Source organism: Methanospirillum lacunae, from assembly GCF_003173355.1.
Taxonomy (GTDB): Archaea; Halobacteriota; Methanomicrobia; order Methanomicrobiales; family Methanospirillaceae; genus Methanospirillum; species Methanospirillum lacunae.
The window spans coordinates 346,029-403,699 of the sequence record NZ_QGMY01000006.1; the positions used below are offsets into that span (position 1 = coordinate 346,029).

Consider the following 57,671-nt stretch of genomic DNA (forward strand, 5'->3'; position numbering starts at 1 on the left):
GTGTCAAAAAAACAGCCACCGGTCAGTAGCGATGACATGGTCAGCAGTATATTGATGCAGTACCAGGATGATATTGCTGATGAGAGTCAGCCTACACCCCCTGCTTCTGAAACTGCGTCTTCAGAGAAGGATCAGGTACCATATACCGGCGATGCACCTTTGAGTGGAGAGAAGATGGACATAAATCAGGCACAATCCAGTGGAATCAGGGTCGATCTAAATGATAATCAGAAAGATGCTCTGCGTGAACTTGGAAACATCGGAGCATCCCATGCAGCAACTACCCTCTCCACGATGCTGAATACCCCTATTATGCTTAATGTTCCAGAGATCAACATCACTGACTTTGAGCATATTAATACTGAAATTGCCCAGGAAAATTCTGCTATGGCCATATTTACCATGGAAGGGCAGATGGCCAAGGCAGGATATGTAATCCTGCACGTTCCCCGGGAATCAGTTGTGTTGATGACTGGTATCATGCTGGGTATGCCTGACGATCCAGGGCGCGAACTCAACGAGATGGACGAGAGTGCTATCACTGAAATCGGAAATATCATGGTGTCAGCATTTCTGGACGGGACAGCAGAATTACTGGGAATCATTATGCTTCCCTCTCCCCCAAGAACAATATTTGACCTTCCTAAAAAAGTCTTTGACCTGATTATTGCAGAAAGTAATATTCGATATGATAATGTTGTCTTTTTCAGAACCGAACTAATCTGTGATGAACATGAACTTAATCTCAACATCTTCATGCTTCCAAACCCTCCGGTTCTTCAGGAGATCGTAAGAATGCTTGAGAAAATTATTGAAGACTCTGCACAAGGAAAATAAAATTAAAACTTTTGTTAAGAAGAGAGATTAGGAAGTATTAAATTTCCCGGGTTGCTCCATCAGCCTGCCGAATAACAAGACGGCCACCCTCTCTTGGAAAATAGGTAATCGTGCGACCTACTGTCCCACCAATATCCTCCTTTATAATTGGTATCGAATTTGCTTTGAGAAGATCACGAAGGGCATCTACATTTCGCTCGCCAATGTTAAGATTACCTGAAAAATTCTGAAACATCGATGCACCTCCTGCAAGTTTTGCCTTTAAGGAAGAACTTTTGCACCCCTTCCCTGCAAGATTCTGTAGAAGGATAGTAACCGCAGTATCAGCATACTTTCCCTCACGCTCACCAGGTTTACCACTTGACTTAGGGAGCATAACATGGGCAAGTCCACCAATCTTTTTCTCTTCATCATGAAGGATCAACCCTACGCATGACCCAAGACCAATAGAAGTCATCACAGTATTACCTACCGACCACTCACCAATGCCTATGATGACCAGATCTTTCTGATCCCGTGTAAATACCGGCGGCGTTGTCATGCTACAATCCTAGATGACTTATCCAGAGGTGGAAATCACACTATCCATTCGTGCAAATAACTCATTGAGAAGCCCTTTACTGGGAAGCAGGATTATATTTGCACTAATGTTATACTCAGCACACTGAAGTTCAGTCTTGAATAAAACCACTTCGTCCACATTTTCATCAATCTCCTGGGTTGCAATAATTGACTGAAGTGCTGCATGAGGCATGTCAATAACCATCGATGGAGGTGACGGGATCATGATAATTGAGAGCAGGGTTGCACAAGCATCAAGGAACGAGGAGGTCATGATATTACCTATCTCATGCAGGGCACTCTTATCCATATCATCGATTTCCCTGTCAGAGGCACTCTGACCAAGCATGATGCTTGTCAGCCTGATAATTGATTCCTTGGGAATATGTATGATAATATAACCGTTCCCAACTAGTTGCCCCTGAATCTGAAATACCACCATCGCTGCTTCGGTGTCATCCAGGTAATAGCGGAGGTTCTGAAGTTGTACCAGTATAATTTCAGGTACATGAATCGAAATGAGGGTGTTCAGTATAGTTGAGAGTGTGGTAGCTGCATGAGAAGCACCGATATTGCCTAGTTCACGCAGTTCATCAGCCTGAATATCAGTTATAAGATGCTCTCCATCAGCAATCACATTGTTCTTCATAACCTTCTTCACCCTTTTACCTGAATTCTTCTTCGCAGATTTCTGACCAGAACCTTCCCGGAGTATCGCTTTTACATCAAGAACAGGTACAACTTCCCCGTCTCCGGGAATAGTAACCCCGCTCACACCATCGCAGGTACCTACAAATTTCGAGAGGGGCTTAATGACAACTTCCTGCTGTCCCTCTATCAGATCAGCGATGACGGCTCCCTTCCGGTTCTGGTTCTGCAGAACCACGATGACTTCTTCGCTCTTTGACCTGCCAAACATATCATCAAGCCTGTAAAGAACGATGATCTCATCGCGCATCAGTATGCCTTCTCCATGACCAATGTTCTGGATAGGGAAGGCAGCAAGACTTGCCACTTCTGCCACATTAGTGATGGGGATCGCACACCTGCGGTTGTTGATCCTGATCATCATCACCATGACGATTGCCATAGTCGGTGGAAGGACAAGTTCAAACCGACTTCCCTGGCCAAATACCGACTCCAGTTTGATTGTCCCCTGGAGAGAGGCAATGGTTGTTCTGACTACATCTAGTCCGACTCCCCTGCCACTGATATCAGTGATCTTATCAGCTGTAGAGAAACCAGGAAGGAAGAGGAGATCGTTGATCTCCGATTCAGACATGGCTGCGAGTGCCTCTTCAGTGGCTAAACCACGCTCAAGTGCTTTCTTTTTAATCTTTTCCTGGTTGATACCCGCACCATCATCCTCAATGACGATGACCACGTTATCCTTATCACGGGAGGCAGAGAGTTTCAGAGTCCCTTTAGGATTTTTCCCATTTCGAATACGAACATCAGGAGGCTCTATCCCATGATCGAGCCCATTTCTGATAAGGTGAAGGAGGGGATCATTGAGACCATCCATTACGCTGCGGTCAAGTTCAGTTTCACCACCTTCGACGATGAAATCAACCTCTTTCCCCTCCTTGGTAGCAATATCACGAACGGTTCGTGGAAACCTGTTGAAAATATGGTTGAGTGGAATCATCCTGATGTCCATCATCATAACCTGAAGGTCAGCCACCGACCTCCCGACCATGTTGAGAGTCTCATCCAGTTCCTTTATCTTGTATTCCTGGGCTATCTGTTCAAGTCTGCCACGGTTGATCACCAGATCCTCAACCAGGTTCATCATGTGATCGAGACGATCAATATCAACCCTGATATTCTTGACTTCACGCTTCTTCTCAACCTTTTCTCCTGCAGAAATACGTGAAGGAGCAAGGGTTCCATTCTGGTGCTCCTCAATTCCTGATCCAGAAAGAATGGGATCTGATACATCCTGTATCAGGGAGACAGAAGAACTTTTGATATCAGACCCTTTCAAAAATGATTTGATCCCCTCTTCAGAAAAGTCTGAACTGGTTAATTCAAAATCGAAAATTCCAGAAAAGGTACCGCTATCTTCAATGACTTCACGCCTCGGAGAGATATTTGTAAGGGCACCGTGTGACTCAAGATTCTGCAAAAGAAGCATGGCCCTCAGATTTTTTGAGTCTACACTCGGAGAGAGCTCAACATGTATCGCATACCTGCTTGCATGTTCAAAGTCGGGTACTGGTTCCACACTTTCTTTTTTCTGTGGAGAAACCTCCTCTGACAGTGAAGATGATCTGATATCTGAAATTGCAAGGATTGTTTCTACTGCCGCTTTTCCTGCATTAGTAACAAAGGTAAGATCAATAATGCCATTAAATGAGGGATCATCTTCAACAACAGTTCTTGATGGAGAAATTGCTGATATACTTCCAATACTCTCCAGGTTCTGAAGGATCAACATTGAGCGCAGGTTTATACTGTCCACTTCAGATGAGAGTTCAATATGAAGTTTGTACTCCGCGTTTCCTGCCTGATCATATGATTCGTATGCCGGATTTTCATACATATCCCCGGCAGGTTCAACTTCAGTTCCAGAATCAGGTATTACTGGTTCCTTCTTCTCCACTGTTGAAGGAGATGACCCGGACAACCATGCTTTTAACGCAGAGACACGCGCATCCCGATGCTCTAAAAGCCCCTCCCCACCAGCTTCGATGTCATCGATCATTGACTCGATATCATCAACACCAGCAAGCAGATCATCCATGAGAGCCTGACTCACATGCAGATTGCCACTACGGATCTGGGAGAATACATCTTCAAGTGCATGACAGATCTCCTCCATGTGCATAAATCCCATAGAAGCAGACATACCCTTGAGTGAGTGCGCAGACCGGAAGATCTCATCAATGGCGTGAGAGTCGGTCCCCTGTTCAAGAATCAGGAGATTACTAACAATACTTTCATGATTCTCCCGCGATTCAGCAACATACAGACTCCGGTATGCATCAAGATCTGACATTCATCACCCTGAGATGCTTTTAACAAAATCTTCGATCTTTCCGGGAATGTTTTTCAGAGGTAGAACATGATCAACAGCCTCACGCTGAAGTGCAGACCTTGCCATTCCATATACCAGACAATCCTCTTGTCTGCATACAATGGTTACTCCTCCTGCTTTCTTGATGGCTTCAGTCCCTTCTCCACCATCATTACCCATCCCAGATAAGATTGCAGAGACACTCCGCCCGCCAAATACCTGTGCAGCAGAAACAAAGGTCTTGTCAACTGCCGGTTTCACGTTATGAACAGGAGGTGAATCAGCATGAACGATCTTTCCTCCCTGTATCCCACCCTTATCAAGGTATGAAGAGACAATTGTATGATATCCGGCTTTAGAGATGAAGACCATACCACGTTTGAGAATATCACCATTTTCTGTCTCTTTTATACGAAGCGGGGATATTCTATCAAGCCTGGCTGCCAGTGCTGCAGTAAATCCGCCCTTTGGCATATGCTGAGTAATAATAACCGCAGCATTTAGGTCTGCAGGCAGGTTGGAGACAACCACATCAAGCATTGGAGGCCCTCCTGCTGAAGACCCAATAAGAACGATATTTTTTGCTATCTCATCTCTCGATGCTGGTTTTGATGTTACATAGGCGATGGTGCAGATGTTTTTAATTTTTGATTTCAGTTCAGCGCCAATCTCCCGGATATTTTTAATTCCCCGGGGTTTTAGCATGAAATCATCAGCACCTAGAGACATCGCCTTCTTGGTCATTTCAGCACCTTCAGAGGTGAGAGAACTCAACATGAGAGTGCGGGGAAATGGTGAAAATTCACGTTTTCTCTCCAGCACACCGATCCCATCAAGCTTGGGCATCTCAATATCAAGCGTGATGAGATCTGGTTTTAACTCACGAATCTTCTCAAGGGCCTCTATACCATCTGAAGCAACCCCGACGACCTGAATTTCAGTGTCGTCAGCCAGCATATCCTGTACCACTGTTCTGATGAAGAGAGAGTCGTCGATGATGAGAACCCGAATCATATTAGGATGCACCAAGAACGTTGGCGATCTCCTCAAGGACTTTGGGAGCCTGGAATGGCTTTACAATGTATCCTCTGGCGCCACTTTTGATCGCCAGTTTTACCATCTGTTCCTGACCAACTGCCGTACACATAATGACTTTGGCGTTGGTATCGAGAGTCTTGATTGCTTTCAAGGCCTCAATTCCATTCATTTTTGGCATGACTACATCCATGGTAACGAGATCTGGTTTAAGATCCCGGTACTTGTTCACACCAATATCTCCATCCTCTGCCTCTCCCACAATCTCGTGTCCACCGGCAGAGAGGATATTCTTTAATAATGTCCGCATAAAGAGGGTATCATCGACAATGAGGATTCTTCCCATAGGTGAACGCTTCCTCCTATGATTAAGAAGCTGCGTACTGGTAAAAGTATTTTGTATTGAGACCAGACTTATGCTGGTGGTTTCAATGCATCAGTTATGTATCTGACACCTTTTGGGGTGAGTTGAACTTCTTTACGGATCATCACCACATCAACAAGTTTCAGCTTCAGAAGAGTATCGTAGATTACATCCAGTTCTTTGGCAGAAAGACTCAACATATTTTCAATGGATTTTGTGTCCATCCCACTATAGATAAGCATAGCAACCTGGGCAGTCTGGGCATCAAGTTGATCCAGTTCTGAACCCTTCATGTCCATATCTTTGGTTGCATCACGAAGGAAATTATACAGCACCTGAAGTGTTGATAGTGGGCAAAGAACAAATGAAGTCACCACCTCACTGTTTTCGAGGTGATCAACCTTTACGACATCAAGTTTCTTATGCTGCAGTTCCCGCTTGGTCAACTCAAGGCTTGCGACCTCTTTAAGAGGAACACAGATCATCTTCTCCTGGCTCACAAACCAGATTCCAGTCTTGAGAACTGCAATAGCTCCTTTTTCCCACTTTGCATTCGTGACCAGAACCCCACCTCTGATTGCGGGCGACATAAAGTGTGCCATCAGTCGGTAAGCATTGCAGGCCATAATGATCTTTTTATTCAGAACCTGCAGAACTTTCTCGACCGAGGCGATCTTGTATGTTTTTTCAGATTTATCTGCACCTGTTACTATCAGGATGTCTACCTGACCACGTAATTGGAGATCAACGATACTCCGGAAGGAGATCTCAAGATTATAAGGATCCTTGAGGATTAGACTATCCTTGGCTATCTCGATCTTTGATGTAACCCAGGAACCCCCTTTCTCCAATTTTACCGGAACTTCTGCCATTGAACCCTTGTACTGAAATATCTATGCCGCTATTATTTGTTCTTTGCTTTTTTAGTAATGATTTTCATGATATCTTCAAGTTCTTCTGCCAGTTCTTCGGCAGTAACATGGACATCCTTGAGATCTCTGAGGAGAACATCATCATCACGTTTCTTTAGATCACTAATATCTGCCTTGAGCGACGCAATTAGATCGTCATCACCCAGACCACCTTTACCCTGGGAGAGTTCAAACTGCTCCTCGCCACCTCCCGAGTCATCATCTCCCCCATACATATAAGGAGTCTCTTCAGACGAACTGTAAGAGGCGAGGTCACTCCCACTGATCGAATCGCCACCCTCCATGGTTGAAATGATCTCACCACCAGAGTCTGATCCGATCTCAATAGTGCTCGAGTATATCTCATCAACCTCATCAGATGGTTCATCAGTATCAATCACCACATCCTCTTCTTCGTCACTCGTGGTGATATCCATCCTTCGAACCTGTTCTTCAGAGGGGAGTTCCTGCATAACATCAGTATCGCCATAGGGAGTACGTACTGAATCAAATTCAGGGTTTACTGATTCCAGTTCTGCATCGATATCAAGACTATCATCAAGATCAAGACCATCAAGGAGATCATCTCCCAGATTATCATCATCTTTCTGAGATATGCCCGAAGATGACTCCCCGGAGTCAGAAGAATCTCCTGCTTCTTTTACAGAATCATCCTTTTTTACCTTTTTGGTAGGTTTTTCTTTCTTTTCAGTTTTTCCTCCGGTTTTTGGTAGAGAAAGATTTACAGAAGGAAGTGACGGCATCTTTGGGAGTTTCTGAAGCAACCCTGATATGAGACCACCACCGGAACCTTTTGATGCTGTATTCTTCTCCACCTTCGATTTTGGCTTCTTTGGTTTTGGTTTTCGGTTTTTTAGTTTTATCCGTAGTTCCTTGATCAGTTCAGAGAGAATGAGCATACCGGTTGCAACCATCAGACCTAATGCAAGCCCAATTACAACCATCATCAGGTATAGAACCGGGATATCAAATATCAGGAGAATTGAACCGCCAAGCACTATCGTAATAAAGATGAGGAGACGGCGGGTCGAATCGGTTAGTTGCATCATCTTTATACTCCTTCAAAGGTGGGAATCTTGAAGAAGATTCCGATCATGATCGGGGCGATTATATAGATTATTCCAGTTGTTGCACAAAGAAGACTGGCGAAAAAGTAAATTAGAGACCTATCTCCCCCGTATACTACTTTTCCGGCAAATATATTGGCTATTGTTAACATGGTTATGGTAATTACCACATATGTTCCGATTACTTTAGCATCAAAATTTGCAAATACAAAAAGACTTCCTGAAACTGCTGAGGCTATCGACGCTCCCTGACCAGCAGTTAACGCTGCACTAGTTTCTCCAAGCGTAGCCATTTTTGCTGTAATTGCATCAGACATTGTTACGAGGATATGAAAGAGAAAGAGAAAGATCCCAACCATCATTGCATGCATAGGAACCAGAAGAACAATAAAACCCATAGACAATGTATGCCGGTGTTCACGCAGTAGAACCTGATCAAGCATGGAAGAACTGACAATTTCACCAATTTTATCAGCTTTCCCTCCAATCTGGATAGAATCACGATAGATATTCAGATATTTATAGATCAGATAACTCCCGCTATCATTGATAAAGCGCTGCCAACTCTGTTTATCACTGAGACCAAGATTTAACTTAGTATAAACACCGTTGACTAATGGTTCCAGGTATTTCAGGGACTTTTTATCAATATCTGCCAAGGCTGGCGCCATTGTTGTCCCTTTTCCACCCTGGATTGCACCGACACTGCGAATAAAAGTAGGAAACTCTGCATCTCTGAGGGTAATATTACCATCATCAATGAACCCGATAACACCAAGCGGAAAGAGTAACATCCCGATGAGCATGAGAATAAGTCCGTAGTTCATCCCAAGCAACAGGAGAAGGAGAACAATAACAGCAAGTATCGGTACAACCTTGCGTTCCATTCGATGAATCATATTCTGTTCAGGAGAGCCTTGAGAGAGACCATGAGTTTTAGGATCACCAGGAACTGCTTTATACATCGTGGTGATTCCAAGCACCGATATTGAAAATATGATGAGATATGAGACTGACAAAGTTCCCTGAACATTTTCAGGAGCATAGATAGCTATTGAGACCATGATAATGATCCCAACTAAAGAACCTGAAAAGAGCATTGAAACATAAGCATCACCCCACTTCTTTAGCATTTCAAGCCCCTGCTCATACGTTGAACGGTACACATTCCGAATGGTATCAAGTTCCCGGGTCAGGAAATCTTCATCAGGAACACCGGACTCAATTGCATTTGCATACCGATTTACCATTGAGAAGAGCATCTCATTCTCGATCTTTTTTGCTACGTTAACCAATGCTTCAACATAACTGTACCCCCACCGTTTGACAAGGATATCTGCACGATGAATATATTTTGTTGAAACATACTCACGACGTGCCCCAGTATATGCAAAGATCTCAGGGCGGGACGCATTTGCGGTTATAATCGCAGCCATGTAGGTGAGCATGAAGAGCAGATCAGAGCCCATCATCTTGTCTTCAACAAAAAACTTGAACAATTTGGCCCTAAACGCAAGCACTGTCCCTTCGAACGGGATAGTACCGTTATTTGACTGCCGTATCCGATCTAAAAGACTCTCAAACACGATATTCAAATCCTTATATTTCAATGTTGAGAAGACCCTGCTTCTTAAGTTTTGTCAACATATTATGAAGTTCGATAAAGTCGGTGTACCCTGCCTTATGAAGTCGCTCAAGAATTTTAGCGCGCTTTTCGACTTCCATGTATATTTGTGCTTTTTTATGTTCAGGGATACCTAGCATCGTTGCAATCTTGCTCTCCAGAAGATAACTCGAACCTTTTCCTGTGAATTCATGGGTATCTGTAACCGGGTCCCAGGTAAATACCTGAACAAATGAAAAACCACCGCTCTCCGGATCATATCCCACCAGTTCACTTACGGCCAGCTGACGACGCACCATACTTCCATCAGGTCTTCTTACCGCACTCTGGATAACCACCAGATTCAGATTATCAATGAAAGTTTTTGGAATACTGATAGGGTCACCAGTAAGACGCTGGATTAGTTTTTCCACCGACGCAGCGTGGAAAGTCGACATTACCGGGTGACCCGTCTGCATGGCACCAAACGCGACTGCTCCTTCAACTCCTCGTATTTCTCCGACAATGATCATATTTGGACGCTGACGGAGTGCTGCACGAAGAAGATCGAACATGGTAACATCTCCACCCTCACCTTCACCCTTCCCTTTACCCTTGGAAACCTCACGCGACCAGTTCCTGTGAGGAATGATAACTTCAGGGGTATCTTCAATGCTTACTATCTTTCCTTCAGGTGAGATGAAGGTTGTAAGTGCATTCATACTGGTTGTTTTACCACTGGCCGTCTCACCGGACATGAACATAGACATGCCATTTTCTATGCATATCCAGAGATATGCCGCAAGTGAATAACTACAGGTCCCAAATTCAACAAGTTTGGTGATAGAGATGACATCATCCATCGCCTTACGTATTGTGAAATTACTCCCTCTCCTGCTGATTTCTGATGAATACACAATATTGATACGTGATCCATCAGGGAGTGTTGCATCAACAATTGGATTTCTATATGTAATCGGGCGCCTTGACTTTTCTGCTAGTTTGATACAGAAATCATCGAGGACGGGTTCAGAATCAAAACCAACCACAGACTTCAGACCTTTGAAGATCTTGTGCTCGATAAAGATCGGACCAAGACCATCACAAGTGATATCTTCAATAAAATTATCAGAGATAAAGGGGAAAAGAACTCCGACATCGATCTTATCCCTAATCATCTGGTATTCGATAGCTTCAAATTCTTGAGGGCTTACAATGATTCTTCCATCTGCCAGATGAGGAACATCAGTAAAGATATGACTCTCTTCAGGTTCTTCTTTTGCAGTCAAATCGGTAGCTAGAAATGATTTTACTTTGTCAGAAAATGATTGCGGGCCCTCTATCTTGAGAAGTGAGGGATCGATTGCCTGACCAGGTTTTTTGATATAGAGAACCTGTCTAAGGAGCCTTTTTAGAACAACGGTCCTTTCTTCTGCAGTTACCGGGTCCTCATCAAGAGCATCAAGAAGATCCACCAGCCTGTACTCAATTGCAGGAAGAAGATTGCCAATATTGTGAAGAAACGACGGTTCAATTGGGATATAATAATTCCTCACATCAGTCGGATCAAAGAAGATGTGAATAAAGATTGGTGGTTTTGCAGGGTATATGAGGTTTGGATCCTTGATTCCTTTAAGATCACGTTTTAATTCTGAGAAGAAGAGAGGTATTCCAAACTCGTCCACCGGAAATATGTGGAGATACTCCAGCAGATGCGGATAGTTTTTGGCATACTCTTTTGCATTCGCCGGAAGCATCCGATAGAGTGCGCACGAGTCAGGGTTGATAAGACACTCTTCAGTGTCATGACTCTCCGCTTCCTGGAAGGGGGCCTTCCCCTGGATAATCAGTCGTGCCATGATCAGACTTTTGCCAGGGAGACCGGGATGATCTTCATCCCATAACCGGGGTGTACCTCAAAACTGACCAGATTACCAGTCGTCTTTCGAGCACCTCTGACCTTCACAACCTCAAGCACCATGACATACTTATCACCCATCAACTTGCGCATCATCAGAAGATGAGCATCACAGATGGATCTCACACGGGTGAGTGTCTCATCTGAAAATGCATAACTGTGCATTGTAATAAGGATGGTCTTTCCCTGGTCACAGATATTTTTGGCCTGGGTTAGGAACGAGAGTACCGCTTCCTGACTCGTATATTCAGTAAATATTGTAAGTGAATCAATGATTGCGACATCAGCATTACTAAACTTGACGTGCATGATGATTCGCTCAAGGATGTCATTCATCGCATCAGGAGTCCATTTGAACTCAACTAAATGACAGTGAAAAAGTCGAATATATCCCCAGGCAAAGAAGTCTGAAATGTCAAGGGACATCGACTCCATCTGGGTGAGAAAACTTTTCGTCGTTAGTTCTGTTGAAAAGAGATCCACACGCAGATTATTACGCATACTTCCGGAGATAATCTGTTGAGTGAAAACGCTTTTCCCTGTGTCATTCTCACCCTCAATGAGAATCAGGGAACCGAGCGGCAGTCCATCTGCGATCTTTTTATCGATCTCAGCATTTCCTGTTGTTAGAATCCGCTTTTCTTCTTTTCCAAGAAGTTCAGAAATATCTGCCGACTGACCCTCAGAGCCGGCTGAGAGATCGAGTTCTGCCATCTATGAAAACCCCAATATTACTACTCTGCAGCGAGGTTAATAGATATTCCTAAAGATATCAGAGATTAGTAGAAGCAGTGATCCCATTAGGTGTAGAAATCTTGGTCCAGTCTGGATTAATTGACCCATTGATCCTGATTTCCAAAGTCTCACTTGGATCCCACATATCTTTATTCATCAAATCATTTGGAATAACATATGAAAAATGGGGAGTAACAAGAGTATTAGAAGTATAACGTCTCAAGGTGTTTGATCCCTTATCATACACATAAAGATCTGTTCTAGCAACATCACTTGGGGTATATGTGATACTTCCAGTGTTATTGAGATCTACTACTAACCAATAATCAGAACCATCTGGACCTTTTGTAGTAGAATCAATTCTGAATAGTGACTGTCGAATCCCATCTTGAATATTCCCCATTTCAATTTGAGAATTCATTGTAGATTCAGCAATCGTCAGAATTCCAGCAGCAATTACATAGCCCCCTGTGAGTATGAGTACGAGTGCGACTGCCCCAGTTACAAGAGATGATACCATATATCAAGTTGGCCGTGAGAAGGAGACAGAACGTCTAATACTATTAGGAGTTGCAAATGTAAATGACAATGTATCAGTTGTAGCAATTGTTAAGCCAGTTATCGTTATCTCCAGAGTTTCCCCAATATCCCAATAACCATTATCTACGGCATCACCAAGAGCATAATTAAAATTTTTCGCCGCAGCTCCACCAAGTCCATAAGAATATCGTTCTATCGAAGTAATGGTTCCATAATAGACATCAGATTTCTGAATATCATAGATGGATACTCGTGTTGCCCCAACATTCTTCATCCATACCTTGATACTAGTGTCGCTAGCAAAAGTGTTCACAATCCTAAAGTCGGTTTTCATCTTCTCGTCAGCAGAATGGGCAACTGTCCCAAAGGTATCACCTGCCGAAAATATGGCGGGCAATATCGCAGCGATGAGGAAAGCAGCCCCCACTGCCGCCCCAATAAGGAGAATTGATGACGATATTGCTTCTCCAGCCATTACAAAGATTACTCACGTGTTGGGATGTATTCAAATTCTGAGTCGTCTTCACTAAGGTTCTCTGCATCTTCAAGCCTACCGGCTGGAGTGGAGATCTTTCGCTTCTCAATCAGGACATCTAACATGTCACGATCAAGACCAGGATCATCAGGCTGCAGAATACGGTTCAGTTCGTATAATGCAAGAACAAACTCATCTGCCTTCATTTCATGAACTTCCCCAATTGAGGGAGCCATCAAACGCGCAATATCCTTAACCTGTTTACAATGATCATCAGAGATGTGACCCATCTCCTTGTATGATTCAAGCATGAGATCAACACGATCGTGGCCATATCGCTTGACGTTGCTTGATGTCCATTCAAACAGGCTAAATACCTTCTGGATTTTCACCTTTTCACGCGGCTTTTTAGGTTTGATCTGATCACGCTGGGCAGGTTCTGAAAATAACTGGTTCCGTAATGACTCAAGCATTCCCTTTTCTGCAGCCAGTGATGAGAGAGCAGAAGATACCCCCGCCATCTGATTTCCACCGCCACCCACAGACAGTCCCCCACTGTCAACGGGTCCTGCTCCTCCTGCTGATTCCATTATATCAGGTTCGTCACTCATTGCACCGCTCTCCGATATCGTTTCAACCGCTGGTTCCTCGTCATAATCATCAATGTACCCTTCCATTGGAGTTGGCGAGGAAGCATGCTGCCCCACAAACTCCACAGGGTTACCCTTGAGGGCCTGAACAAGCGGATTTTCCGCATCGTTCATTCGTTCACGAATGTCTATGAGCAGGCGCTTGATCGAGGTCTTGAGCAATTCAACTTCATCTCTCAGTTTTAGAAGTTGGATCTCCGGATCTTCCGAAGATGCCGATGAGATGATGCTGTCGACCTGCGCCTGGTTGACTGCCATAGTGATCTATCTGTTACTATCTGAGATATTTAATAGTTAGGACCTGAAACGCACGAGTTTTATAAAAGTATTCAATTAAAAGTGCCAGGTATTTTCCCGGATCTAATTATTCATGCTGGCATGATTTGTCAGATTCACGACGCCAAATTGTCCCCTTCGTAAACTGGATCTTGAATGATACAATGTTAAATCCCATAATGAACAGAACTCTCCCAATAGTGAATACCATAACCAACACCGACAAGATGAAATTGTTTATTGATGTTGCACGAGGAGTCAGACCTGCTGATCTGGTAATAACCAATGCTCAAATATACAATCCATTTATCAGGGAATGGGAGATAGGTTCACTGGCTATTCAGGATGGCAGAATTGCCGGAGTCGGAAATTATCATGGCATGCATGAACTGAATCTCAAAGGATTGTCAATAGTCCCAGGATTAATTGATGCTCATGTTCATATTGAAAGTTCACTGCTCACTCCAGCTGAATATGCCAGAGTTGTACTCTTGCATGGAACAACAACAGTAATCGCAGACCCACATGAGATCGCAAATGTCTGCGGTAAAGATGGGATCAAATACATGTTGAAATCTCAAGATGTTACACCTCTAGACCTGTTCTTTACCCTCCCCTCCTGTGTTCCTGCCACTCCCCTTGATGAGTCAGCAGAAATTTTGAGTGCTGAAGATCTGACTATGTTCATACATCATAGTGGAGTTGTGGGACTGGGTGAGATGATGAACGTACCAGGGACACTAAACCAGGACCCTGATGTGATGAAAAAACTTGCTCTTTCTGATATCAAAGAAGGGCATGCTCCATTTCTCAGAGGTCCCGATCTTCAGGCATATATAGCAACAGGGGTCCAGTCAGATCACGAAACAATCTCATTGGAAGAAGCCCGGGAAAAAATAAAGTCCGGGATGTATCTGTATGTCAGGGAGGGTTCAACAGAAAAAAACCTTAATGTTCTTCTTCCTGCCATTACTTCAGCAACCGCAGATCGATGCTCATTTTGTACCGACGACCGCCATGTAGATATGCTTGTAGAATCAGGTCACATCGATGATTGTATAAGAAAAGCAATCGAATCAGGCCTTGAACCTGAACTCGCCTATCGCTTGGCAACCCTCTCACCTGCTGAACGGTTTGGATTGCATGATCGTGGGGCCCTAAACCCTGGACGGCTCGCGGACTTCTGTGTTATAGACGACGTGAATACCTGCAACGTAATAAGAACCTTCAAGCATGGTAAGGAAATTCTGAACATTTCCTATCATGCCACACCAACCTGTTCATACCAATTCAGATCGCATGTTCCCTCACCTGAAGATATCAGGATTACAGGTAATGGAAGGGCTCGTGTTGTGGGGATTATTCCAGAACAGATAGCAACCGATTCTCTCATCTATGAAATATCAGGAGAGACACCTTATGACATCGATCAAGATATCATCAAAGTCGTGGTAGCATCCCGTTATTATGAGGATCGGGTGGGAATAGGGCTGGTTCACGGGCTCAAGATGAAAGAAGGTGCAATTGCCAGTAGTGTAGCACATGATTCACACCATGTCATCGCAGCAGGAACATCCGATGATGAGATCCTTCATGCCTGTCGTGAAGTAATCAGGAATCGGGGGGGAATGGTTTGTGTTCATGATGGGTTCTCCACAGTCCTGCCCTTATCCTGTGCAGGCCTGATGGCCGATGAACCATACACGCAGGTTTACAACCAATTATCAAAACTCAACAAACTGACGGAAAAAACCGGAGCCATCGAAAACCCATTTATGTATCTCTCATTCCTCTCCCTTACAGTGATTCCCTCTCTGCGGATTACTCCTGGAGGAGTATTTGACTGTTCATTATTTGCGCAGGTTCCCCTGTTTATAGATGAAATGGGATCGTAAAAGAGGCTGGATTACAATAACCCGGCATCCTTATCCTCATCCACTTCAATTTTTGTACAGATAAATCATGAAAAAAATGATCCTGTTGTTTTTGATCAGCATGTCTGTCCTATGGTTAACCGGTCAGGTGTGGGCAGATACCAATACCAGTCTGAAAACGGCTCAAGATCATTACACGATGGGTAATGCATTCTATAGTTATGGCATTGTAGAGAATGCAACCCGTGAATATCAGATAGCAGTCAGTATGGATCCCAATTTATCTGATGCCTGGAACAATCTGGGTCTGAGCCTGACAGCACAGAAACGGTACTCAGAGGCAAAGGATGCATTAGAGAATGCAACCCGCCTTAATTCCACAGACCCAGAAGGTTGGTACAACTTGGGCTATACACTTGGAATGCTTGGCAACAAGTCAGAAGAGGTATCTGCATATGAGAAGGCTATCAGTATCAACCCGAATATGACAATTGCCTGGCGAAATATTGGTGTTGTCAGATACGAGGAGCAGAACTATACCGGAGCGGCAGAGGCATTCGAAAAGGCAACGAAGTTTGATCCAAGTTCGGCTCTTGGATGGTATTACCTTGGAACTGTGTATGAAAAGACCGGAAACCTGACTGGTGCTGCAGATGTCCTAAAACGAGCAGTTGATATGGATAAAAATCTCACTATGGCAAAAGACCGGCTTAAAGCAGTAGAGAAAAATCTCTCCGACAGTTCTTCAAGTTCATCAGTCACTCCTTCTCAAGCAACAGGCAAAAAAACTCCCCTTCCAGCGGTAGTTGTTATCTTCTCACTGGTTGTTGCCGCGACTGTAATGTTCTTTAGAAGATAACCTTTTTTTCCAGAACTACCATAACCCGGGTATTTTTCCGTATACCACTGTTAAGATGAATAACAGGATCGGCTGGTGTACCAGATATATAATCAGGGAATGTTTTCCAGGAAGGGATGGGATGTAGAGCATTCGATCAGCCCAGGAAGGAACCCTGAATGATCTCCTACCAAGTGGATATAACCAGAACCCGGCAGCCATACCTATAAGAAATACCCCAAACCAGGGAATGAGCGGAGTATAATCCACAGAGATATAATCTGCCGGATGCACTCCAGTCCATAATAGCCAGATCGGGCCGGTTGGAAGTGTAATCACCCATCCGGTGAGGATTATTATGACACCGGGAATAGCTGCTTTCCTGCCAAATCTAAAGAAGAGGGGTGCGAGAATCGTTGAGGTTCCAATGAGTTGCAGGATTCCAAAGAGCACATATCCTTCCCCACGCAGAAATACAAATGTTCCGAGTGTAACAAGAAATCCGACTCCTATGAGAAAGACACCTCGTCTAATAAAAGGAATAACAGGAGTGGACTTAGTTACAGGTGTAGCAGCCCGCTCTGCACGAAGAGTTACTGCTACACCGGCAATGGATACAAAGAGAGCTGCTGTCGTATATCCAAATAATCGCCAAAAGCCGTGTGAGGTTTCAACCGGATAAAGTGAGAAGAACGAAAGATCAAAGACGAGATGAAAGATCACCATCATACTAATGGCGATTCCCCGGGCCGCATCCAGTTCAACGTACCTTGTATGGACCGGGGTTTCAGTCATCAATCAGGTTTGCTGACTTCCGCATGACTGGCAGAATCGTGATTGTGAAGGTATACGCGAGCCACACTGGATACAATACTTCCATGATGTACTTCCCTTCTGCTGTTTCTCTCCTATCGGCTCTGCACGTATCCTGATTGGTGAGATATCCGGCTTTTCGATAAGGATCCGAACAGAACCTTCCTGAACCGGAATGGAAGGGGCAACCCTTTTTGCTGCAGATGGAATAGCAGATGCTTTTGGAACAACATGTACTGGTTCAGCCCGGAGAGCCGGCTTTATAGGCTCCTGTTGGTGAGACGGTATATACACGGGCGTTGGAGGCTGAACCGGTTCATGGGTTCTGATCTCATCTTCTATGGGAGTATATGTGACCGGAGCTGGTTGTGGGATCGGCTGTTTTATTTCTGGAGCAAGTGTCGGAGCAGGAGGAATAGGAGATACAGGCGGGGGATTATAACTAACCGGAGGGGGGACAGACACAGGTTGCTGCTCTACTGCAGTAGGGTAAGGACGTTGCTCTGGTACTGGAGGGGTAGCTGGCTCGTCCAGTCTGAGTTCCTGCTTTTCGATTCGTTCAGGTGGATATCCATTAATCGCTGTAAACCATTCCCTGCATTCAGTTTCAGGCTCATTAATAAGGCCGGTGAAGACAAGCCGCATTACACGATGCTGCCCTCCTACTTCCATGGAGATTGCTAGGGTCGGGCGATCCCGCTCATCACGCTCAAGTTCTGCCAGTTTAATTACTGAGAAAGGGATTTCTTTTGCAATCTGCCCAGAACCCTGTTTTGTACTGTCGATGAGAATGAGACGCTCACTGGTTAGAACTGAAAGAAACACGAAGTCCTTGATCTTGATCCCGTCAGTGTACCTGACCATGATCTCTCCGATATCAAGAAGCTTGAACGGATTGAACTTTCCACCGTTTGGATCACCATCATCACCACTTCGGGGTCCTTTGATGTTATCAAGAATTGACATATCTTTTTACACCATCTCTTTGATCAGACCAGGTATTTCAGATAGCCGTGAAGCAACAGGAATACCGAGAGACTTCAGGCGTTTTATTTTGGAGTTTGCATCTCCTTCACCACCAGAAACTATGGCTCCAGCATGACCCATCCTCTTTTCGGGGGGAGCAGTTGTTCCGGCTATGAAAACAACTACAGGTAGGTCAGCCATTCGTGCTCCTTCCTCTTCAAGGTTCCCTCCAAGTTCACCAAGGAGAACCACTGCTTTTGTCTGTGAATCTTCGGAAAACTGTTCCAGGACATCTGCAAAAGTTTGCCCGATTACGGGATCACCACCAATTCCAACAACGCTGCTCTGTCCAATTCCAGCCCTGGTAAGTTCATGAACAACCTCGTAGGTAAGGGTTCCACTCCTGGAGATAACCCCAACAGGGCCCCTGGTATACAGATGTGAGGGCATGATTCCCATGCTTATCTCACCCGGACAGAGAAGCCCAGGACAGTTAGGACCGATGACCGTGCAGTCACGCATCGCTGCATAGGAACATGCCTTCATCACATCATGAACAGGAATGTGTTCGGTGATAGCAACAACCAGTTCGAGTCCGGCATCTGCTGCTTCCATGATCGAATCACCAGCCGCAACACCGGGCACGAACATAACGCTTGCAGATACATCATGGGCATCAACTGCCTCCTGAACACTGTTATAAACAGGGACCCCGGCAGACTCTTGCCCACCTTTTCCTGGAGTGACCCCTGCGACCACCCCACATCCTCCTACAGACTGTGCATATTGATTCATCCTGCCGATGTGAAACGAACCCTGGTTACCGGTGGCACCCTGAACGATGACCCGGGTATTTTTATCCGCATAGATCATTATGCCACCTCGACAGCAGCGGAAACTGCCTCTTCCATGGTATCTAACATCCGGTACCCATGTTTATTCAGCATTTCCCTTCCTTGTTCTTCATTGGTGCCCGCCAGCCTGACAATCACCTGCTGGCTAACTCCGGCGTCAATAATTCCGGCAGCCACTTCATCACACCGGGTTATCCCACCAAGAAGATTGACAATGATGACCGAAACACCGGGCATGGATCCAAGCAGTTGCACTGCATGGGCCACCCTCACGCGGTCAGCACCGCCACCAACATCAAGGAAGTTGGCAGGTTTACCTCCCAGAACCGTAATCAGATCCACTGTAGCCATAGTGAGTCCGGCACCATTTCCTATCACGCCAATTGAACCATCCAGTTCAACAAACGAAAACCCAAACTCTTCAGCTTTTCGTTCCCGATCTGTTAGATCACGATTTTCAGAGATGCCCTGTCTTGCGAGAGCATTATCATCAATGATGATCTTGCCATCTGCTGCATACACACCGGAAGGAGTTGTAACCAGTGGGTTGATTTCAGCCAGAAGTGCGTCACGTGATCTGAAAACGTGGTAGAGTTTATTGATGACCGGACCTAGTTCTCTCGGTGCTCCGTCGAGAAGATAACGTATCGTATAACCAGGAACATCAGTCAGAAGAGGATGAATAACAGCCCTTCGTATGGCATCAGGATTGGTTCGTGCTACCTCCTCAATCTCAACTCCACCACTGGAGGTGAAGAGGATGAGAGGAGATCCTGAAGACCGGTCGATGGAGATGGAGAGATAATATTCATGCTCGATTGAGATCCGCTCCTCGACAAGCACAGCATGTACCGGAACATCTTTGATTCGTGATCCAAGCAGACGATCTGCAACCTCCTGAACTGTTGCAGAGTCAGCCATCAGGATTCCTCCAGCCTTTCCACGCCCGCCGACATCAATCTGAGCTTTTACTACAACCAACTCTCCAATCTGCGCAGCCCCGGCACCTGCATCATCTCCGGCGCGAATAAGTATCCCCTTAGGAACGGGGACCCCTGCATCTTTCAGAATCTCTTTTGCTTCATATTCCAGTAACTTCATCCAGGTTTCTCCTTACTGATCAGGGGAGGCTAATGCAAATCCAAGACGCATTGCCTTCAGATTTAATTCCTCAGTGCCCTTAGGGACACTTGCAAGGATTGCTTTTTCAAGTGCTTCTTTTGAGACAACAGCAGTGGCCCCCGTCAGACTGCCGAGCATAATTATATTGGCAACGATATCACGGCCAAGCTTTTCTTTAGCTTCCCGTGTTGCCGGGATCTCAATACATCTGCAGGATGGCCGGTCATGAACCAGACCGGAGTCGATAAGCATCGTTGCATCTGCATGAGCATTTTTACCATACTTCTCAAATCCTTCCTGGCTCATGATAACGAAGAGATTTGGGGTCTTTACCTTTGGGAAGAGAATCGGTTCGTCATCAATGACGACTTGGCTCATGGATGCACCACCCCTTGCTTCAGGCCCGTATACCTGCGTCTGAACAGCATACCGGTTGTCATAGAGTGCTGCGGCCCTGCCAAGGATAACAGCACTTAAAATGATTCCCTGACCACCAAATCCTGAAAACCTGACCTCATGCCTCATGGGGGACCCCCATTACCGGCCGGCTCCTTCGGACAAACTCACCAACTAGAAACTTATCTTGAGGGGGTTCATCCAGATGAGAAGTTCTGTCCCATTGCTCTTTCAGGATGGCACTATCACGCAGATACGATACGAAATCCCCAGGTTGTCTGTATTTATTACGCCGTCCATACGAGGTCGGACACTGACATCTCACCTCGATAAAGGAGAATCCCGGAGTATTCATACCGTCGATGACAGCCTGCGTCAATCTTTTGACATGATAGGATGTCCATCGTGCCACGTAGTTTGCACCAGCGGCAACCGCAAGTTCTGCCAGATCAAAGGGGGTTTCTTCTGCACCGTACGGTGTGGTGGTTGAAGTTTTACCTATTGGAGTTGTAGGACTTCCCTGACCACCAGTCATTCCATAAATGTAGTTGTTCATACAGACAACAGTCAGATCAATATTTCTCCTACAGGCATGGATGAAATGATTACCACCTATTGCTGAAAGATCCCCATCACCGGTGAAAACTACCACATGGAGAGACGGTTTGGCCATTTTTACACCTGTGGCAAATGCCAGTGCTCTTCCGTGGGTAGTATGAAGTGAGTCGGTCAGGATGTAGCCTGGTGCACGGGATGAGCATCCGATACCTGAAACAAAGACCGTATCATCCATCTCCCACCCAATCTGGTCAACCGCCTCAAGTACACAGTTGATGATGGTCCCGTTTCCGCACCCTGCACAATATATATGGGGCAGCCTGTCAGATCTCAACCATTCGTCTCTCATATACCGCCTCCTCCTCGAAGCTTTTCCACGATTGCGATGAGTTCATCTGGCGTATGAAGATCCCCACCAATTTTACCTGCTGAAATAACAGGGACACAGACATGACGTTCGATCTCACGTGAGATCATGCCGAGGTTGAGTTCAGGAACGATGAAGGCTTTTACATTCGGAAACCGGGCCAGAAGATCTTCAGGAAACGGCCATACTATTTTGAGCTTGAGATATCCGGTTCCAGGAGTCTTTGCACGCTGAACTACCTCCTGCACGGTTCTTACCGGAGAACCATAACAGACAAAGACATATTCAGCATCTTGATTGACGATCTCATAGTCTGCTATTGAATGACGGGCATTCTCTATTTTATTTACCAGTCTTCTGACAAGGGAATCATGACGGGCAGGATGTGTAGAGTCAGGATATCCTTTCTCATTATGGGTCAGACCAGTAACCGGAATCTTTCTTCCAGTTCCGAACGCGGCAAACCCGGGGATGAGATCTTCTTCAGGTGCAAAGGGGAGCATGTCATCTTTTAGGGGTTTTGCTCTCACAACCGGTACACTGTCCGGGATTGTGATCCTCTCACGCATGTGGCCGATAACCTCATCAGCCATGACAAAGACAGGGCATCTGAATTGATCTGCCAGGTTGAACGCCTTTGCCGTCAGTTCAAAACACTCCTGCACTGTTGACGGGGAGAGAGCAATGATGCTGAAATCTCCGTGAGAGCCAAACCGAACCTGCATCATGTCACCCTGAGCTGCCATGGTCGGCTGACCGGTTGACGGTCCTCCACGTTGTACGTTGACGAGCACACAGGGTGTTTCTGACATTACCGCATACCCGATATTCTCCATCATGAGTGAAAAACCGGGGCCTGAAGTTGCAGTCATGGCCCTGACACCGGTCCATGCAGCACCAATGATTGCAGCCATGCTTGCAATCTCATCCTCCATCTGAATGAAGCATCCGTTTCTTTTTGGCAACTTTGCTGCCATATGCTCTGCTACTTCAGTGGAAGGGGTGATAGGATAACCGGCAAAGAATGTGCAGTCAGCAGCCAGGGCTCCTTCTGCACAGGCAATGTTTCCCTGCATAAATTCAAGCCGGGTCAATACTCAATCACCACTTTTTGAGGTTCATACGGTTTTTCTTTCACCCACCGAATCGCCTGATCCGGACACATCAATGCGCAGACACCGCAGAGTCTTCTTCCATATAATTGCTGAAGGCGACAGTTCGGACATCGCTCCGGCCGATCCAGATGAGGGACATAAATCCCCCGGCGGTTCGGTACTTTTCCCGGCTGATAGATCCGGTACGGACAGACCATCGTGCAAAGATTGCACCCCTTGCACCGGGACTCGTCAATCTCGAGTTTCATCGTCGGGTTCCCGTACAAGTTGGGTACGCACGCTGAAATACTTCATGTGCGGACTTCTCAACGGCAGCAAACAGATCTCCTCCGTGTGCATCCATTGCCACCACGAGTGGGAGATGATCCAGTCTGATCTGCCAGATCGCTTCTGCCATCCCGAGATCTTCAAAAAAGACTCCCTGAAGATCCATCCTGGCTGCCGCAAGATTTGCACATCCACCAGTAAAAGCGAAATACACAGCCCGGTCCTTCAACTGATCCCTGACCTCAGGTGACATCCCACCTTTTCCAATGAGCCCTTTGACACCGGCATCAAGGACAAACCCGGTCAGAGGATTCATCCTGGCTGATGTCGTCGGGCCGGCAACCACAATCTTGTTGTTCTGCACAACCGGACCACAGTGATAAATGACTGCCCCTTTAGGATCAAATGGAATTCCATCTGTTTTCATTCGCAGATGGGCTTCATCACGGGCAGTGTAGACATTCCCGGTGAGTGTGACGAGGTCACCAGCATGAAGAGAAAGAACTTCATCGCCAAGCGGAGTCTTCAGATCTATCGAATCAGGAGAAGTCATGAAAGGGGCACCTCCACCGTGGCACGCCTGGCAGCCCAGCACTGTATGTTTACTGCAACCGGTAGTGAGGCAGTATGACAGCCGGCTGACTTTATTTTTACTCCAAGACAAGTGGTCTTCCCGCCAAGGCCCATTGGACCAATACCGAGATCGTTCACTTTCTGACAAATTTCCATTTCTTCAGGAGTCATCTGATCTAGTGGCTCCAGTAATGCTTCTTTGGCAAGAGATGCTGCACCATCAAAGGTGCCCCCTATGCCTACTCCCAATATGATCGGGGGGCAGGGTCTTCCACCTGCAAGGAGAGCGGTTTCAACAATAAACTCTGGAATCCGATCTTTCTCTGTAGGAGTGAACATCTTAAGGCGTGAGACATTTTCTGAACCTGCTCCTTTAGGAAGTACGGTCACCTGCATCCGGTCACCGGGAAGAATATGAACTGCAGGCATGTCTGCACTGGTATTGGTTCCAGTGTTGTGTCGGGTAATGGGATCGACGAGGTTAGGTCTGAGGGGAATTGTTACTGTTGCTTCCCTGACACCTTTGCGTACAGCATCAACGATTTCAGAACTAAAAGGAATCTGGGGAGGGAGAGTAAGATAAATGACAGGTATTCCGGTATCCTGACAGATAGGTGCCTGCCTCTCATCTGCAAGCCTGATATTTTCTAGAATATGCATGAGTTCCCTTCTGGCAACAGGACTTGTCTCATCCTCTGATGCTGCGACTATCCGTTCAAGAACATCAGGTGGCAGAGTGATCTCAGCGATTCGGATCGCGTTGGCTGTTGCCGCCGCAATTCGGTCAGAAAGATCAGGAGGAACCGGCGATGACATGAGTACGAGTCCTCCTGAACACTATATAACAATTATAGTAAAATCCACAAAACTATGAAAACCAGATCCTGAATTACTCAGGAGAAATACAAACCGCATACGCTGTTCGTATGTAATTAAAAGAACAAAGAGAAAGAAGCCGATCAAAAAGATCAGCTCATGTATGGATAAATTATTCAGGCTTCGTCCTTGATATCGATCTCAAGGTGAGTCGGGGACGGGAGCTTGTGGCCACCATGACGGAGGGCATCCTTTACTTTTTCAATGTTCTGCGGATTTGCGTAACAGGTGTAGATCTTCTGGCCTGGAATCACACGTGCTGCAGTTCCGACAGCCTTTCCAAAAGCTAAGCGCATACCCTGTGAAACACGGTCTGCACCTGCCCCGGTTGCCTGCTTGTTCTCACGCAGGACATGGTGTGGATAGGTGCGCAGCTTCAGATGATAGTTGCTCCTTCCAAGGTCCTTGTTCAACTTCCTGTTTATGCTCATACGTGCTGCTTCAAGAGCAGAGTGGCGTATCTGGCAACTCTCATCCACGATTAGGTGGACAGACATCGGAAACTCGGCGGTAAGGTTGCCCATATCGAATTGAACAACCTTGATACCAGGGATACCACCCATGTATTCCTTACGGGTGTACGCCTTCTTTGCGAGTTTCCTGTACATGCAGTTTGGCTTTCTGACCATCGGACGTATCTCCTCAGTGGTATATGTGCTTTAGTAAATGGACAAAATTCCTATTAATCATTTGCCTGACGAGACTGTTCCTCGATAAGGCCAAGGACATCACGCCTCAGGTTCCCAAACTCCGGTGCAGTCCGATCCCTTGGGCGTGGGATTGTTACCTTGACGACTGAACGAATCTTCCCCGGTCTTGGACTCATTACTACAATCCTGTCAGAGAGGAAGACAGCTTCATCCACACTATGTGTGACAAAGAGGATCGTCTTCTTTGATCTTCCCCAGATATCCAGGAGTTCAGACTGCATCTTATTTCGGGTCTGTGCATCTAGTGCTCCAAACGGTTCATCCATAAGGAGCAGATCAGGATCATTTGCAAGTGCACGGGCAATAGCAACACGTTGGCGCATTCCTCCTGAGAGTTCATAGGGGTAACTCTTCTCAAACTGGTTGAGGCCAACAAGTGATATGTACTTGCGCGCAAGTTCATACCGTTTAACCTTTGAGAGTCCACGCATCTCCGGCCCAAATGCCACATTATCAAGAATATTTCGCCAGGGGAAGAGCGAGTACTCCTGAAACACCATCCCGACCCTGGGACTCGGACCAGAAATCTGGTTGCCATCAACCAGTACAGAACCAGAAGTGGCCTGATCCAGCCCCGCAATGATTCTCAAAAGGGTGGTCTTCCCACAACCCGAAGGACCTACAAACGAGACAAATTCATCATCAGCGATTGAAAGGCTGACACCACCGATAGCCTGGACAGAGAGTCCGTCATCACGGGTGAACTGCCTTGTTATCTCTGATATCTCGACGTTTCCCATTAGTTTACCTCCCCGACACGCCAGCGTAGAAGACTGTGGTCAATCCCATATCTGAAGAGATAATCGATAAAGAGACCAATGAACCCGAGAAGTAACATGTATACAAGAACACTGTCCATCTGGTGAAGATTGTAATACCACCAGATCTTCTGACCAAGCCCAAACCGGGATACTCCAAACATCTCTGCTGCTACTAGGCACATCCATGCTACACCAGATGCTATTCTGAAACCCGCAGCAAGATGAGGCAGTGCGGCTGGGAGAGCTATGTACCTGATAAGAGAGAGGCTACTGGTGCAGCCAAGCATTCTTCCAGCTTCTACAAAGACTCTTGGAACACTTCTGAATCCCTCATATGTATTGATAAGAATTGGAAAAACGGACCCGATAAATATGACAAAACCCGCGGAGAAATCAGTGAGCCCGAACCATACAATAGCAAACGGGATCCAGGCAAGAGGTGGAATCGGACGGATGATTTCAATAAGGGGATCAAGCAACCGGTTGACCTTCTCAAACCACCCGATACAAATACCGATCGGAACCCCGATTGCAAGGGCAAGAAAAAGACCAATGGCAAAATGCATCAGGCTGGTCCAGATATCCACCCATATTGTTCCACCTGCCCAAAGCTGGAGAAAAGCCGCAAAAGTGTCAGTAGCAGAAGGCAGTATGAACTTGTTCCTGACGACATAATCTGCAACTACCTGCCAGAAGATGATTGCAGCTGCGAGCGAGATCACCAGCCAGACTGGTGAACGTTTCCCTGGCGATGTGTTTGTACCCATACCAATATCTCAATTATTCTGATGATGACACGACCTGAAGTCAGGTCATGAGATCTTTGATTATATGTTACAGAAAAGAGCAGGAAAAAGTATGGGTAAAGACCTAAATGTCATTTGACTTTAGTGCCCTTAACCCGGTCCTCATTACTGGGTGATCTTTTTCCAGAAACTGGTGTCAAAGAGATCCTGTTCGGTTACATTTTTCTTGATGTATCCGAGAGCCTGCTGCTCAGTTGCATACCCTGCAACAGACTTGGTGATGATTTCTGGATCAGAAACCCACTCCCCATCCCACTCCTTAAGTGAGCGTGTGATGGTTGAGGCATTCATACCGGTCATTGATGCCATGTACCCGGCTGCTTCTGCACTGTTCTTCTTGTTGAATTCTGTTGCATTCTGGTGAACAGAGAGTACTGCCTGGACAATATCCGGGTGATTTCGAATCATGTCACCGCTTGCCACAAGGACACAGCATGCATGACCTGGAGCCATCTGTCCAGAGTGAACAATGATCTTGCCCGCTCCTGCATCCTCAACAGTTGTCGGGGAAGGTGCCGGAAGGAACGCAGCATCAACTTTACCAGCGATGATTGCGGTAGTTGCATCTCCTGGCCCCATTGCTACGATCTCGACATCCTTGGTGTCATCAAGACCCTGTTCTTTCAGCCAGGTCCGAAGGATGGTATCCTGAATGGTTCCTGCGGGGAATGTTGCGATCTTGAGGCCTTTCAGGTCAGACGGCTTTGTATAGTTCAGACCGTTACGCAGTACCAGATCAGATCCCTGGGTCTGTACGGCTCCAATAATCTTAGCATCCAGACCGGTGGCAACAGCAGTCACGAACGGAGCTGAACCGGTATAGGCGAAATCAAGATCACCAGCGAGCATTGCCTGCATCTCCGGGGCACCAGTCGGGAAGTTGAATGGTTTTACTTCTTTGATGCCTGCTGCAGATAGGGACTCATTGTACATGCCTTTACTGTAGGCTGTCATGAATGCCATCTGGTGAGTACTTGGCTGGTACCCGATATTCAGGACCGTCTTCGGTCCTGACTGTGCTGCCTTTGCAGGTGCCTGGGTGGTATCAGCCTTTACCGGAGCGGTTGTTTCTTTTGCTGCTGTTTCATTCTTCTGCGGTGCTGAAGTGCAGCCGCAGAGGAATACCATTCCTGCCATAAGAGCAAGAACGACGAGAAGGGCGAATGTTCGCTTCATCATACACTCCTGTTGCACAAATCTGGGATGGACAGAGACTTAAAATCGTCGTTGGAATTCCCGATAAACCAGAATGATTTGCACCATAAGGGCAATTTGTTACGACAAATTTACCTTTAAAAGCATGAGTGGAGGAAAGAGTGATCAAATGAGTATTGATTCAGAGCATGAAGGGATTCCATTTGAAAGGAGTTCTTAATCTTGTGCCCAACTCTTTGAGAGCAATACGATAACTAATTTGAAGTACGGACGGCGTATTGTAAGGAAGGATACTGGTTATTTTATGGCACGTAATCATCATCGTAGGATTTTTTTTAGGGCCGAGCCATCGTTGAAGGCTAACTGCACACATTACAGAGGATAACCAGATGAAGGATGTGATAAGACAGGGCCGTCTCGGGGGAGAGAGGACACATGATATTGAATCGTTCCTCTCATCAATGGAAGCAGACCGGTTCATTGCAGAACCGGACCTCCTGGTTGATATGGCACATCTCCTCATGCTTGTCAGGCAGAAAATTGTCACAGAGGAGATAGCATCAGCCCTGATGAAGCCTCTGCTTAGGATGTACCAGGAAGGTGTCCCAACCGATGCATTTGACGAGCAGTATGAAGACATTCACGCAGGGATCGAATCCGGGCTTACCAGAGAGGCCGGCTCAGAGGCAGGAGGAAGACTACACATCGGGAGATCACGTAACGACGAGGTTGCCACCTGTATCAGGATCAAAACACGGAGTGAGATATTTGATCAGCTTCATGCCCTCATCAGGCTCCGTAGAGTACTCATCACTCGTGCACGTGAATTTCGTGATACAATCATGCCGGGATTTACTCATCTTCAGCATGCCCAGCCCACTACGCTGGCTCATCATCTCCTTGCTTATGAGCAGGCATTTGGGCGTGATTTCTCCCGCCTGTCAGATTCACTTGCACGGGTGAACCTGTCTCCGTTAGGTGCTGCTGCTTTTGCATCAACCGGATATCCTATTGATCGGAAGATGACAGCAGACCTTCTCGGTTTTGACGGTATTGTTCTGAACACCATGGATGCTGTCGCCGGACGTGATACAGCAGGGGAGATTCTTGCTGCTGATACGATCCTCCTCACCACCCTTTCCCGGTTTTGTGAGGAACTCGTTATATGGAGTTCTGCCTTTGTAAGATTTGTTGATTTGAATGAGATATACTGCTCAACCAGTTCTATCATGCCTCAAAAGAAGAATCCTGACGTTGCTGAGATCCTCAGATCACGAGCAGGAAGCCTCCTGGGGGAGTTCGTGTCAGCAATCACGATCACCAAAGGTCTCCCCATGTCATATAATCGCGACCTGCAGGATCTGAACCCCCACCTCTGGAGGGGCATCACCGGAATCAGGCGTGATATCGATCTGTTAGCCGGAATGATAAGGACTGCCCGGTTTGAGACTGAACGGATGGCAGAAGAGGCAGGAAAAGGCTTTTCAACGGCAACTGAGGTTGCGGATCAGTTAGTGAGAGAGTTTGATATTCCATTTAGAACTGCACATCATATCGTTGGTCATGCAGTTCGTAAGGGAACAATGGATCTGAATACCCTTGATGAAGCAGCCATTGAAGTGACCGGGGTCAGTCTCTCATCCCGCGGTCTCACCCAGATAATTATAGATACTGCTCTGGACCCTGCTGTCGGAGTAAATATCAGAAGATGGCCGGGTGGTCCGGCTCACTCGGCAACAGAACAAGCAATTATTGAACGGGAAAGGGTACTGGCAGACGATGAGACTGAACTCATTGAAAGAGTGTCAAGAGTAGAAGAGGCGATATCCCGCCTCATCAAGGAAGCGAAGAGGATAGCAGAGTCATGAGTACAAAAGAGAGTACGTTTGTAACCGGGGATCTGGTAAATTGCAGAATAGGGGAATCCAAGACGGAAGGATCATTTATCACCTGCCGCGATGGGATGGCTGTTGTAAAACTGGAATCAGGATATAACATCGGGGTCCCTGAAGGAGATTGTTCACTCATTTCCAGGCCAGAAATTATGGAATCTGCTGAACCTGCAGAAGCAGAACAGAATCAGAATCTGCCCCAGGTTACAATTGTATCAACCGGAGGAACGATCGCAAGCAAGATCGATTACCGGACAGGTGCTGTTACCAGCCAGTTCAGGGCTACCGATATCCTCCACGCAATACCTGGCCTCGCATCAATAGCCCGGTTCCGGGCCATCCAACTCTGCAATATCCTGTCTGAAAATATGACTCCAGCGATCTGGCAACAACTTGCCAGGGCAATTTATGAGGAGATCAAAGGGGGCGCAGAAGGAGTAATTGTTACACATGGAACTGATACCATGGCATACAGTGCAGCCGCGATCAGTTTCATGGTTCAGACACCGGTTCCAATCATCTTTGTTGGCTCTCAGAGATCTGCAGACAGACCAAGCAGTGATAACCTGATGAACGGTCTTTGCGCTGCAAAAACTGCTATCTCTGAACTCGGAGAAGTGGCAGTCGTCATGCACGCAAACACCAGCGATGATATTTGTGCCATTCACCGTGGAACCCGGGTCAGAAAGATGCACACCTCCAGGCGTGATGCATTTCAGAGTCATGGGACTCATCCCATCGGAATTGTAGCATATCCTGATCTCACCGTCTCCCTCTCACCGGAAGCAATGAAAAGAGGGAGCCGGAGCCTTACCCTCGCGGATAACCTGGAAGAGCAGTGTGCACTCATTACGTATTATCCGGGCATGGATCCAGCAATCCTTTCAGCCTATACCGGATACAAAGGAATTGTTCTTTCCGGAACCGGCCTTGGACATGTAAGTAGCCGATTTATCGAGCGACTTTCTGACCTGATCAGAGACGGAATGACGGTTGTCATGACGTCACAATGCCTGAACGGGAGAGTCTGTGACCGGGTATACGACACTGGCCGGGATCTCCTCTCGATTGGTGTTATCGAAGGAGAGGATATGCTGCCCGAAGCTGCACTGGTAAAACTCATGTGGGTACTGGGAAATGCCACATCCCCTGAACAGGCGAGGGAGATGATCCAGGAGAGTCTGGTTGGTGAGATTGACAGGAGGTCTGTAGCATGACTCAATTACCAACAGATTACGAAGGACTCGGCCTCATTGCTGGTTTGGAGATCCACCAGCAGCTCAATACAAAAACAAAACTGTTCTGCCGGTGTCCTACGACAATACGGGAGGCAGACGAAGCGAGTGGCGAATTCTTCCGGTATCTGCGGGCAACCAGATCAGAACTTGGAGAACTTGACCGCGCAGCCGAAGAAGAGATGATGCAGGTCAGGCGTTTTCGGTACCTTCAGTATGATAGTACCTGCCTGGTTGAGAATGATGAGGAGCCACCAACCCCACTTAACAGGGAAGCTCTGGATATCGTTCTGACAATTGCTAAACTCACCGGCATGTCACCGGTTCCTGAGATCCACACGATGCGCAAACTTGTCATCGATGGATCCAATACATCAGGGTTTCAGCGGACAGCCCTTGTTGCATTACATGGGCACCTTCCATCGGGATCGATTATCGAGACTGTCTGTCTCGAGGAGGAAGCAGCCCAGCGGCTTGAAGATGCAACTTTCTCATTAGATCGTCTCGGCATCCCTCTGATCGAGATTACAACTGCACCCTGCCTGCACACTCCGGAGGCAGTTCAGGAGACTGCAGCACTTATTGGAATGTATCTCAGATCAACCGGACGGGTAAAGAGGGGTATCGGAACCATCAGGCAGGATGTCAATGTCTCGATCCGTGACGGAGGCCGTGTTGAGATCAAGGGAGTCCAGGAGCTCGACCTCCTCGCTGAAGTTGTCAGGCGTGAAGTGAGACGTCAGGTTGAACTTCTTGCAATCAGGGACGAACTCATTGCCCGTGGGGCAACAGTTGAGACTGAACCGGTTGACGTGACACATCTCTTCAAAGAGAGTGGGAGTAAGATTCTGAAGAAAGCAAAGAAGATCCTTGCCATCAGACTCAATGGGTTTGCAGGACTTGTAGGCAGAGAGATCCAGCCGGGAAGACGTCTTGGCAGCGAGATGTCTGATTACGCTAAGAAATGTGGTGTCGGCGGTCTCTTCCATACCGATGAACTACCAGCCTACGGTGTTACGGAAGAAGAAGTAAAAACGCTTAAGAGCGCCCTTTCAGCAAAGGTTGATGACTGTGTGATCATCGTTGCAGACACACCAGAAAAATGCAGGTGTGCAATCAAGCAGATTATCAGGCGCGCAAACCTCGCATTTGAGGGTATTCCCAAGGAAACACGAAAAATGCTTGACGAGGGATCCACAGCTTACATGCGTCCTCTCCCGGGTGCTGCGCGCATGTACCCCGAGACAGATGTGCTTCCAGTCAGGATCACAAATGAGGACTGGGAGAAATTGAACCTTCCAGAACTCCTCATTGATAAAATCGAACGGTACATGCGTGATTACAGGTTTGACAGAGAAGTAGCCAGACAGATTGCATACTCAGAGCGATCACTTGCTTTTGAAGAGGCTGTAACTGCCGGTATCAAGGCGAGTATTGCTGAACGTGCATTCAATTCAACACTGCGAGAACTGAGCAGAGATGGAGTGAATGTTGATGCAGTGAGTGATGTTTCAATCAGGAATGTTCTGAACGCGATTCAGGAAGGTAAGGCTGCCAAGGAAGCAATGCCATCATTACTGACTGCCATTGCCGAAGGAAAAAATCTTGAGGAAGCTCTTTCGACCCTTGCACCAGCAGTCTCTGCATCAGATCTTGATGGAATTGTAAAGCGAGTTGTTGAAGAAAGGATCGGATTTGTCAGGGAGAAGGGAGCATCTGCTGCTGGCCCACTGATGGGCGTTGTCATGAAAGAGGTCAGGGGGTCTGTTGACGGAAAAGCAGTGAGTCAGGCACTCCAGGCTGCCATTGCAAAAGTTCTGAATGTATAAGGCAGTAAGACAAGAATATGAATAACCTTTAATTGATGAGAACCAGCAATAGTATAGGCATTTTATAGGTGATCTGAATGGGCAAGACAGGCACAACAGAATGGAATCAGGTAAAAGGGAGTAAAGGTCAGATTAGACTTGTTCCCAGAAAAGAAGCAGCAGCCAAGAAGCCAGGGCCGAACCAGCGTTTCAAAGCGCAGGCTGCACTCAAGAAACTTGAGCGCAATGCCAGCCGCGGACGTGGCCGTGACGGAAGAGGAGGCGCAGCACCAGCAGGACGTGGAGGTCGTGGAGGACGCGGCGGTCGCGGAGGACGTTCAAGCCCGGGACAGCCACAGGATCTCAGGACCATGGCTGCCCGCCGCAGGATCACCAGACCAAAGGTCTCAATGCTCGGACCAAAAACCCGTTCTAAATAACCTGAATATCAGAACCCTTTTTTCTACCACCGCTGGCAGGCTACATTAAGTCTGCAGGACAGTAAGTACTATGGATAAGAAACTTGCAGTATCTGCGTTTCAGTACGGGGAGCGATCCAAGTCAGAACTGATGATCGCTTCACAGCTGATCACTGTTCTGTCAGGTCTGAAAGATGCTGAACGGGCAGGTGGCAGAAAGATTGTCCAGCAGTGCCTCGAGTCAGTACGAATGGAACTTCAGTTCGCACTTCGTTCGACAAATCTCCCTGACTTTCAAAGGGCAATTGACGCCCTGAACGGAGCCATCAGTCTTGTTGAAAGCAATGACTTTGACGGTGCAGTCAGGCAGATTGGATCTTCCATCAGCGCTGCCACAACAGTGGCACAGCACTCCTGGCAGGAACTAGAAAAACATGAATTTATCTGATTTCGGACAGTTTCTTTCAGGCAGATCTTCGGTCAGACAATACGAGGATCGGGAGATAGAGCCTGAACTTCTTGAAACGATACTGAAACTGGGAGCAAGAGCGCCATCGGCTGGTAATGTAGAGTCATGGGATATTGTTGTTGTACGAGATCCTTCAGTGCGTGAATTTCTTTCAGATGCAGCATTGAATCAGGAACACATTGCACATGCACCTGTAGTCCTCGTGGTCTGTGCAAACTATGTGAGATCCATGGCACGGTACAGTGAAAGGGGGATACTTTATGCGCTCGAAGAGGCATCGATCGTTGCTACCTATCTGATGCTCGGCGCCCATGCTGCGGGTCTTGCAACCTGCTGGACTGCAGGGTTTGATGATGACCAGGTGCGGGATATCCTTAAACTTCCAAACCACATCAGACCAGTCACACTGCTCGCACTCGGATATGGAGCCGAGGCAGCAATATCACCTGCACGTAGGGACGTGCAGGAACATATACATCAGGACGAGTGGTAACCGGCATGCCGGGGCCCGTCTATAGTGAGAAGGAATGACAGATTATCTGGTAGTGCTGGAATCGGCATGGGTCATCAAAGACGTCAAATCAGTTGATGACGCGATCGGAATTGCGATCAGTGAAGCAGGAAAGAGACTCAATCCCACCGCCAAGTTTGTGGATGTCGAAGCAGGAGTGATAGCCTGCCCGTCCTGCGACGAAGAACTCCCTTGTGCATTACTCATTGCACGGACTGCTCTTGTGGGAATGCGGATGGAAATGAAAGTTTTCAAGGCCGATTCATCAGAGCATGCTGGGAGGATTGCACGATCAGTTATTGGGAAGGCTCTGCGTGATGTACCACTTGAGATCGTGGAAGTGCAGGAGTTATGATAGAGGTCGTTGGACATACTGCAGTTGATCATATCTGCAAGGTATCCCATCTGCCATCACCCAATGCATCTGCATCAGTTCTTGAACGAAAGGTTTTCTTTGGAGGGGGAGCTGCAAACATCGCAGCCGGGATATCGGTACTCGGAGGTGAAGTTGCTCTCATCAGTGCGGTGGGTGGTGAATTTGCCGGAAGCGAGTATGACAGATGGATGGACAGTCTGAAAATTGACAAGCGCTTTTTCGTGATTCCAACGGCGAACACAGCCACCGCATTCATGTTCACTGATCCTCAAGGCGCGCAGATGACCTTCTTTGAGTGGGGAGCATCACGGGCATTTGAAACTGAACAGGCACCAAAACTTGAGTTTGTTCATATGGCTACAGCAGATCCTGCATTCAATGTAAGAGTTGCAGAAAAAGCAGAATTTGCGAGTTTTGATCCTGGCCAGGATATACATAGGTACACCAGGGAACACCTGCAGGTGATCCTTGAGAATATCGACATTCTGATAGCAAACCATCATGAATACAGCGGGATGTGCAAAACGCTTGGAATTTCTCATGAAGATCTGATAAAACAGGTCCCAATCGCGATCGAGACGAGAAGTTCAGAAGGATGCCAAATCACAGAGCAGGGTAATACCACCACCATTCCTGCAGTGACTGTACCATGTGTGGACCCTACAGGGGCAGGAGATGGTTTTCGAGCCGGGTTTCTGACTGCCTATGCCGAAGGATATGATACAATCACATCAGCAAAGATCGGAACAATCACTGCTTCATTTGTTGTGGAACATGTAGGATGCCAGACAGCACTTGCAGACCGGGCACGCATGAAAGATAGGTATACCGACACATTCGGTCAGTTATCTGAACCACAAGGACCGAGACGTTCCTGAACGGAGGAGTATGCAACAGGGGAGGACAGAGAGCGCGGTTAAGATAGAATCGATGTCCCGGTACATCTTTACAGCACCTGGATGGCCAAAATCAATTATCATTCTTGTTCTTCTAGGACTACTCATTGAGGCAATATCATGGCGTCTCTCACCTCAGTACCGCTTCTTTGGATTTTTCTGTTTTATCATACCCGGACTTGTCGCACTCATAACAACCCGGCCTCTGATCACCATGATTGGCAGGCAGATGACGTGGAACCGAAGCGCACTGCTCGCGGTATCATGCACCCTTTTCTCTACGCTCATTACACTGATTGGCCTTATAGCACTCAGGGAATTTCTGGCCCTCATCTTTGCAATAGCACTGGGATTCATCTTTGGGATCAGACTTTTGACCCTAGTTTCCATCGCAGATTACCGGATGAACCGGGTGATACTGCCAGCGCTCATCCAGAGCCTTACCGGTTACGTAGGCGGCCTGTTCATCTTTCCCCAGCCATTTTTGACGCTTGCCCCGATCCTGTTTCTCCTCTTTGGAACAGGGTTTGCCATCCTGATATGGCTTATTGACAGGCCGTTATACCGTGCATTCAGGATCAGGGGGCTTGAGTTTCTTAACGCATTTATTGCACATCTGACAGACGGGTCCCGAAGTATGGAGGATTTCTTCCGCAGGATTGGAGAAGAGGCATTTGTCCCACAGGTGAGTATATTCTTCAGGCGCGAAGGAAAGCAGGACCTCATCTTTACAATTCCAAACGTTCATCCCGGGCCAATGGGGGAGATCGGTGGCGGAAACCTCCCCGCAATACTGCGAGAGCAGTTCGATGAGGAAGTAATGGTAGCACACGGGTGTGCAACCCATGACTTTAATCTCGTCTCTGAGTCAGAGATTCAAAAACTGGTTGATGCCGTCAACAAAACACGAACCCACCTTGAGTATACCGGTGTTGCTTGTAAATCTACCCGGATTATCGAAGGGACAGTCTCACTTCTGTATCAGAGGATCGGAAACGCTCTCCTGATGGTCAGTACACGCTCCCCTGACAAGACTGAAGATCTCGACTTCTGTATCGGTCATTCAATTTTGTGTGAAGGACACCGGATGACCCCTCACATTGGATTTGTTGATGCTCACAACTGCATCGGCGATGAGATCGCATCTATCAGACCCGGAACAAAGACAGCACATGAGTATTTCACTGCTGCATGTCACGCCTTTGATCAGTGGGAGGTAATGCAGACATCTGCTCTCTCGGTGGGATATGCTCACATCCCTCTCCCATATGGACGGACATCAGGCATTGGTGATATTGGCCTTCAGGTTCTGATCATTGAAGTCAGTGGTCAAAAAACTGCATATATTCTCCTTGATGGCAATAATATGGCATCTGGAGCACGTGAGGAAATCAGGGATGAAGTCCTTACCATGGTCAACGAAGCGGAAATTATGACCACTGACACGCATGTCGTGAATACAATATCAGGAAAGAATCCGGTTGGCCTGCGTGTCCCTCCCACTGCACTAATGCCATACATTGACGATGGTGTTATCAAGGCACTTGAGGATCTTTCACCTGCAAAAGCGGCAGGTAGTACCGCCTCATGCGAAGGTGTAGTGATCTTTGGTTCAGACTCTATTGCCCAGCTCGCAAGTATTGTAAATACAATCCTGATTTATGTCATTCCCATCAGTGGGGGAATGCTTCTACTGGCTGTGGTCCTATCAGTTATAGCATACATGGCTCTCTCCTGATTGCCAGGGAGGAAGTGAATATGAACATACATATCCAACTCAGCATGATGATTTGTCAGTCAGGGAGGAGATAATGAGTTATCATCCACCTATATCCATCCTTCCGGCAGGATCTGATCTCGGTGCCTATAAGGCTCAACTCCCGGCATGGAATCTTCTGCTCAGGTCTGCAATGTCAGGAGCGTACATTGGGATGGGGGCAGCTCTGATGGTCGTTGTCACAACCGGTATGGAATTGACACTAGGCTCAGGGATGGTCAGATTCATTGGAGGGGCAGTCTTTCCTCTCGGTGTGATCCTGACTGTCCTGACCGGTGCAGAGCTCTTCACAGGAGATGCAATGCTGGCGCCGCTTGCGGCCTGCAGAAACCAGATATCCTGGCTGATGGTTGTTCGCCTCTGGGGATTGGCGTGGGCAGGAAATTTCATTGGAGCTTTCTTTTTCGCTGCGATTATGACAGCAGGACCTTTGACATTCACTGATTCATCCGGGCTTACCAGCGCAACGGCAGCAGGTATTTCCACAGTAAGCATTGCCACTGTAAAGTGTAGCGTAATGGGACTAGGGGGATTCTTTTCTCTATTCTTAGGCTCTCTTGCTGCCGGATGGCTTGTGAACCTTGGAGTTCTCCTCGCGTTATGTGCTGATGATGTCATAGGGAAAATAGTGGGAATCTGGTTCCCTGTTATGGCAATGATGGCAAGTGGCCTTGATCATGTTGTGACGAACATGTACCTGATCCCTGCAGGGCTTCTAACCGCAGGAGATCTTTCACCACTTCAGGTCGCACAGGTAGGGCCGGGGATTACAAATCTTGGGTGGAGCACCATGTGGAATAACCTGATCCCGGCCTCTCTTGGAAACCTCATCGGTGGTCTGTTCTTCGTAGGACTGTTGTACTGGCTTTCGTTTAAAAAAGAACTTGAGGGGTAAACTGACCCCACATATTCATTCAATATAATCCTCATACCGGTGAACATGGCAACTGACCGGAAATGGGATACCAATCGTTGAGATGATCGCATCACCGCGATCAAGGGTTTGAATCTCCAGATCCAGAACCCGAAGATCATGTTTTGCAGATGATGCAATAGTTTCCCTGTCCTGACGGTCTGCAAGTCCCATGATCACAAATGTATTCATCTGGGCAAGAACACGAGGATCAATATTTTTTGGCTGCTGAGTAACTGCACACAAACCTACACCGAATTTTCTTCCTTCCATTGCTATCTGCCTGAATATTCCAGTCTTCTCTGATTCCATAGAAAGCACCCGCTGTGCTTCTTCAATTGTCAGAAGTACACGGTGCGGTTCATCCTCACCAGCTCGACCAGATTGAACAATATTTTTGTACTTATGCAGTACTGCCCGTGAGATAACAGAGAGGAGGAATAATTCTGCAACCTCACTCATACGGGGAATATCGATCAATACCACCTTGTTTGCCAGAAGGTCTTCAATGATATCAGGGATAGATGACGTAGTTTTGTGCAGAAAGGCAGAGGAGATATCTACAAGAGTTTGAATCTGGCGCTGAACCACCCGGAGTGCGTCAGGGTTTGCACTTCTAACACGCTGGGCAATATCCTGGTGATCACCGATGTGTGCAGTCGTTTTGACATGTGAAGGGAGTGACTCAACGTCTTCGTTCATGAAAAAATCGATTATGTCATGACCAGGGAACGGGGTGAGAAGGTTCATGACTTCACGTTCTGATGGAAGAAGATCAAAGAGAAGTGTCAGATCAGTAATATCCATGTCATCATGGCTGATCAAAAGTTGTTTCATATCAAGTTCAGTCCTGACATTCTCATTCTGAATAGAGAAGACAGAGAGACCTGTATCTGCATCATGGTGATGAAGCAGTCCACGACTCTCATAATCAGAACTCATTCCTGCCGCATACTCCCCATGCGGGTCAATGATAAGAAGCCCAAATAACCGCGCTGAAATAGATGAAGCACAGAAGACCTTCATATAATTACTTTTTCCCATACCGGTAGTGGCAAAAACACCCATGTGTTGTGAGAGAACTTTGGCTGGTATCCGTACCGGAAGTTCAGGGATCGGTTGCTGACCGCTGACGACAAGACCGACCTCGATCTCACCCATAAACCTGTTCAGATAGGTGATATCCTCGGGGGCTAGTGTTCTTACAGGAGAATACCGAGATGGCATAATTCTGGGACGCCTGAAGACCCCATCCACTCCGATACATCCTATCGGGTACGCTGAAATTACCAGCGAAGTATCGTCTAGAGAATCACCAGTACATGACTGCTCATCATGACCAATGCCCGTTATTCGTGCAAAAAAGCGTGCCCGGTTCTGCTGGTCATCAACCACAACCAGATCTCCAATACTCATTGGGGAGGCAGCCGGGGTCCGGAAGACATAATGAAGAACACTGGTACCGGTGAGCCTGTTGTCCAGCAACCTGCCACTGCTCATACGTACTGATACAGGTTCTTCCTGATAAGACCATATGGAATCATCATGGTCCGAGGAAAGGAGAGCAGGTAGATAACAATATTCGTCACATTGTATATCCACGTGAGGGGGCTGTTGCCCGGTTTCCAATATGTCAAGAAGAGTAGCAGAGGCAGTATTTCAAGGGTTGTTCCTGCTTTGTGAGATTAGAGGTGTGCTTCGGGAGACCGCTCCCCACCACCGGTTATCAGCAGATCAGAAGGCAAAAACAGCAAAAACTCTGGAAAAACTTGAGAAACAGATCAATATTCTGAAAGAGGAACTGGTATCATGAACTGTGGTGACGGGATTGACACCAGGCTCATAGAAGAACTCTATATCAACCTGGATCCGATTCAGGCAGGGGGGAGACTTACTGTCGACGCCATGAAGGCAGTTCTCGCATACGGTGACGGGTACTCGGTATGTGATAACTGCGAAAAACCTTTCAGACTGGATTGTATCAAAAAACCACCTCTCGCAAAGTTCCATGACGATCTCGCTACTTTTGTCAACATGGATGTTGCGAGGCTTGTGCCGGGAGCCAGACGCGGATTTCAGGCAGTTGCAGGTACTGTTGTAAACAAAGGAGATCCGGTACTCCTAACAGCCTTTTCGCATTATACCGAATTTCTCTCTGTCGAACAGGCAGGAGGCATTCCCCATGAGGTTCCACCAGATGATTCACAAATAATCACTGCTGATACCGTGGCTGTGAGGATTGAGGAGATCACCCGATCAACCGGGAGACCCCCGTCTCTTCTGTACGTAGAAGAGGTGGATTACCAGTTTGGTAATCTCCATCCAGTACAGGAGATCGTAAAGGTTGCCCACCAGTATGATGTGCCAGTTTTGTGTAACGGAGCATATACAGTTGGGATCATGCCGGTAGATGGGAAAAAGATCGGTGCTGATTTTCTCGTGGGTTCTGGGCACAAAAGCATGGCTGCTCCAGCGCCATCAGGTATGCTTGCCACTACTTCAGAGTGGGCAGATAAACTCTTCAGGACCACACAAGCAAAAGGTGACATCACAGGCAGAACATTTGGAGTCAAGGAAGTCGAGATGATGGGATGCACGCTGATGGGTGTTACATCAGTCGGAATGATGGCTTCATTCCCACATGTCAGGGAGCGAGTAAATCAGTTTGACCAACATCTGAAGCGGTGTAATCAGATTGTTGATGCTCTTTGTTCAATTGATGGCACAAAGGTGATGAGTGAGTACCCGCGCAAACACCCGCTCACCAGGATGAATACAACCGAATCGTTTGATAAGATTGCAAAGACCCACAAGAAGAAAGGATTCTTTTTACTTAGTGCTTTACGTGAGAGGGGAATAACCGGGATCATTGCAGGGTCGACTAAGGTCTGGAAATTTAACCCATACGGGCTCACTGAGGAACAGGCACAATATGTAGGGGATATGTTTGTGGAGATAGCAAAAGAGGATGGATTATCGGTACAGACATAGTTTAGTCTGCGCAAATACCTGGCTTCATTTTTTTAATTTTTAGAGAACTCGGACAGAATTTTTCCGTTCAGTGCGATGACTTTCTCCCGGTTATCCAGAAGTGAGGGTATTATGGATCTCATGTGTAATCGCTCCTCAAGATCTCCAATCAAAGAACTATCTGCTGCGGTTGCAGGTTTTGATGGAACAACACCACAGGAGGTGTTACCTGGATTATTGGTGAAGGTCCCGATTTTTCTCGCTAGCGAAATAATATCTTCTTTATCATATCCAATGAGTGGCCGTAGGACTGGGATAGCCACTGAAGATGATATTGTCACAATATTCTGAAGAGTCTGGGTTGCAACCTGACCGAGATTATCACCGGTCACTATTGCCTGAATTTTCCGCTGTGCTGCAAACGTTTCAGCAAGCATAAGCATTCCACGTTTACAGAGAACACACCGATAACGAGGCTCACAGTCATTCATGAGCAGATCATACAATGGCTGGGCATGGACAATATGCAGGGAAAGGCTGATTCCCGGAACCCATGATGAAAGAGCAGCAAGATTGCGAAGGACATTATCAGTGCAATCACAACCTGCCCATGTACCAGTGTCAATATACAGGAAACTAACCTTTACACCCCGCTTCATCATCATCCAACTTGCAACTGGAGAGTCAATTCCTGCGGATATCAGGGATAGAACAGATCCCTGGGTACCGTATGGCAACCCGCCAGGACCTGGTATCCGGATATCATATGCTAGTCCACCCTCTTTCCGGGCTTCAAGATAAACCTCATAGTCTGGATGAGTGAGATCAACCCGTACTCCAGGTACTGATTCAAGTACTGCTCCACCGGCTTCTGCTCCAAGTTCCTGACTGGTGAAACCTGGAACCTGATCACGCCGTGCTCGGATTGCAAAACTCATTCCCGGTTTTAGATTTCTGGATGCAAGTTTCCCGGCAGCATCACAAAGAGCAGGCAGCGATGAATCAGTCAGAAGAGCAGGGGCAATATCCACTATGCCAAAGATGTGGCTCAGGAGAGGAATCATTGCTTCAGGAGTTTTAGAACAAACAATGATACGACTCCGGTTGTCCACGAGAGAGTATTCGATTTCATGACTTGAAAGAGCCGATCTGATATTGCCGATGAGCACCTTCATGAACTGTCGCCTGACCGGCTCACTCTTCAGAAAGAGTTCGCCAAAGCGGATCATAACAGCGCCGGACTTTCCATTCTCCATTGAATGCTCATACATTGGCGCTACCCGTGTTAGGTAGTTTGTGTCATGAAAAGGCTAATCATCCCGGAGATAAAGAAGATGGTCAGACCCTTTGATCAGGAACAAAGACTATACGATCAGACGGTCAGGTGTACGTAATGGCTCCAAAAAAGAAGAAGGACGCTGCCTCTGCTCAGGATGAAGCGCCGCTGAAGCTCTTTTATATATTCTACAGCCAGGAGCGCTGGGAGAATTGGCTCAAAGCACTCAGCGAGGCTGATTTTGAGGGTAGTGCAGATGATGATGAGATGCCTGAAGGATTTCAGTTGCTCTCAAGTTTTAACCAGGACATCTGTATCGAGGTACTGAAGATTGTAAAACTCTACCAGAACAACCGGTTTACCAAGGAAGAATCTCTTCAACGGATTAGTGACGTGGAAGAGATCGTCTTGAACCAAACTGTTGAAGGGGATCTTGAAGAGGTTATTGCTTCACTTCAGTTCTCAATGCTCGTGCTCTTTGCAGCTACGAGAAAGTTCCTGGAAGGTGGATTTGACGAGGATATCAAAGCACTTGTGAAGAAAGGAAAGTCCATAGATGAAGAGCAGATGGAAGAAATTCTGGAAGTAGCGGCTATCATCGGTGCAAATGTCATCAATGGGAAGTCATGCTGTGGACGTTATATCAAGGAAAGTGATGATCCTGGGATGTTCGATGAATGGCTTATTGAAGTTGAGACCATCAACGAAGCACTAGCAACCCTGAAAAACTTTGACGAGGAAGCAGGCGAAAGTTCGTGATTGCATCACGGGCACGTCTGCGGTATCACAGGCAGCTTGGAAGATTAGTAGGATACCGGTTGCCTGAAGGAGCCTTTCATGGGGCCGTGATTGAGGCATTATTCTCAATCCCCTACGACGGTTTTGATCGCCCCACCCGTGAACAGATTATGGCTTTTTTAAAAGCCTTTGTAAACTGCAAATGCAGAGAAAGCCCGAACTGTGGGTGTCCAGAGCGGAAGTTTGCTATTGAGATCATCGAACTGCGTGAGTCCGGGCTAGATCACCGGCAGATAAGTGAATTCATTTTAGAAGAGTACGGTATAGAGATATATGCTGCTGATATCCTCAGTTATCTCGAAGAATCAGTTCATCTGCTTGAAGCAATCCGGGATGTTGCAGAGCAGACCCAGATTCGCCAGGTTCAGATAAGAACCGAAGATCACATTGAAGCAATAGAAAAAGGGATTCCGATTTTAGGATAGTTATCCCAAAAAAATATTTATCTATTTTTCTTGTCAATTGCCTGCTGCTTGACAAGGTTTCTAATCCGCTCAGCTGTGCTGCCTTTGAAGTCAGTCAGATCCTTCTCTTGGACTGCGGCGACTTCTGATCCGGTTACAGCGATTGCATCAGCAAGGACATGATCCAGTTTTTTTGCCCGCTCCCAACATTCATATGCTTCTTCATTTCTTCCAAGGCCACCTGAGAGGGTGATTGCTTTGAATGCCCAGAGATCCGGATTTGAAGGATATATGGCAAGAGCCTGATCATACCGCTCGACTGCCTCTTCGTATTTTCCCTGATATGAGAGTTGATCAGCCTCAAGAGCCAGTGCATCCGCCTTATTGAGGAGTTCATCCCGTTTGCTCAGGAGCTTTTTGGTGGTATTTTCAGCCATCAGTTCACCTGATTCGCGTATATCATACTTGTCTTGGGAGTATTTGAGAATATGGGGAAAATCCCCAAAAAAATCCATAATTAGGATCTCACTATTTCCTCCCAATCGAGATGGTGCCTTGGTTAGTCAAAACAAATATGCAATTGTAGAACTAAAATCCTGTTCATTATCCTATAACATTCAGATCTCAAATTTTTCCAGGTCTATAAAGATTTTAGAAACTTTTATTCTACTAAAAGAAATGTTCGAATTACATGATACTCTTAACGAAGTAAAAGGCATACCGCATGGTCTTGATAAAACCTTGATTACAGAGGTAAAAGAGAACCAGATAGAAATCAGAAAAAGCCTGATTCAGGCAGGAATTATTAATTTCACATAGTCATATTGACGAATTTTTTTAATCCAGCAAAATGATACTCATATATAATAGTATCATCAAGATCAATTTAAGCTCATGGAGAATAAATACGAGATATCTTCTTCTCTTCAGTCTCTCCTCGATCATGTAGAGGATCAACTGGATACACGGATACATCTTCAACGGAAACAGGATGCTCCAAAGAAAGGCCTTTTACTTGATCAGTATTCGTTTCAATCCGGACGGAATGTCATCGTTTTTTCGAATCAGCAGATCGGAATGCTGAAGGATTTTGTTATTGCACAAAACGCAATAAAACTCCTTCTCAAAGGTATTGCTGCGAAAAACTCAGGATACCGTGTTCTTTCATTTGATGGAAAATCGGCTACGGTGGGAATGGAGCAGATCTACCTTGATGTCCTTAAAGATGAAAAAACCCGGCATCTTGATTTCTGGATCAAAAAGAAACTGATGTTTTATCTGTATATGCTGTTTCACGAGACCTTGAGTGAACTACCTTGGACGTTGATGGCGAACATCGTGGTCTCAAAACTTTGTCCGGTAATGCGCAACGCTCAGGTCTATTTCCTGATGAAAGAGAGTATGCGTGACATGCATGATCTCGTTTCATTCAAGGATTTCATCCCAAGAAGGTACTTTGTCATGCACAACGGCATGTTTTATGGTCGTGATCTTCTGCTTGGTGAAGTGATGAGTGAGATGAAACTCAATCCGATGATCAACATTCCGGAGATGAAGAAGTTCAAGAATCTCAATCTCATGGAGATGCTGACTCACCGGTGGCAGAAGAATCCCTGGTACCAGACAAAACTTGTTGGGGATGCGATGGTAAATATCATCAAAGAACTCAAAGTTGCCCAAACCTGTGAAAACCCAAGAGCAGAAACATACCCAACGATATATAATTTCATAGAGGAGATCACGAACCGCTGGATAAAACTGATGCAGATAGAGAAATATTATTTTTGGGATACAAGTGAACATCAGCAGAACGCCATGAAAATGCAGGAAGAGTACGAGAAGGAAGCGAGGATGAGTATATTTGGGGAAATTTAATTATAGATATAAAGAGATCCCACAATATTTCAATTTTTTTAGTTGACGCTATTTAATAAGTTAATGATAATAAGATCAATAAGAGGGATTTCATACAATCGGTATCATATATACATAAAGTCCGACTCAAGGTGAAGCCACATGAATAATCTAATTATTCAATATATCCATGGAAACCGGCATATAATTGAGATTGGAAAATTAATAACAATTGCGTTATTTGCTCTTTTATCATTTTTTACTACAATATATTTTTTATATTTTAGCCCCTATGCGGGGTTTCGATTTGTATACGTATTTATCCCCCATCTTTACCTAATTCCAATAATTCTTCTGGCCCTCTGGTATCCAAAATCAGGAGTAAAACTGGTTATGGTGATCCTAGCCTCACTTTTTGTATTCTGGGTACTGGCCAATATTTTTGGGTATACCTTTCCTCCACTTTTTGTAATCCTGTATACAGGGATTGATTTGGCTGCATTCGTGGTTTTTTTATTATATGTAAAAGATCAGCGTCTTGTTGAGGCAGTTATTCTAGATCTGCTTGAGCGGAGTACTGATATCGAAGATAAAAACCGGAACAATGTGGGAAATATAAAGGGAGATTTTGATGTAATTATTTCCGCCCTCAATTCACATGATGAAAATATCCGGGAAGAAGCAATATCCGCATTATCATCCCTTAATGATGAAAGGACAATTTTTCCGTTAATTAGAACACTTCAAGACGAAAGTCCATATATCAGGCGATGTGCTGTGGAGGCACTAGGAAAAACTCATTCACCTAAAGCAATAAAGCCACTAATTGAAAAACTTGGCGATGATGATCGATATGTAAGAGAATCTGCTGCTGAAGTTTTAGGTCATTTGGGTAATATTTCCATACCTGAAATGATTAAGCATATTTCTAATCCTGATTGGAGAATAAGGATGGGAATCGCAATTTCCTTTAGATTATCTCCGGATTTACCAGATACAGATATCATAATACGAATGCTTTCAGATGAATCTGTTTATGTCCGTCGTGAAGTGGTAAAGACACTTGGAAGGATTGGAGATAGCAGAATTATGCCCTACCTTATTCAGGCAACAAATGATCCAGATTCTGGAGTTAAGATTCGAGCCATTAGAGCGGTAAAAAAAATTGGAACATCAAAGGAAATTCAACAAGTTCTAATGAGATGTATGAATGATCCAGATAATGCAGTGAGAATATTTGTAAAAGAGGGATAAATAAAATAATTTTACTCGTAACGTACATAGAAATATTGTTGAAACAAAATCGAAATTTCAATATACCCCTACTACTAATAAAAGATTGGGGGTAGTTATGAGGAAAAAAGATGAAGCGTTTAGTGGTCTAGAAGCAGCCATCATCGTTATCGCTTTAGTAGTTGTAGCTGCAGTGTTTGGGATAAGTGTAATGAGTTCTGGTTTTTACGCTTCAGATCAGGCAAAAACTACAACAACTTCAGGATACAAACTGGCATCGTCAACAGTATACATTGAAGGAGGGGTTTATGCTTCCTTGTTAGGAGGAGCAGGAACAAGCCTCGATAAAGTATGGTTTGCAGGGGGAATTCCGGAAACGGGACAGGCACAGGATCTCCGGGATATGATTATTGTATATACACACTCTGTTGATTCGTCGATAGTAAGAGAATATACCTATGGTGGACCAGGAGGAGAAACAGCAACAACATTCGGAGTAGAGGGTGACCCTATTATGCTTCCGGGAGAAAAACGAACATTCCGATTAGCACAAGTAAACGGACCTATACCAGGAGGGTGGTTTACTATTGAAGTGAAACCAAAGAGTGGTGCAGCTACATTCGTAACGTATCATTTACCGGATTCATTCCAAGGGGGATCAGTTCTTACCTAATTTGGATGAATCAGAATTTATTTCATATCATCAATCTTTTTTTGATTCAGATGAACTATACAAGAAGTATTAAAATAATTAAAGAATCTACATTTTGCCTTGAAACTGCTTGGTGTACTTGATGTATGGCGATATATTCTGACCTCCCAACCATGATCTTTTTTCCTTAAAAAAGATTGAGAGACTGTATTTGACAATCGACTATTTTTCCGTCAAATTTCATGTAATCACCCACTTATGGTACAAAACCATCGTGTTAATGGGATCATTATTGGAATGAAAAAATCCTTTTTGTCTTCCTCATCCACGAATCAACCATAACTGTGAAATTTGAGAGCGATGCTATAATGAATCTTGTTGAAATATGTTTCAATTCCGGGATCTCAAACTGGACCAGCGAGACAAATACCTGTGTAATAACTCAAATGATTATTGCCTCGTAACACCTCAGGCCGGTTGATCCAGTCATGAGACCTTTTTATGGTGAAATTATCAGTCAATATGTAACTGATGAGAGTTCGAAGCTGATTATTGAGATTGATACCCCTCGTCTTGTATTTCCAAAAATAACGCAAAAATCAAGATTTCAAACCGTTTATCAACAAGGGAAACGGTATCGATACGAGAGTGTATTTTTTTGGCTTAATTGTATCAGTTTTTAGTTTGATTTCATTTTGGCCTATTCAAACACAACCAGGAACACCTTCATCTTGTTAGTCGCAAAGTTGGGATGAAAATGGCCCACATTTGTGATGCCAGTTATTATTCTTGAACATCTGTTAGCATGAATGATAGACCATGAATCCATATGGTCAATGGATTTATTTTGATCATAAAAAAGAACAGGATAAACGGGATCATTCTATCAAAAGTCATATAACCCCCTTGAAGAATCAAGTGTTGGTTGTAATGCCAACCATTTGGGATGAAGAGGGTAACAGTTTATATGAGGATAATCCAATAAAAGAGTTACCAAAACCTTTATTGCTATTTAAAATAACAATATCATGTTCGGGTGAACCGAACAGGAAGTATAGAAATGAAGAATGAGTCAGCATTTTCAGGCCTTGAAGCAGCAATCGTTCTGATTGCGTTTGTCGTCGTGGCCGCAGTTTTCTCCTACGTTATGCTGGGAGCAGGGTTCTTCGCAACCCAGAAGTCACAGGAAGTTACATATTCAGGTATCAAACAGTCAACATCTAACATCGTCCTTGATGGTCAGTTATATGGTGATGCAAGTGATATTACCTCACTGACACTTTACCTCTCAATTCCTGAAGGCGGCCAGCCACAGAAACTGAGTGATGTGGACTACCTCTGGACTCTGAATGGTGGAGCTGTTACAATTGTAACAGGTACTGACGCAGGTTCTGTTGGTCTTCTACAACCAGGAGACAGAGCAAAGATTACCATTGCACTTGTTGCAGCAAACCGGCCAGGACCGGGATCCAGTTTCACTCTTGAAGTTAAGCCAAAGGTTGGAGCATCCTCACTCATATCCAAGTCGCTTGGCAGTGGATATGCTGGTGGAGTGATTGTTTAATCCTCTCTTTTTTTGATCAATTCAACCATTCATTCGTAATATATGAAGGCAGTGATTCTGCTTTTTGCGTATAGTTCTCTTTTAAATAGTATTATCATTTCCTCCCGTGAACATTTAGGATGTTTAAAATGTTCGCATTTAAAGATAAGGGAAGAATCAATTCATAAAAAAATCTTTGATTAATATACCAACATTATTTCAAAATATTGTATGAATATCCGTGTCCGATTCTACTAACCAGATTATGGAATAAAAATTACTTAATAGTAACAATTTTTCAATTATTATACTCAGCGACAGAAATTCAAATTTTAAATACTCCTAATTTAGCATCCTTTTAATCCTAAATTTCTATAAATTTGAATAAGAGAATGTCATTCAGAATTTACTCTGGCGTTAAGTATAATATGAATCTGTGATTTACTCATTTTCATTTCTAGAAAAAAATAAGATCCACATTGAAAGAAACAAATATTACATATAAGAACAATTACCTGTAATCCTGAAAAAGGGGTTTTTAACATGAAAAAGGAATTAGCATTTTCGGGCCTTGAGGCAGCAATCGTTCTGATTGCGTTTGTCGTCGTGGCTGCAGTTTTCTCCTACGTTATGTTAGGAGCAGGGTTCTTTGCAACCCAGAAGTCTCAAGAAGTAACATACTCAGGAATCAAACAATCAACATCTAACATTGTCCTTGATGGGCAGTTATATGGTGATGCAAGTGATATTACCACCCTTACGCTCTATCTCTCAATTCCTGAAGGTGGTCAGCCCCAGAAACTGAGTGATGTAGATTTTCTCTGGACTCTGAATGGTGGGGCAGTTACAATTGTAACTGGTACTGACGCAAATTCTGTTGGTCTTCTGCAACCAGGAGATAGAGCAAAGATTACCATAGCTCTTGCTGCAGCAAACCGGCCAGGACCGGGATCCAGTTTCACTCTTGAAATCAAACCAAAAGTTGGAGCATCTTCACTCATTTCCAAGTCATTGGGTAGTGGATATGCTGGCGGAGTGATTGTTTAATCCTAATTGTCCTTATCATACCCATTTTTTGTGATGAGAAGTTTGAATAACAAACAGTTTTTTTATACCTTACCTTAAAAAAAGATAATTCAAATTCGGTAGATTTCACGAATAATACTACAAATGGTCTTTTGTCAACCAGACCCTTCATGGTACATACTTAATCTATGGTACAAATCTGATCGCTTAAGGGGGTTATCTCATAAATTGTATAAATTTAACCATATTTTCCAAAATATGATGCTTTTTTTTAATCTTTATCACTTCAACCCAGAGAGAACATATTCAAGTTGTCAATATTTTTTCTAGTATCCCCTTTTTTCTATTTTCTTATTATGGCTACCAAACCTAATACAATAAGTAATCCAAAGAATGTCATTAGAAATGATGATGATGGAGCTGCAAATAAATATTCTGCAACAGTATTCGTATACTTTCCTGAATAGACATCAAGATATCTTTGATATTCCTGATTCGTAGGATTCAAACTAATCGCCTTGTTTAGAGCATCAATCGATTCATTAACATGATCTGTTCTTTTCAAACTTTGCGAATACCAAAACCAACCAACATCATCAGTTGGTTCAAGTTGTACGTATTTATCAAACGAAGTTAATGCCATACTTGCATTTCCAAAAGAACTATATATACGTCCTTTAAAAAACCAGGGTTTTGAATATGAAGGATCTTTTTCAATTGCAGAATCATATGCCATAACCGCGCGGTCATATTGCCGAGTTTTTTCATAAGCCATGCCGAGATTAAACCACGCTGCAGGATCCTCAGGACGTAATGTTGTCACAGTTTGTAGCAAATTTACGGCCTTATCATAATGGGCAAGACCATATTGAACAAGCCCCTGGTAAAAATACGTATCAGGAAAAACTGGATCCAGAAGTAGTGACTGATTAAAATACATATCAGCTTCACTAAGGTTACCTCGTCTAAATGTCACAAGACCTAAATTATAGAGAATCCTCGCATCTTGTGGGGTAGAATTTAACGCTTTTAAAAAGGATACTTCAGCCGAGCTGTATGTTCCATTACTCATTAAAATTAACCCATTAAGATTCCAAGCCGATGCATTTGTCGGATAAAGAGCGAGGTATTCATTTATTTCCGTAAAAGAATCGTTGAAATCACCATTAATGTAATGAGTTTTAGCATCTTGAAGTTGAATATCCGCCTCATTTGCCCAGACTCCATTTCCACATATTATTCCTATACAGAAGAACTGAAGTATGAACAGACTAATCAGATATCGGTAAGACCTCATAGCAGAACATTTGTTCCTCTTTCCAGATAGAGTGAGCGGAATTAAAACGGAACGGTCTATAATGTTAGCGCTCAATACTATGCAAATGAATGTTCGAGAATTATTTAAAAATTCAGATTACATAATCCTCTTTATTCTGGCAAGTCTGTCCTTTTCTATCGCATTTGGCCTCTCATCACCTTCATTACTTGTCAATGATGAATGGATTACTGTTAACCAATTAAACCAACTTGCTACTGGTTCACAACTCATAGAAAATGAAGGAAAGTTTGGTAAAACAATATTTGGAGAAGAATCAGCATATTTTACATCTCGAGGGAATTATCTTGCATATAGTATCTTCCTACCGGTTATATCATTACCTGTATTGTTTCTGATTATAGGGTCCGGGGAATTATTCCGATTAGTTTTCCTAACTCTCTGGTTTTGTTGCAGTATTTGTGCCTTACTCGCATGTATCTGGTTAATTGGTAAATCTGACAAAAAGTTACCGACATATATTCTATGGATAACTATATTCCTATTTTTTGGATTATTTCTTGCAAATCTATATTTCTATCAGCCATTTTCTGCTTCTTTTCAAGACAGTCCCATTGAATCCGCAGCAGTAATCTTCACAAATGAGGTTTTATTCGCTCTAATAGCACCAATGGTTTATTCCATTTTTCGGAACCTTTCATTGGATCGCCAGACAGCGATTATCGGGACTTTATCAGTAATTTGTTGTTCCACATACTTTTTCTGGTCTGCATCCGCAAAAGATCATCTCCTTATCGCATTTTTATTAACCACAATATTCTGGATTTTTTCAAATATCCTAACAAAACCGACAAATTTAAAGTGGTTTGCCCTATTTATTATCTCCGGCCTCTTATGTTGGGCGAGACCAGAATATGGTGTCATTGTCCTGGTAGGACTTTTTATCTGGAAATTTCTTTCCATATTATTATTTCAAAATGGGTCAGTGTGTGTAAATTTCAATAAATTGATACCTCAACTTTTATTAGATATCCTCGGTATTTTCCTAGGATTAACTCCATTTTTCCTAAATAATTTTACCGTGACAGGAAATCCACTAATTCCTCCTCAATATCTCTACATTACTTCAAGTAGGACCGCCATGACTTCAGTGCTTACATCGGGTAATGATGTCATGCAGATCGGTATTGGTTCGAAAGTGATCACTTACATAAGTCAGATATTTAGTTTTTTTACCCCTGATGTAGGAAATATTCTCCAGGACATTTCCGGTCTGCTCTTTTCTCCTACCAATGGAGGAGTTGGCATATTATTTATCTGTCCGATTATTCTCCCGGCCCTATTGTATGGAATTATCAACCACCAACGATATAGATATCAATACTCCCCAAATATCAGACAGATGATCCATTTTTCTACCTTTATCGCTGTTCTTACTTTTATTGCATATATGAGGGTATTACATGGTTCAACTATTAGTGGGGGTAGTCTTCCCGATATGCGATATTTTTCACCAATCTATCTCCCTCTTGGGATTATCTCTGTCCTTCTTCTTTCCCCGATTATCTGCCATCAAGCGGGACGATGGTTAAAATATTTACTGGTATCTGTTCTATTATTCGCTCCGTTACTGGTAATAGGTACAACATTAATTCTTCCTTATGGTATTACATATGATATGTATGGATACTTTTTTATGCGAATTCTAATTGTTCTCCTGATCCTGATATTCGGAATAGCAGTATTGAGTAAAAAGTTCTGGAATTCGGAAAAGGCATTTCCAATACTATTTGGATTGCTGATTATGATCCCAACAGCATTCCAGTTCTTTTATGTCGTGATTTACAGTTATAACAAAACTAATGGTTACTATTTCTGGCAACCAGTATTAGAATTCTTATTTACCAATATTATTATGATAATTCGATAGGAGGGAACGCATTTTATATTATATATTATATGAATAAAAAGGAACTACCGCTAATTCAATCGAACATATCTTTTAATGTTAATATTTTTCAATCAAAATAAATAATTATACAGGTATCAATACATGAGTGTCCTCATAACAACAGGAGAAAGTATTAAGGCATTAACCATAGCCAGAAGCCTTGGGGAAAAAAAGATCTCAATTACAATAGGATCTTCTGAAAATCGTTCAATTTCATCTTTTTCTCGATATTGTCATTCAAATTTTTTATATCCATCACCATCTAATAGTCAAAAATTCATCAGTGCCCTCTCTCATTTTCTAAATCATAACCATCATGATGTATTGATACCAGTACATTCAAAAGATACAATAATTATTTCAAAATATAGAGAAAAACTAGAAAAATATACTACAATACCTCTTGCTTCATATGATACTATGCTCACTCTTAGTGATAAGAGTAAATTACCGAGTATTGCAAAAGAATTAGAAATTAAAATCCCAAAGACTTTTTTACCATCTAGTAATTATCCACTACAAAAAATCTCTGAAATTATTCAATATCCCGTAGTAATTAAATTAAGAAACCGAACAAGTAGTATAGGCCAGACATATGCATATAATGCTGATGATCTATGCCAAAAATATCAAAAGACAATTTTAACATATAATTTAGCCCCAAATGAATATCCGATTATTCAAGAATATATTAACGGAGTAGGCTATGGAGTTTCAATGCTCTATAACAGGGGAGAACTTCGTGCTAAATTTACTCATAAAAGGATTCGTGAATATCCGATAACTGGAGGACCCAGTACATATCGTATCAGTACTAAACATGCGAAAATGGAAAGTATAGCAGAACAACTACTATCACACAACTCATGGCATGGTGTAGCAATGGTTGAATTTAAACTTAATAATGAAGGAGAACCATATTTACTTGAAGTAAATCCTCGATTCTGGGGTTCATTGAATACTGCTGTGCTTTCAGGTGTTGATTTTCCTTATCTACTCTACCAAATGGCAGTTGAAGGTGATACCCCAAGGGTTATGGATTACAATATCAACGTTGTCAGTATGAATTATTGCATTGATACACTCACACGATATAATCTTTTTAAATCTCAAAAATCTTTACATATAATAAAGGATTTTATGGTTTTTCCCTATCATGATGATATTGCTTCCATTAAAGATCCTCTTCCAATAATCAGATTTATGTACCAAGGGTTAATGAAAGGAAAAAGGGTTTAAACACTTTCACTCTTTTTTTCGTAATGGCATTAAAACCACCTTTTTGCCAACATTTGAAATCAAATCAAATGAATAACTTTTAAAGTAATCAAAGGTGCTATCATTCCAACGCTCTGGATGAATGGTTAGATAACAGATATTATACCGCGTATGGGAAATCCAATCAATGAGATCATCTGTTTTTCGAATTTTGGGTAGTTCTTTTGAAGAAATCAAATGATCTCGCATTGAATATTCAAAAGACCAGGTTCTTCCAGTATCTGAAAAATAAGGTACATTATTGATTGAATGATAAGCATCACAAATTAAATTATATGAAGATAACTTATAAATTTTAAAAAAATCATAATTCGAATAAGAGGAAAGAGGGCTGCCGTGCATACAAACCGAGGTTACTGAAGAAATATTTCTGAACATTTTTAGTTCTTTGCGAAATATTTGTTCAGCTATTTTAACATCACCTTTTGCCTTCGCCATGACTTCATAGTGATACCCAATCTCATGGCCAAAAGATTTTATTAATTGAATTGTTTCTTGATTAAATGTATAAGGATATCGAAAATAGAAAGTTGAGATAATGTTTAATTTATATTCTAATTCGGCTATACGCAAAGCATTCTTAATATTCCGATCAATATCATGACGGATTAATACAACACGATTATTACTAGAAGACGGTAGACTGGAACAATAATCAGATATCTTTAGTGGTTTAAAATGAGAAGAAATTAGAGCATTACACAATTCTCTATATTTGTCAAGAGTAAAATCTGTAATTATCTGCATATAATTTATTTATCCTATCAAAATTTTAAAGGAATCATTATTAAATTTGATTATCTACATTTTTAATTGAACTGTATCATGAAAGTCCTTATGATAACTAGTGCTTATCCTTCAAACATCACTCAATCACACGGCATAATAATTGCTTCACTCGCTAATGCTTTATCCCAAAAAGGAATCGAAATATGTATTTTAGCTCCTAAAACAACGAGTAAAACTCCAGATACTTTGAATGAAAATGTTAAAGTATTTAGATTTAATTACTTCTTTCGAAGAAAAATGCAAATCCTATCAGAAGGACCAGGTTTGTATTTTCAATTTCAAAGTTATCTTTTAGCAAAAATCCAGATTCCATTTTTCTTATTTTTTGAACTAATTTTCCTTATTTTAATAATAAAAAAAGAGAATCCAGATCTTATACATACTCATTGGATTATCCCTCATGGTATCATTGGAGCGATTGTCCACAAATTTTTAGGAATACCACATCTGATTTCTATTCACGGAACTGATGCTTACATAATCAGTAGTAATAGATATTACATACAATTTCTCAAAATGGTATTATCTAACTCTAATGCAATATCTGCAAACAGTACACATAACGCAAAAATGATAGAACCTTTTATCATTTCTAATAGTAGGAAAATTTCAATCATCCCAATGGGCATGGGCATTCAAATACCCCCCATACCTTCATTAAAAACGAGACAGATCAATAGGAAAAAAAATCTGAATATTCTATTTGTAGGTCGATTAATTGAACTGAAGGGTGTTGATATTCTCATAAAAGCATTTGTACATATACTTGAAAAAAAACCGATCGCCAAGTTGATAATTATTGGTGATGGTCCAGAATTTCAATCATTAAAACAATACTCTCATAATTTTTCAATTTCTCATGCAGTTAAGTTTACAGGACGACTATCAAAAGATGAATTATATGATTATTATAAAATAGCCGATCTCCTAGTATTACCCTCCCGAATAGTTAATGGTCAATGTGAAGGACTAGGAGTTGTATTGCTTGAGGCAATGGCCGCTGGTATTCCGGTAATCGGGAGTAATATCGGGGGAATACCAGATATTATTATTGATAAGGTAAACGGCCTACTCGTTCCCCAGGGAGAGCCTCATGTTTTAGCGGAGGCGGTAATCCAGGTTTTAGAAAATCCGAAGTTAGCAGAGAAATTCAAAAAAGCCGGATTAGAAACAGTGAATGAACGATTTTCATGGGACATCATTTCGGCACAATTTGTTGATATATACAAAAAGGTATTGAACAAGTAACATGCCCGATCGCCAAAAAGGATACCCTAAAAAATTAATTATTCAAAAATTATCGATGAATAAAGAAAGCAGTTAGAATGCAATTTATAGCAGATAACAATATGATAGATAATATTGTCAAAAAGAATTGACTGGATCTCAAAGTTCAGGAGGGATTATTATCATTCATTTCATTATTCCTGTCTCTATAAAACCTACCAGGAGATCTTAATCGCAGAAATTTTCGATGATTTTACTAGGTCTTGTATCCAAGAATCCAACCGAGATTCAATAGCTAGAAAAATAAAATTTAGGATGATTTATGAAAATACTATTTCCATTATTATCTGCAGGTTCAGGATCTGATGTTTTTACTTTAAATCTGGTGTTTGGACTAAACAAATCATCAGTGAATGCTGAAATCCAGTACATCCCTTCATGGTCCGGGTATATACCATCATTTGCCGGCAGGCTGTGTAATTCATCAGGGTATGATATTATCCATGCCAATACCTGGAATGGATATGGTTTTAAGCGGAGTCAACCACTTGTTGTTACTGAGTATCATGTAACTCATGATCCATTGTTAAAGCCATACACAACTCCTCTACAGAGATCTTATTATAGGCATATCTTCAAATGTGAACAAAAAAGTCTTGATTCCGCTGATCTGGTAACCACAATAAGCCATTATACTCAGGACAAACTAGAGGAAATTTTTGGTTATTCAGATTCTAAAATGATCTACTGTGGAATCGATACATCGCTGTTTAGTCCATCTCATGTTTACAAAACAGATTGGGGTATTGATGAAAAGACCACAGTTCTTCTATATGTCGGAAACCATCTACGTCGAAAAGGAGCAGATCTTCTCCGCCCGATTATGGAGGAACTAGGCGATGGATTCCTTCTTTTGACGACGACAGGACTACGGACCAATAGAGACATCCCTTCCAGAAATATTCGTTCATTAGGAAAGATGGGAACTCAGGAACTTGTACAGGCATATAATCTCTGTGACATGCTCTTGTTTCC

57 protein-coding genes (2 of these 57 cut by a window edge) are annotated in these 57,671 nt (G+C 44.2%); 26 read left to right on the forward strand and 31 right to left on the reverse strand.

Going from position 1 to position 57,671, the window contains the following annotated elements:
* On the forward strand, positions 1–837 hold the final stretch of the coding sequence (locus DK846_RS07485) for a chemotaxis protein CheC (protein WP_109968297.1). 1,122 nt of this gene lie to the left of the window's left edge; the window shows 837 of its 1,959 coding nt (coding positions 1,123–1,959); its start codon lies beyond the left edge, outside the window; its stop codon occupies positions 835–837.
* Positions 838–874: 37 nt separating this feature from the next.
* Here DK846_RS07485 and DK846_RS07490 read toward each other — a convergent pair whose 3' ends face one another.
* From DK846_RS07490 to DK846_RS07545, 12 genes are all read right to left on the reverse strand, one after another.
* Complete coding sequence (locus DK846_RS07490; protein ID WP_109968298.1) at positions 875–1,378, reverse strand: chemotaxis protein CheD; 504 nt, start codon at positions 1,376–1,378, stop codon at positions 875–877.
* Between the two features lie 18 nt (positions 1,379–1,396).
* Positions 1,397–4,399, reverse strand: a complete 3,003-nt coding sequence (locus tag DK846_RS07495; protein WP_109968299.1) for a chemotaxis protein CheC — start codon at positions 4,397–4,399, stop codon at positions 1,397–1,399.
* A gap of 3 nt (positions 4,400–4,402) precedes the next feature.
* Positions 4,403–5,431 (reverse strand): chemotaxis-specific protein-glutamate methyltransferase CheB, encoded by a 1,029-nt coding sequence (cheB, locus tag DK846_RS07500; RefSeq protein WP_109968300.1) that lies wholly within the window; start codon positions 5,429–5,431, stop codon positions 4,403–4,405.
* A gap of 1 nt (position 5,432) precedes the next feature.
* A complete protein-coding gene (locus DK846_RS07505; RefSeq protein WP_109968301.1) occupies positions 5,433–5,798 on the reverse strand; it encodes a response regulator in 366 nt (121 codons plus the stop codon).
* Positions 5,799–5,866: 68 nt separating this feature from the next.
* The gene (locus DK846_RS07510) at positions 5,867–6,688 is read right to left on the reverse strand and encodes a CheF family chemotaxis protein (protein ID WP_109968302.1); all 822 of its coding nucleotides are present in this window, start codon (positions 6,686–6,688) and stop codon (positions 5,867–5,869) included.
* Positions 6,689–6,720: 32 nt separating this feature from the next.
* Positions 6,721–7,797, reverse strand: coding sequence for a hypothetical protein (locus DK846_RS07515; RefSeq protein ID WP_109968303.1), 1,077 nt, complete (start codon positions 7,795–7,797; stop codon positions 6,721–6,723).
* A 2-nt stretch (positions 7,798–7,799) separates the two neighbouring features.
* A complete protein-coding gene (flaJ, locus tag DK846_RS07520) occupies positions 7,800–9,401 on the reverse strand; it encodes an archaellar assembly protein FlaJ (RefSeq protein WP_181391685.1) in 1,602 nt (533 codons plus the stop codon).
* Between the two features lie 13 nt (positions 9,402–9,414).
* The gene (locus DK846_RS07525) at positions 9,415–11,277 is read right to left on the reverse strand and encodes a type II/IV secretion system ATPase subunit (RefSeq protein ID WP_109968304.1); all 1,863 of its coding nucleotides are present in this window, start codon (positions 11,275–11,277) and stop codon (positions 9,415–9,417) included.
* A 2-nt stretch (positions 11,278–11,279) separates the two neighbouring features.
* Complete coding sequence (locus DK846_RS07530; RefSeq protein WP_109968305.1) at positions 11,280–12,050, reverse strand: ATPase domain-containing protein; 771 nt, start codon at positions 12,048–12,050, stop codon at positions 11,280–11,282.
* 58 nt (positions 12,051–12,108) lie between these two features.
* A complete protein-coding gene (locus DK846_RS07535) occupies positions 12,109–12,591 on the reverse strand; it encodes a hypothetical protein (protein ID WP_109968306.1) in 483 nt (160 codons plus the stop codon).
* Between the two features lie 3 nt (positions 12,592–12,594).
* On the reverse strand, positions 12,595–13,086 hold the full coding sequence (locus tag DK846_RS07540) for a hypothetical protein (protein WP_109968307.1): 492 nt from the start codon (positions 13,084–13,086) through the stop codon (positions 12,595–12,597).
* An 8-nt stretch (positions 13,087–13,094) separates the two neighbouring features.
* On the reverse strand, positions 13,095–13,994 hold the full coding sequence (locus DK846_RS07545; RefSeq protein ID WP_109968308.1) for a hypothetical protein: 900 nt from the start codon (positions 13,992–13,994) through the stop codon (positions 13,095–13,097).
* A gap of 197 nt (positions 13,995–14,191) precedes the next feature.
* On the opposite strand from DK846_RS07545, the gene ade reads away from it, so the two are divergent.
* Positions 14,192–15,907: an adenine deaminase gene (gene ade / locus DK846_RS07550; RefSeq protein WP_245926492.1), complete on the forward strand. Its 1,716-nt coding sequence runs from the start codon at positions 14,192–14,194 to the stop codon at positions 15,905–15,907.
* Positions 15,908–15,974: 67 nt separating this feature from the next.
* On the forward strand, positions 15,975–16,745 hold the full coding sequence (locus tag DK846_RS07555; RefSeq protein ID WP_109968309.1) for a tetratricopeptide repeat protein: 771 nt from the start codon (positions 15,975–15,977) through the stop codon (positions 16,743–16,745).
* A gap of 15 nt (positions 16,746–16,760) precedes the next feature.
* Here DK846_RS07555 and DK846_RS07560 read toward each other — a convergent pair whose 3' ends face one another.
* The 14 genes from DK846_RS07560 to DK846_RS07625 form a co-directional block, all read right to left on the reverse strand.
* A complete protein-coding gene (locus DK846_RS07560; protein ID WP_109968310.1) occupies positions 16,761–17,519 on the reverse strand; it encodes a heparan-alpha-glucosaminide N-acetyltransferase in 759 nt (252 codons plus the stop codon).
* Positions 17,520–17,522: 3 nt separating this feature from the next.
* On the reverse strand, positions 17,523–18,503 hold the full coding sequence (locus tag DK846_RS07565) for a zinc ribbon domain-containing protein (RefSeq protein WP_109968311.1): 981 nt from the start codon (positions 18,501–18,503) through the stop codon (positions 17,523–17,525).
* Positions 18,504–18,509: 6 nt separating this feature from the next.
* On the reverse strand, positions 18,510–19,376 hold the full coding sequence (gene sucD, locus DK846_RS07570; RefSeq protein WP_109968312.1) for a succinate--CoA ligase subunit alpha: 867 nt from the start codon (positions 19,374–19,376) through the stop codon (positions 18,510–18,512).
* Positions 19,376–20,458 carry a succinate--CoA ligase subunit beta gene (locus tag DK846_RS07575; protein ID WP_109968313.1) on the reverse strand — a complete coding sequence of 361 codons (1,083 nt, stop codon included), beginning with the start codon at positions 20,456–20,458 and terminating at the stop codon, positions 19,376–19,378. Before DK846_RS07575 ends, sucD begins: the two co-directional genes overlap by 1 nt.
* Before the next feature lie 12 nt (positions 20,459–20,470).
* The gene (locus DK846_RS07580) at positions 20,471–21,004 is read right to left on the reverse strand and encodes a 2-oxoacid:ferredoxin oxidoreductase subunit gamma (RefSeq protein ID WP_109968314.1); all 534 of its coding nucleotides are present in this window, start codon (positions 21,002–21,004) and stop codon (positions 20,471–20,473) included.
* A complete protein-coding gene (locus DK846_RS07585) occupies positions 20,994–21,782 on the reverse strand; it encodes a thiamine pyrophosphate-dependent enzyme (protein WP_109968315.1) in 789 nt (262 codons plus the stop codon). Before DK846_RS07585 ends, DK846_RS07580 begins: the two co-directional genes overlap by 11 nt.
* On the reverse strand, positions 21,779–22,894 hold the full coding sequence (locus DK846_RS07590) for a 2-oxoacid:acceptor oxidoreductase subunit alpha (protein WP_245926493.1): 1,116 nt from the start codon (positions 22,892–22,894) through the stop codon (positions 21,779–21,781). The genes DK846_RS07585 and DK846_RS07590 overlap by 4 nt, the downstream gene beginning before the upstream one ends.
* Positions 22,891–23,163: a 4Fe-4S dicluster domain-containing protein gene (locus DK846_RS07595; RefSeq protein ID WP_109968316.1), complete on the reverse strand. Its 273-nt coding sequence runs from the start codon at positions 23,161–23,163 to the stop codon at positions 22,891–22,893. Before DK846_RS07595 ends, DK846_RS07590 begins: the two co-directional genes overlap by 4 nt.
* Positions 23,160–23,735 (reverse strand): FumA C-terminus/TtdB family hydratase beta subunit, encoded by a 576-nt coding sequence (locus DK846_RS07600; RefSeq protein WP_109968317.1) that lies wholly within the window; start codon positions 23,733–23,735, stop codon positions 23,160–23,162. Before DK846_RS07600 ends, DK846_RS07595 begins: the two co-directional genes overlap by 4 nt.
* A complete protein-coding gene (locus tag DK846_RS07605) occupies positions 23,732–24,571 on the reverse strand; it encodes a fumarate hydratase (RefSeq protein WP_109968318.1) in 840 nt (279 codons plus the stop codon). Before DK846_RS07605 ends, DK846_RS07600 begins: the two co-directional genes overlap by 4 nt.
* Before the next feature lie 176 nt (positions 24,572–24,747).
* Positions 24,748–25,260 carry a 50S ribosomal protein L16 gene (locus tag DK846_RS07610; RefSeq protein ID WP_109968319.1) on the reverse strand — a complete coding sequence of 171 codons (513 nt, stop codon included), beginning with the start codon at positions 25,258–25,260 and terminating at the stop codon, positions 24,748–24,750.
* Positions 25,261–25,313: 53 nt separating this feature from the next.
* A complete protein-coding gene (locus DK846_RS07615; RefSeq protein ID WP_109968320.1) occupies positions 25,314–26,081 on the reverse strand; it encodes an ABC transporter ATP-binding protein in 768 nt (255 codons plus the stop codon).
* Entirely contained in the window at positions 26,081–26,869 is a 789-nt protein-coding gene (locus DK846_RS07620; protein WP_109968321.1) for an ABC transporter permease, read from the reverse strand. Before DK846_RS07620 ends, DK846_RS07615 begins: the two co-directional genes overlap by 1 nt.
* A 144-nt stretch (positions 26,870–27,013) precedes the next feature.
* Positions 27,014–28,087: an ABC transporter substrate-binding protein gene (locus DK846_RS07625; protein WP_245926494.1), complete on the reverse strand. Its 1,074-nt coding sequence runs from the start codon at positions 28,085–28,087 to the stop codon at positions 27,014–27,016.
* 365 nt (positions 28,088–28,452) lie between these two features.
* Between DK846_RS07625 and argH the strand changes: the two genes are divergently transcribed.
* From argH to DK846_RS07675, 10 genes are all read left to right on the forward strand, one after another.
* Positions 28,453–29,931 (forward strand): argininosuccinate lyase, encoded by a 1,479-nt coding sequence (gene argH / locus DK846_RS07630; protein WP_109968322.1) that lies wholly within the window; start codon positions 28,453–28,455, stop codon positions 29,929–29,931.
* A complete protein-coding gene (gene gatD / locus DK846_RS07635; protein WP_109968323.1) occupies positions 29,928–31,172 on the forward strand; it encodes a Glu-tRNA(Gln) amidotransferase subunit GatD in 1,245 nt (414 codons plus the stop codon). The genes argH and gatD overlap by 4 nt, the downstream gene beginning before the upstream one ends.
* Positions 31,169–33,019, forward strand: coding sequence for a Glu-tRNA(Gln) amidotransferase subunit GatE (gene gatE, locus DK846_RS07640; RefSeq protein WP_109968324.1), 1,851 nt, complete (start codon positions 31,169–31,171; stop codon positions 33,017–33,019). Before gatD ends, gatE begins: the two co-directional genes overlap by 4 nt.
* A 77-nt stretch (positions 33,020–33,096) precedes the next feature.
* Complete coding sequence (locus DK846_RS07645) at positions 33,097–33,438, forward strand: DUF5350 domain-containing protein (RefSeq protein ID WP_109968325.1); 342 nt, start codon at positions 33,097–33,099, stop codon at positions 33,436–33,438.
* A 70-nt stretch (positions 33,439–33,508) separates the two neighbouring features.
* Entirely contained in the window at positions 33,509–33,865 is a 357-nt protein-coding gene (locus tag DK846_RS07650; RefSeq protein WP_109968326.1) for a hypothetical protein, read from the forward strand.
* Positions 33,852–34,379 carry a nitroreductase family protein gene (locus tag DK846_RS07655; RefSeq protein ID WP_109968327.1) on the forward strand — a complete coding sequence of 176 codons (528 nt, stop codon included), beginning with the start codon at positions 33,852–33,854 and terminating at the stop codon, positions 34,377–34,379. Before DK846_RS07650 ends, DK846_RS07655 begins: the two co-directional genes overlap by 14 nt.
* Positions 34,380–34,413: 34 nt before the next feature.
* Complete coding sequence (locus tag DK846_RS07660; protein ID WP_109968328.1) at positions 34,414–34,752, forward strand: DUF555 domain-containing protein; 339 nt, start codon at positions 34,414–34,416, stop codon at positions 34,750–34,752.
* The gene (locus DK846_RS07665; protein ID WP_109968329.1) at positions 34,749–35,651 is read left to right on the forward strand and encodes a carbohydrate kinase family protein; all 903 of its coding nucleotides are present in this window, start codon (positions 34,749–34,751) and stop codon (positions 35,649–35,651) included. Before DK846_RS07660 ends, DK846_RS07665 begins: the two co-directional genes overlap by 4 nt.
* A gap of 10 nt (positions 35,652–35,661) precedes the next feature.
* Positions 35,662–37,407, forward strand: coding sequence for a DUF2070 family protein (locus DK846_RS07670; protein WP_109968330.1), 1,746 nt, complete (start codon positions 35,662–35,664; stop codon positions 37,405–37,407).
* Between the two features lie 73 nt (positions 37,408–37,480).
* Complete coding sequence (locus DK846_RS07675) at positions 37,481–38,341, forward strand: formate/nitrite transporter family protein (RefSeq protein ID WP_109968331.1); 861 nt, start codon at positions 37,481–37,483, stop codon at positions 38,339–38,341.
* Positions 38,342–38,356: 15 nt separating this feature from the next.
* Here the strand turns inward: DK846_RS07675 and DK846_RS07680 are convergent, their stop codons facing one another.
* On the reverse strand, positions 38,357–39,859 hold the full coding sequence (locus tag DK846_RS07680; protein WP_109968332.1) for an ATP-binding protein: 1,503 nt from the start codon (positions 39,857–39,859) through the stop codon (positions 38,357–38,359).
* A 130-nt stretch (positions 39,860–39,989) separates the two neighbouring features.
* Between DK846_RS07680 and DK846_RS07685 the strand changes: the two genes are divergently transcribed.
* Both DK846_RS07685 and pscS read left to right on the forward strand, forming a co-directional pair.
* Positions 39,990–40,172 (forward strand): hypothetical protein, encoded by a 183-nt coding sequence (locus DK846_RS07685; RefSeq protein WP_109968333.1) that lies wholly within the window; start codon positions 39,990–39,992, stop codon positions 40,170–40,172.
* Positions 40,169–41,350 (forward strand): O-phospho-L-seryl-tRNA:Cys-tRNA synthase, encoded by a 1,182-nt coding sequence (pscS, locus tag DK846_RS07690; protein WP_109968334.1) that lies wholly within the window; start codon positions 40,169–40,171, stop codon positions 41,348–41,350. Before DK846_RS07685 ends, pscS begins: the two co-directional genes overlap by 4 nt.
* A 32-nt stretch (positions 41,351–41,382) precedes the next feature.
* Here pscS and thiI read toward each other — a convergent pair whose 3' ends face one another.
* Positions 41,383–42,600 carry a tRNA uracil 4-sulfurtransferase ThiI gene (gene thiI, locus DK846_RS07695; protein ID WP_245926495.1) on the reverse strand — a complete coding sequence of 406 codons (1,218 nt, stop codon included), beginning with the start codon at positions 42,598–42,600 and terminating at the stop codon, positions 41,383–41,385.
* Positions 42,601–42,722: 122 nt separating this feature from the next.
* On the opposite strand from thiI, the gene DK846_RS07700 reads away from it, so the two are divergent.
* Both DK846_RS07700 and DK846_RS07705 read left to right on the forward strand, forming a co-directional pair.
* Entirely contained in the window at positions 42,723–43,364 is a 642-nt protein-coding gene (locus DK846_RS07700) for a DUF2150 family protein (protein WP_109968335.1), read from the forward strand.
* Positions 43,361–43,828 (forward strand): DUF5814 domain-containing protein, encoded by a 468-nt coding sequence (locus DK846_RS07705; RefSeq protein WP_109968336.1) that lies wholly within the window; start codon positions 43,361–43,363, stop codon positions 43,826–43,828. Before DK846_RS07700 ends, DK846_RS07705 begins: the two co-directional genes overlap by 4 nt.
* 17 nt (positions 43,829–43,845) lie before the next feature.
* Here DK846_RS07705 and DK846_RS07710 read toward each other — a convergent pair whose 3' ends face one another.
* Positions 43,846–44,244, reverse strand: coding sequence for a tetratricopeptide repeat protein (locus DK846_RS07710; protein WP_181391674.1), 399 nt, complete (start codon positions 44,242–44,244; stop codon positions 43,846–43,848).
* A gap of 457 nt (positions 44,245–44,701) precedes the next feature.
* Here DK846_RS07710 and DK846_RS07715 point away from each other — a divergent pair, with 457 nt between their 5' ends.
* The 5 genes from DK846_RS07715 (at position 44,702) to DK846_RS07740 (ending at position 50,136) form a co-directional block, all read left to right on the forward strand.
* A complete protein-coding gene (locus DK846_RS07715) occupies positions 44,702–45,682 on the forward strand; it encodes a hypothetical protein (RefSeq protein WP_109968338.1) in 981 nt (326 codons plus the stop codon).
* A 141-nt stretch (positions 45,683–45,823) separates the two neighbouring features.
* Positions 45,824–46,915: a HEAT repeat domain-containing protein gene (locus DK846_RS07720; protein WP_109968339.1), complete on the forward strand. Its 1,092-nt coding sequence runs from the start codon at positions 45,824–45,826 to the stop codon at positions 46,913–46,915.
* Between the two features lie 97 nt (positions 46,916–47,012).
* Entirely contained in the window at positions 47,013–47,567 is a 555-nt protein-coding gene (locus DK846_RS07725; protein WP_109968340.1) for an archaellin/type IV pilin N-terminal domain-containing protein, read from the forward strand.
* Positions 47,568–48,606: 1,039 nt separating this feature from the next.
* A complete protein-coding gene (locus DK846_RS07735; RefSeq protein ID WP_109968342.1) occupies positions 48,607–49,110 on the forward strand; it encodes an archaellin/type IV pilin N-terminal domain-containing protein in 504 nt (167 codons plus the stop codon).
* A gap of 522 nt (positions 49,111–49,632) precedes the next feature.
* Entirely contained in the window at positions 49,633–50,136 is a 504-nt protein-coding gene (locus DK846_RS07740) for an archaellin/type IV pilin N-terminal domain-containing protein (protein WP_109968343.1), read from the forward strand.
* A gap of 322 nt (positions 50,137–50,458) precedes the next feature.
* On the opposite strand, the gene DK846_RS07745 is transcribed toward DK846_RS07740, so the two are convergent.
* Positions 50,459–51,412, reverse strand: coding sequence for a tetratricopeptide repeat protein (locus DK846_RS07745; protein ID WP_109968344.1), 954 nt, complete (start codon positions 51,410–51,412; stop codon positions 50,459–50,461).
* A gap of 1,120 nt (positions 51,413–52,532) precedes the next feature.
* On the opposite strand from DK846_RS07745, the gene DK846_RS17450 reads away from it, so the two are divergent.
* Positions 52,533–53,321 (forward strand): hypothetical protein, encoded by a 789-nt coding sequence (locus DK846_RS17450; protein WP_146201173.1) that lies wholly within the window; start codon positions 52,533–52,535, stop codon positions 53,319–53,321.
* Between the two features lie 123 nt (positions 53,322–53,444).
* On the forward strand, positions 53,445–54,581 hold the full coding sequence (locus tag DK846_RS07755; protein ID WP_109968346.1) for a carboxylate--amine ligase: 1,137 nt from the start codon (positions 53,445–53,447) through the stop codon (positions 54,579–54,581).
* 6 nt (positions 54,582–54,587) lie between these two features.
* On the opposite strand, the gene DK846_RS17455 is transcribed toward DK846_RS07755, so the two are convergent.
* Positions 54,588–55,367 carry a hypothetical protein gene (locus DK846_RS17455; RefSeq protein WP_146201174.1) on the reverse strand — a complete coding sequence of 260 codons (780 nt, stop codon included), beginning with the start codon at positions 55,365–55,367 and terminating at the stop codon, positions 54,588–54,590.
* 90 nt (positions 55,368–55,457) lie between these two features.
* Here DK846_RS17455 and DK846_RS07765 point away from each other — a divergent pair, with 90 nt between their 5' ends.
* Both DK846_RS07765 and DK846_RS07770 read left to right on the forward strand, forming a co-directional pair.
* Positions 55,458–56,657 (forward strand): glycosyltransferase family 4 protein, encoded by a 1,200-nt coding sequence (locus tag DK846_RS07765; protein WP_181391675.1) that lies wholly within the window; start codon positions 55,458–55,460, stop codon positions 56,655–56,657.
* 301 nt (positions 56,658–56,958) lie between these two features.
* On the forward strand, positions 56,959–57,671 hold the 5' portion of the coding sequence (locus tag DK846_RS07770) for a glycosyltransferase family 4 protein (RefSeq protein WP_109968349.1). 289 nt of this gene lie beyond the right edge of the window; the window shows 713 of its 1,002 coding nt (coding positions 1–713); the start codon lies at positions 56,959–56,961; the stop codon falls past the right edge of the window.

Coding starts and splice junctions, on each gene's coding strand:
- DK846_RS07610 (WP_109968319.1), bottom strand. CDS start 25,260: ATGGTCAGAAAGCCAAACTGCATGTACAGGAAACTCGCAAAGAAGGCG.
- DK846_RS07620 (WP_109968321.1), bottom strand. CDS start 26,869: ATGGGTACAAACACATCGCCAGGGAAACGTTCACCAGTCTGGCTGGTG.
- DK846_RS07505 (WP_109968301.1), bottom strand. CDS start 5,798: ATGGGAAGAATCCTCATTGTCGATGATACCCTCTTTATGCGGACATTA.
- thiI (WP_245926495.1), bottom strand. CDS start 42,600: ATGTATGAGCATTCAATGGAGAATGGAAAGTCCGGCGCTGTTATGATC.
- DK846_RS07515 (WP_109968303.1), bottom strand. CDS start 7,797: ATGATGCAACTAACCGATTCGACCCGCCGTCTCCTCATCTTTATTACG.
- DK846_RS07525 (WP_109968304.1), bottom strand. CDS start 11,277: ATGGCACGACTGATTATCCAGGGGAAGGCCCCCTTCCAGGAAGCGGAG.
- argH (WP_109968322.1), top strand. CDS start 28,453: ATGAAGGATGTGATAAGACAGGGCCGTCTCGGGGGAGAGAGGACACAT.
- DK846_RS07670 (WP_109968330.1), top strand. CDS start 35,662: ATGCAACAGGGGAGGACAGAGAGCGCGGTTAAGATAGAATCGATGTCC.
- DK846_RS07495 (WP_109968299.1), bottom strand. CDS start 4,399: ATGTCAGATCTTGATGCATACCGGAGTCTGTATGTTGCTGAATCGCGG.
- DK846_RS07710 (WP_181391674.1), bottom strand. CDS start 44,244: ATGGCTGAAAATACCACCAAAAAGCTCCTGAGCAAACGGGATGAACTC.
- DK846_RS07650 (WP_109968326.1), top strand. CDS start 33,509: ATGGATAAGAAACTTGCAGTATCTGCGTTTCAGTACGGGGAGCGATCC.
- DK846_RS07625 (WP_245926494.1), bottom strand. CDS start 28,087: ATGATGAAGCGAACATTCGCCCTTCTCGTCGTTCTTGCTCTTATGGCA.
- pscS (WP_109968334.1), top strand. CDS start 40,169: ATGAACTGTGGTGACGGGATTGACACCAGGCTCATAGAAGAACTCTAT.
- DK846_RS07555 (WP_109968309.1), top strand. CDS start 15,975: ATGAAAAAAATGATCCTGTTGTTTTTGATCAGCATGTCTGTCCTATGG.
- gatE (WP_109968324.1), top strand. CDS start 31,169: ATGACTCAATTACCAACAGATTACGAAGGACTCGGCCTCATTGCTGGT.
- DK846_RS07685 (WP_109968333.1), top strand. CDS start 39,990: ATGTCAAGAAGAGTAGCAGAGGCAGTATTTCAAGGGTTGTTCCTGCTT.
- DK846_RS07545 (WP_109968308.1), bottom strand. CDS start 13,994: ATGGCAGTCAACCAGGCGCAGGTCGACAGCATCATCTCATCGGCATCT.
- DK846_RS07560 (WP_109968310.1), bottom strand. CDS start 17,519: ATGACTGAAACCCCGGTCCATACAAGGTACGTTGAACTGGATGCGGCC.
- DK846_RS07765 (WP_181391675.1), top strand. CDS start 55,458: ATGATAACTAGTGCTTATCCTTCAAACATCACTCAATCACACGGCATA.
- DK846_RS07645 (WP_109968325.1), top strand. CDS start 33,097: ATGGGCAAGACAGGCACAACAGAATGGAATCAGGTAAAAGGGAGTAAA.
- DK846_RS17450 (WP_146201173.1), top strand. CDS start 52,533: ATGACTTCAGTGCTTACATCGGGTAATGATGTCATGCAGATCGGTATT.
- DK846_RS07675 (WP_109968331.1), top strand. CDS start 37,481: ATGAGTTATCATCCACCTATATCCATCCTTCCGGCAGGATCTGATCTC.
- DK846_RS07595 (WP_109968316.1), bottom strand. CDS start 23,163: ATGAAACTCGAGATTGACGAGTCCCGGTGCAAGGGGTGCAATCTTTGC.
- DK846_RS07510 (WP_109968302.1), bottom strand. CDS start 6,688: ATGGCAGAAGTTCCGGTAAAATTGGAGAAAGGGGGTTCCTGGGTTACA.
- DK846_RS07585 (WP_109968315.1), bottom strand. CDS start 21,782: ATGAGAGACGAATGGTTGAGATCTGACAGGCTGCCCCATATATATTGT.
- DK846_RS17455 (WP_146201174.1), bottom strand. CDS start 55,367: ATGCAGATAATTACAGATTTTACTCTTGACAAATATAGAGAATTGTGT.
- DK846_RS07720 (WP_109968339.1), top strand. CDS start 45,824: ATGAATAATCTAATTATTCAATATATCCATGGAAACCGGCATATAATT.
- DK846_RS07655 (WP_109968327.1), top strand. CDS start 33,852: ATGAATTTATCTGATTTCGGACAGTTTCTTTCAGGCAGATCTTCGGTC.
- DK846_RS07530 (WP_109968305.1), bottom strand. CDS start 12,050: ATGGCAGAACTCGATCTCTCAGCCGGCTCTGAGGGTCAGTCGGCAGAT.
- DK846_RS07715 (WP_109968338.1), top strand. CDS start 44,702: ATGGAGAATAAATACGAGATATCTTCTTCTCTTCAGTCTCTCCTCGAT.
- sucD (WP_109968312.1), bottom strand. CDS start 19,376: ATGATCTATGCGGATAAAAATACCCGGGTCATCGTTCAGGGTGCCACC.
- DK846_RS07565 (WP_109968311.1), bottom strand. CDS start 18,503: ATGTCAATTCTTGATAACATCAAAGGACCCCGAAGTGGTGATGATGGT.
- DK846_RS07580 (WP_109968314.1), bottom strand. CDS start 21,004: ATGAGGCATGAGGTCAGGTTTTCAGGATTTGGTGGTCAGGGAATCATT.
- DK846_RS07700 (WP_109968335.1), top strand. CDS start 42,723: ATGGCTCCAAAAAAGAAGAAGGACGCTGCCTCTGCTCAGGATGAAGCG.
- DK846_RS07665 (WP_109968329.1), top strand. CDS start 34,749: ATGATAGAGGTCGTTGGACATACTGCAGTTGATCATATCTGCAAGGTA.
- DK846_RS07660 (WP_109968328.1), top strand. CDS start 34,414: ATGACAGATTATCTGGTAGTGCTGGAATCGGCATGGGTCATCAAAGAC.
- ade (WP_245926492.1), top strand. CDS start 14,192: ATGAACAGAACTCTCCCAATAGTGAATACCATAACCAACACCGACAAG.
- DK846_RS07735 (WP_109968342.1), top strand. CDS start 48,607: ATGAAGAATGAGTCAGCATTTTCAGGCCTTGAAGCAGCAATCGTTCTG.
- DK846_RS07600 (WP_109968317.1), bottom strand. CDS start 23,735: ATGACTTCTCCTGATTCGATAGATCTGAAGACTCCGCTTGGCGATGAA.
- DK846_RS07575 (WP_109968313.1), bottom strand. CDS start 20,458: ATGAAGTTACTGGAATATGAAGCAAAAGAGATTCTGAAAGATGCAGGG.
- DK846_RS07725 (WP_109968340.1), top strand. CDS start 47,013: ATGAGGAAAAAAGATGAAGCGTTTAGTGGTCTAGAAGCAGCCATCATC.
- gatD (WP_109968323.1), top strand. CDS start 29,928: ATGAGTACAAAAGAGAGTACGTTTGTAACCGGGGATCTGGTAAATTGC.
- cheB (WP_109968300.1), bottom strand. CDS start 5,431: ATGATTCGGGTTCTCATCATCGACGACTCTCTCTTCATCAGAACAGTG.
- DK846_RS07490 (WP_109968298.1), bottom strand. CDS start 1,378: ATGACAACGCCGCCGGTATTTACACGGGATCAGAAAGATCTGGTCATC.
- DK846_RS07615 (WP_109968320.1), bottom strand. CDS start 26,081: ATGGGAAACGTCGAGATATCAGAGATAACAAGGCAGTTCACCCGTGAT.
- DK846_RS07605 (WP_109968318.1), bottom strand. CDS start 24,571: ATGTCATCGCCGGTTCCTCCTGATCTTTCTGACCGAATTGCGGCGGCA.
- DK846_RS07535 (WP_109968306.1), bottom strand. CDS start 12,591: ATGGTATCATCTCTTGTAACTGGGGCAGTCGCACTCGTACTCATACTC.
- DK846_RS07745 (WP_109968344.1), bottom strand. CDS start 51,412: ATGAGGTCTTACCGATATCTGATTAGTCTGTTCATACTTCAGTTCTTC.
- DK846_RS07680 (WP_109968332.1), bottom strand. CDS start 39,859: ATGAGCAGTGGCAGGTTGCTGGACAACAGGCTCACCGGTACCAGTGTT.
- DK846_RS07540 (WP_109968307.1), bottom strand. CDS start 13,086: ATGGCTGGAGAAGCAATATCGTCATCAATTCTCCTTATTGGGGCGGCA.
- DK846_RS07755 (WP_109968346.1), top strand. CDS start 53,445: ATGAGTGTCCTCATAACAACAGGAGAAAGTATTAAGGCATTAACCATA.
- DK846_RS07740 (WP_109968343.1), top strand. CDS start 49,633: ATGAAAAAGGAATTAGCATTTTCGGGCCTTGAGGCAGCAATCGTTCTG.